This window comes from Lacticigenium naphthae DSM 19658 (genome assembly GCF_000425865.1).
Taxonomy (GTDB): domain Bacteria; phylum Bacillota; class Bacilli; order Lactobacillales; family Carnobacteriaceae_A; genus Lacticigenium; species Lacticigenium naphthae.
This window is the reverse complement of the sequence record NZ_KE384467.1, coordinates 1-52,472: the sequence shown is the minus strand read 5'-3', so window position 1 is coordinate 52,472 and position 52,472 is coordinate 1. Positions and strand designations below refer to the sequence as shown.

Here is a 52,472-nt window from a genome sequence, read left to right as displayed (position 1 = left end):
ACGTAGGGTATCCCGTATTGAAAACAAAAGTAAAAGTTGTTTGACCTGCGTAAAGTAAGTGCAAAGGATCCAATCAAGGAAGAAGGGCTGATTCATGACGGCATTTAATGAAGTTAAAAACAAGTATTTTCCTAAGTTGAAATTATTTACCTTAGCAATAACTCGTGCACATGGGAAAAATCATCCTGAAACGTTTGAAGTCCGTGAATTATTTAATCAAATCAATAAAAAAACAAAAAAGGCCGGTTCAGCTAGGCCAGATCTGGACAGGGAGTTCACTCAGTTACGTGAAGTAACAGAAAACTATGCAATTCCTGAAGATGCCTGTGGCGCTTATGAAGCAGTGTATAACATGCTTTCTGAAACAGACAAAGCTTATCAGATAGATGCTGTTTCGTAAAAAACTGTGAACAGAATACGATCCTAGAAAGAAGAGATTGTTCTTGCTAGGATCATTTTTTGTTCAATGTAATTAAAAAAAAGTGCTGAATAGTGTGATCTTCGATCACTGATACACCTGTACTGATTACATATCTAAAAAAGTGGATCCAATTCAATCAAACTTGATGGCAGTCAATTTTTATTGGTCAGTAATAGCTTATAGTTGTAATTGTAAAGAGAAAGAGGCGGTATCAAGTAGGAAAGATCCATGTGGATGGGTAAAGGATGAATGGAAAATAAAGAAGAGAATAGCCGGGCGATCAGTTGAAAGACAAAAGACTATTGAGAATGGCTATCCCAACTTGAATACAATCGATAGTTGAATGGTATAAACGTTTATCAAGGAAAAAATATTGGAGGAATGAATCATGCAACGGTATATATTGAGTAAGAAAAATCAGATCACATTGATCAGTGGATCTTTGATCGTACTAGGATTTTTTAGTCACTTCGTTTTAGAAAATGAGCTACTTTCTGTGTGGCCATTGATCATCGCATCTATCTTAGGGATCACGCCGATCGCGATTCAAGCGTATCAAGCGGTAAAAGTAAAAATCATCAGTATCGATTTGTTGATCACCATTGCAGCAACTGGAGCACTATTGATTCAAAACTATGAAGAATCTGCAATCGTTACCTTTTTATTCTTATTTGGTCACTACTTGGAACAACGTACATTGAATCAAACGCGTTCTGCTATCAAAGGATTGACCGAAATGGCACCTGAGAGCGCTCTACGCCAAATGGAAAATGGTGAATTTGAAGAAGTAGAAGTGGATGATGTAGACGAAGGAGACACCCTCCTAGTTAAAACGGGTGCCAAAGTTCCTGTAGATGGAACTGTTATCACGGGTGAAGGTCATATCAATGAAGCTAGTATTACAGGTGAAGCCGTTCCAGTAAATAAAGCAACAGATTCTGAGGTTTTTGCAGGAACGATTTTAGAAAATGGAACGATTCAAATCCGAGCAGATCGAGTAGGCGAGGATACCACCTTTGGTAAAATCATTGAACTAGTGGAAGAAGCACAAGATTCTAAATCAGAAGCAGAGCGATTCATTGACAATTTCTCCAAGTATTATACACCTGCTGTTTTGGGTCTGGCTTTTGTTGTGTGGGTATTTAGTCAAGACATCGAATTAGCCATTACTATCTTAGTGCTTGGTTGTCCAGGAGCATTGGTCATTGGTGTTCCCGTTTCAAATGTCGCTGGAATTGGAAATGGTGCCCGTAATGGTGTCCTTCTAAAAGGCAGTGAAGTGATCCATGACTTTAGTAAAGTAGATACGATCGTATTTGATAAAACAGGTACGTTGACAGCTGGAAATCCAACAGTTGCAGAGACAGAATTTTATGAAGAGAACTCAGCTGAAACACTTGGCTACTTGGCAAGTGTGGAACGTGAATCCGATCATCCTCTGGCAAAAGCTGTTCTCCATCAAGTGGGGGAAGTAGATTTAACAACTGTCAGAGAAACAGAAGTCGTCAAAGGCGGCGGTATCGTGGCCAGTGTGAATGGTCATCGAGTCGCAGTCGGGAATGTCGCATTGATGGAAAAAGAGAACATCAAACTGAATATGCAAGCTCAAGAAGATGCGAAACGGTTTGAACAAGAAGGAAACTCATTGGTCCTGACCGCAGTCGATGGCGAATTAAAAGTTCTGATGGGTATTCGTGATCAGGTTCGACGCGGAGTAAAAGAAAACTTGCAAGAATTGAAAGATCTAGGTGTGAAAAATCTGGTCGTTCTTTCGGGAGACAATCAAGGAACAGTTGATGTCGTTGCACGTGAACTCGGTTTGACAGAAGCACATGGACACATGCTACCAGAAGATAAATCGGCTTACATCGCAAAACTACAAAAAGAAAATCAAATCGTGGCTTTTGTCGGTGATGGTGTCAACGACAGTCCGTCATTAGCTTTAGCAGATATCGGTATTGCGATGGGCAGCGGAACAGATGTAGCAATTGAGACATCCGACGTAGTTTTAATGAACTCGGACTTTGGACATTTGCCTCATGCAGTAGGATTGACTAAGGCAACCGCACGAAACATGAAACAAAATATATTTATTGCAATAGGTGTGGTCTTGGTCTTGTTGATCAGCGTCTTCTTCAGCGAATGGATGAATATGTCTATTGGAATGTTGGTCCACGAAGGTAGTATCCTAGTTGTTATCTTTAATGCAATGAGACTGATGAAGTTCAAACTGAAAGGCAGAAAAAATCCAAAAAAAGAAAGCAGACAAGTTGAAACAGCAAAAGCCGTATAAAAATCAATTTAAAAGGAACGCTTTATCTAAGGATAGAGCGTTCCTTTTTTTGTTTTTTGCTAATGAAAGCAAGCCGATAGAAAAGATAAAGGCTTTTGGAAATCGCCCATTTCGAGAGTAAACAATAAGAACCTGACCACCCTAAAGTAGCGAGAGCATAAATTTGACCAAAAAAAAGGGAGTGTTACAATGGCTTTGTAAGCGTTTTTATATAAAAAAAGGAGGTTACAGGAATGACAATTTCTAGGAAAGAACTAAGTTGGATGTACGAGACTATGTACAAGAGTCGGTATTACGAAGACGAAATGGAGAAAACTTATACAGAAGGGAAGACTCCCGTTTTCAATATCGGTTCAGGTACAGTACCTGGCGAGATGCATTTATCAACTGGCCAAGAACCTGCAGCTATAGGGATAAGTGTTCACCTTAGAAAAGATGACATTGTTGCTTCTCCACATCGCCCACATCATCATGCAATTGCAAAAGGCGTTGATTTAAAACGTATGACAGCAGAAATTTTTGGTAAAAAGACAGGTTTAAGCAAGGGTAAAGGGGGTCACATGCATCTGTTTGATCCAGCTGTTCATTTCTCTTGCAGTGGAATCGTTGGTGCAGGATTGCCACAGGCAGCTGGAGCAGCCTTGGCAGCAAAGAAAAAGAATAAAGACTCTGTGGCAGTCGCATATATTGGTGAAGGTGCAGCAAACACGGGTTCTTTTCACGAATCATTGAATTTAGCCTCTCTCTGGAATTTACCCTATATTGTTGTTGTTGAAAATAATAGCTATGGAATTTCAGTACCAAAATCCGCTTCTACATCGGTTGCATCAAATGATTTAAGAGCAAGCGCTTATGGAGATAATGTGAAAGGTTACTACGTAAAAGATAATGATCCGATTGCCATGTATCATGCTTCCAAGGAAGCAGTGGAAAGAGCACGAAAAGGCGAGGGACCTTCTATCATTGAAATTGAAACGTATCGTTTCCTTGGTCACTTCCAAGGAGATGCAGAAGGGTATCGTCCTGAAGGGGAAGTTGAAGAATTGCGAGAAAAAGATCCAATCCCTCTATTTCGTGATTTGTTAATGAAAGATCATAGCTTCAAGGAAGATGAGCTTGTTTCATTAGAAGAAAAAGCAAAAGGTGAAGTCGATGAGGCTTATGCTTTCGCAAGAGAAAGTGATTATCCGGATCTTGAAGAAGCACTCGACAACGTCTTTATCTAATGAATGAGAGAAAGGAGGAAAACAATAATGGAAACAGAGAAAAAACGTAGTTTAACAGGAAATAAAGCAATGTCAGAGGCCATCCGATCAGAAATGGAAAGAGATGAAAATGTTTTTGTTTTAGGAGAAGATATAGGTGAATATGGAGGGATATTCGGCTCAACTGAGGGGTTGATAAAACAGTTTGGTCCAGAAAGGATCATGGATACCCCCATTTCAGAAACCGGATTTATCGGAGCTGCGATCGGTGCAGCATCTGAAGGGATGAGGCCGATCGCTGAATTGATGTTTGTCGATTTCTTTGGAGTAACGATGGATCAAATTTATAACCATATGGCAAAAATTCCTTATATGTCAGGGGGAAATGTGAAACTGCCGATGGTGTTGATGACTGCAGTCGGTGGAGGGTACAATGACGCCGCACAACATTCTCAAACACTGTATGCTACTTTTGCTCATCTACCTGGAATGAAAGTAGTCGCTCCAACTACACCCTATGATTTAAAAGGCATGATGATTTCTGCTATTCGTGATGATAACCCTGTTGTTTTTATGTTCCATAAGACCCTTCAAGGACTAGGGTGGATGGATCAGCTTGACACATCCATTGGTCAAGTGCCGGAAGAAACCTATAGTGTTCCTCTGGGCAAGGCAAAAGTTATAAAAGAAGGAACAGATGTTACCATTGTTGGACTGCAAATGACAACACATTTTGGAATGCACGCTGTCAAAGAATTAGAAGAAAATGGGATCAATGCGGAACTGATCGATTTGCGATCGATTGTACCGTTAGACAAAGAAACGATCCTTCGATCGGTCAAAAAAACAGGACGGCTACTAATTGTGGATGAAGATTATAAATCGTTTGGTATTTCAGCAGAAATTGCCGCAATCGTTGCGGAGGAAGGGTTATATGATTTAGAAGCACCAATCAAAAGATTGGCCATTCCAGATGTACCTATTCCATATAGCCGACCATTAGAACAATATATCTTGCCAAATGCAGAAAAAATCGTTCAAGCAGCTACCGAATTAGCTAATGAATGAATCAAAAAGGGGTGAAAAGTGTGAGTTTTGAAGTGGTGCTTCCACGACAATCAGAAAAAGTAGATGAAAGTTTGATCACCTTTTGGCATGTTCAAGAAGGGGACAAAGTAGAAAAAGGGGATCCGCTAGTTGAAGTACAAACAGAAAAAGCTGTATCTGAGGTTGAAGCAACAAAAGCAGGTTTTGTTACAAAAATAATGAAAGAAAGATCAGAAACAGCAAAAGCTGGAGATGTTTTAGCGCTGATTTCAGAAACCAGAGAAACGCAAGAAGATAGTTCTGAGTCGAAAGAAGCTCTTCGTTTTGAAGAACAAACTGAAACAGATGATGAAGCAGCAAGGGAACCTAAGGCAACTCCAAAAGTGAAGAAGTTAGCAAAAGAACTTGGAGTCGACTGGAAGACAATCCCACCTAGTGAGGGGGATACTCTTACAGCCCAGGATGTTAAACTGTTTGCAAAAGAAGCGAAGGGAACTCCAAAGGAAGATATTTCTTCTGGTTCAATTGTTAAAGATAAGGCGAGCGCAGAGGAAAGTGAAATTTTAGCAACACCTTCTGTGCGGAAATTTGCTAGAGAAAAGAATGTCCAGCTAGAAGAGGTTGCTTCAGCAGGTTCTTCAAAGAAAATTTCCAAAGAAGATGTCGAGGCATTCATTGCTGAGCGTACATTAGAGTCGGCGGATAAAGTCAAAGGCGCTACGAAGATGGCCGAACAGGCTGACGACAGCAGGCAAGAAATTGTCCCTCTCACCAGTATTCGAAAGGTCATAGCTAGAAGTATGAAGCGCTCCATTTCGACTATTCCCCACGTGACGCATTTTGAAGAAGCAAATGCAGAGAAAATGGTCACCATGCGTGAAGAATTAAAGGGCAGCTTTGAAGAAGAAAATGTGAAATTGACTTATCTGGCTTTTGTAGTGAAGGCAATGGTAAAAACACTGCAAAAATATCCTTATTTGAATGGATCGTTTGATGAAGAAAATGAACAAATGATACTCAATAAAGATCATCACATCTCTATAGCAGTGAATACTGAAGAAGGTTTACTTGTGCCGGTGATCAAACATGCTGATCAAAAATCATTGTTTCAAATCGCGAAAGAAATTCAGGAACTAGCTGCTAAAGCAAGAGAAGGAACAGTGACCGCAGACGAAATGTCAGGTGGCACTGCAACTATTTCAAACGTAGGATCTGCAAGAGGTTCTTTCTTTACACCCATAATAAATCCTCCTCAAGCAGTCATACTAGGGATCGGACGAATTGAGAAGAAAACAGTCGTTATAGGGGAAGCTATTGCAATAAAACCGATGATGGCTCTTTCGTTGAGTTATGATCACCGTTTGATCGATGGTATTCTTGCACAGGAAGCTCTAAACGAGCTAAAAAACAGCCTGGCGAACCCTAGCTTGCTACTAGCAAAGTCCTGATCAAAGGTCAGCGTAAATACAATACAAGGCAAGTGTGAAAATGGTTTTTACAAGCTTGGATTTGGTGGTCAACTAAATTCAAGCTTGCTTTTTGTTTTTTTGAATTGAATGAATGGATGACTTTTTAACAGAAGCAAAAATAATGATCTAAATAACAATGGAATAAAAAACTGTGCAAAAATGGAGGGGGGAAGTTATTCTCCCTCTCCAAATTTGCGCAGTTTTTTATCGGCTTATTTTTCAATCTACATTAGTTGACATCGAACTGATCAAGCTAACTTTGTAACGGTAACTTCCTTTTGCAGTTCTTGTGCATCTTTAATGCTGAAGGTCGTACTATCGTTGTGTTGAACCTGACTGGCCGCACAGCCAGAGGCAAAAGACAAGTTCTCCTCCAACGATTTATGGAGCGAAAGACCGGCTAAAAAGGTGCCAACAAAGCAGTCTCCAGCCCCGGTATCATTGACGATCTGAACAGTTGGCGTCTTGACTTCGTACAATTCACCTGCATGGCTACAGATACTGCCATCTTTTCCGAGAGAAACAACTATATAATCGATTTGTTTAGATAAATCTTTGACATGATCCAAAAAATGATCGTCAGAAGGGATCAATTCTTGGATTTCAAAACGGTTCGGTTTGATAAAATCTACACCCATTTCGGCCGCTTTTTTTAAAGCTCCTCCCGAGAGGTCGCAAGCAATAAAACAACCGATTTCCTTCAATTGCGTCAATAAATCTTCTAGATGGTGCAGTTCAAAACCGGGAGGCAATGAACCAGCTATCAGCACTCTATCTGTGGCCAGGACTTTAGAACCTATTTTTTCATGGAGCAGTTCAATAGCATCATTCGTAACAGGAAAACCTTTTTCGGTGATCAAAATACTACCACCAACATTTTCCTCTAAAATAACGTAACTTTCCCGCGTAGCCTTCCCCTGAACTTCTACAAAATCATAGTCGATTCCTTTATCAGAAAGGATCGCTGCCAATTTGCTCTCATTGGTCGTCCCACAAAAGCCGAGTGCTTGGTTCTGAACACCAAGCTGATTCATCGCATAGGAACCGTGATGGCCTTTACCACCGATATCATAAGCAACTTTTCGCAGACGATTATTTTTTCCTTTTACAAGGTTTCCTTCAAGAAACAATAGCCGGTCAACGGTTGGATTTAATGTAATGGTGTAGAACATGTATCCACTCCCTTTCGTTTCACTACTTCTGACAATAGTTTAGCACTTATCTAGCCAGATAACTATTATATGCCTTTAGGACTCGCACCGGTCGCAACGAAGGAAAACTGCAAATCGCCCCGACTCAGAGATCCAACATCTTCCTTCCCTCCCATCGTTATCCTCGTAAACACTTTGAATGATCCACCAGCTGGCTGACAGACAATCTACTTTCGAATTTCCCCGATCAAATTCTGAACGCCTGACTCGAGCAGCCAGGCTAACCGAAAATCCAAAATAATGGAAACGCTTGCAAATTTATTGAAAAAGGGTATGATATAAGCAAAAGAACTTATTCAAGGAGGGGAAAAAATGAATCAAAAACCTGTCGAAATTGTAGAAACAGTCCTGCGTGATGCCCATCAAAGTTTAATGGCTACTCGCATGTCCACAGATGATATGTTACCGATCATTGAAAAATTAGATAATGCTGGTTATTATGCCTTAGAAATGTGGGGCGGCGCTACGTATGATGCTGCTATCCGATTTTTGAATGAAGACCCGTGGGAAAGATTACGGGAGATCCGCAAACGGACAAAAAACACGAAGCTACAAATGCTTTTAAGAGGGCAGAACTTGATCGGATATCGTCATTATGCCGATGATGTAGTGGATGTCTTTGTTAAAAAAGCAGCTGAAAATGGTATCGATATTTTTAGGATCTTTGATGCTCTAAATGACACAAGAAATATGGAAGCTTCTTTGAAGGCAGTTAAAAAATACGACGCCCATGCTCAGCTAACCATTTGTTATACTACCAGTGAAGTACATACAAACGAGTATTACGTTGCGTTAGCACAAGAACTGCAGGATATGGGAGCCGACTCTATTTGTTTGAAAGATATGGCAGGGATCCTCACACCTTACCGTGCACAGGAACTCATTAAAAATATGCGCAGTGTAATTACTATTCCGATCAATTTGCATACCCATGCGACGAGTGGAACAGCTCACATGACTTATTTGAAAGCTGTGGAAGCGGGAATCGATATCATTGATACAGCCATCAGTCCCTTTTCGGGTGGAACAAGTCAACCGCCGACAGAAACGATGGCATTGGCTTTAGCAGAAGGGGATCGACCAACAAAGTTAGCTGTCGAGAAGCTCGAAGAAATTGCAGACTATTTCACACCGATCCGTGAAAAATATTTAAAACAGGAAATCATGACAGCCAAAGTGTTGACAGCGGATCCTCGAGCACTGATATATCAAGTACCAGGTGGGATGTTGTCGAACTTATTGTCACAATTGAAGCAAGCCAATGCATTGGATCGCTATGATGAGGTATTGAAAGAAGTGCCGAAAGTACGTGCGGATTTAGGCTATCCACCCTTAGTCACCCCTATGAGTCAAATGGTGGGAACGCAGGCAGTCTTTAACGTCTTATCTGGTGAACGCTATAAAATGGTACCTAAAGAAGTGAAAGATTATTTACACGGAAAGTATGGAAGAACTCCAGTGCCAGTGACGGACGACTTTAGACGCTCCATTATTGGAGATGAAGAAGTCATTACCGATCGACCAGCTAATCATTTAGGAGCAGAATTTGAACAGTTGAAAAATGAATTGGGCGAACTCGCTCATTCAGATGAAGATGTCTTGACTTATGCGCTTTTCCCACAAGTTGGAAAAGCATTCTTGGAGAAGAAATACAAGACAGAACCAACTGCAAAAATCCCAACAGATAAAAAAGAAGAAACAGCACATATACAAGCAGCAGATGAACCGATAGTTGAAGAGGATCAAGCAGGTACTTCCCGCTTGAAAAACTATGAAATCACAATCGATCAGGAAGTTTACCATGTAACTTTGGAAGAAATCAAAGAAGGAGAAAGCAGAGAGAGTTCAAGTGAAACAAACCGGATTCCGAAAACGGCTGTTGCCACGGCTTCCCCTGAAATGAAAACAGAAAACCAACCCACACCAGTGAGAGTTGGTTCAGGAGATAAAGTAGTCAAAGCTCCTATGCCTGGAACGATCATGAAAGTGAAAGTTTCTGTAGGTCAAGAAGTTCATGTAGGAGATGTATTGTGTGTGATGGAAGCAATGAAAATGGAGAATGAAATTGTAGCCGACTCTGATGGTACGATCGTTCAAGTCGCCGTCAAAGAAAATCAAAGTGTGGAAGCCGGTGCTCCAATCGTATTTATGAAATGAAATAAGTAAGAAAGAGACTGGGTCTTTGGCTCGGTCTCTACTTGTTTCACGAACGCGTTTTTTTGAAATATGCTCCAAAAAAACTGTTCCACGATCCACTTCATGATGCTGTAAATTCTTTGTGTCTCGCTCTCTTTCTTTGGGTTGGCCTCTCAATGCAAACCCTTTATTCATAAACGATTCATATGGAAGCGTTTTTATTCCATTTTTTGAATGTTTTGGGTATCTTTCCTTGAAATTGTGCTAGAGGTATAGTAAAGTTAACAGAACAAATTAATGGGAAAGAAACATTCGGATAGAGGCGCGGTGAATAAGAGTACTTTTTGGAGGGTGACACCAACGAAGAAAAGGAAAGGAGACACTGCCGAAAGCATAAATCTCGTCAATGATTTATACTTGGTAATGCACAAAATATGTGCATTACTGTCATAGTCTAGGCTATGGAGTACTATCGAGCAAAACAAGTGCACATGTACGATTTATGCACCTTGAGCCGATATATAGACTCTTGGTGTTTTTTCTTTACCCAAAAAGAGGAGAGAGATAAAATGATCAAACAGATAAGCTTGCTCGTTGCTACAGTATTATTTTTTGTTCCCACCACGGTTTTCGCTGCAGAAGCGGATATTACTACTAGATTGGGATGGATCACCCTGATCCCACCTGCTATTGCCATTGTTCTAGCTTTTATTACAAAAAACGTAATCGTTTCATTATTTATTGGTATTTTTTCAGGCACACTTATACTACAGTTAGCGGGTGGGGCCAATCTTATACTCGCCTTTATGGATGGTTTTTCGGACATCGTCCAGTTGCTCCTCAATTCACTGGCTGATCCATGGAATGCCGGAATTATTTTACAAGTACTAACAATCGGTGGACTGATTGGACTGATGACAAAAATGGGTGGGGCACGTGCGGTAGCCGAGTCGTTATCCAAGTATGCTAAAGGTCCTGTGAGCGCGCAAATGATCACCTGGTTCCTTGGACTGCTTATATTCTTCGATGATTATGCCAACGCTTTGATTATCGGACCGATCATGCGTCCCTTGTCTGACCGCTTAAGTATTTCCAGAGAACGGTTAGCCTTTGTTATTGATGCTACTGCAGCTCCGGTTGCGGGTATTGCTTTGATTTCAACATGGGTAGGGTATGAAATCGGCTTGATCAAAGATGCGTACGCATCGATTGGCCAAGAAGTCAACGCCTATGGTGTGTTTTTAGATACCATCCCGTACAGATTCTACAATATTTTAATGCTATTATTCGTAGTTGTTACTTCTTTAACATTGCGTGAATTTGGCTCCATGCGTGATGCACAAATTCGTGCCCGCGACAAAGGGAAACTGATTGCCGAAGGATCGACTGTGGCCACTCAGGAAGATGACGAGATCCTTCCAGAAGCGAAGAAAAATCCTTCTATATGGAATGCGATCGTTCCGATCGGTTCACTGATCACTTTTTCTCTCGTTGGATTTTATACAAACGGTCGCGACGTTATCTTAGCAGGTGAAGATAACGCGTTGATTCAATTACTTGAATCTTCACCATTCTCGTTTGCAGCTTTCCGTGAAGCCTTTGGTGCTTCGGATGCCAGTATCGTGTTATTCCAAGCGGCTTTAGTAGCCAGTATCATCGCACTAGTCATGGGTGTATCTGAAAAACTCTTTAATGTTTCAGATGGATTAGAACATTGGGTAAACGGAATGAAATCACTTATTATTACCGGAGTGATCTTATTGCTCGCTTGGTCTTTAAGCGGTGTAATGGGAGAATTGGGTACAGCATCTTATCTCGTTTCGTTATTAGGTGATTCGATGCCTCCAATTCTGTTGCCGACAGCCATTTTCATACTAGGGGCCATTATTTCTTTTGCAACCGGAACTTCTTACGGGACAATGGGGATCTTGATGCCTTTGGCCATTCCATTGGCTGTAGCTATGGCACCAACTGATCCGCAATTTGCTGTCATGTCTGCAGGAGCTGTGTTGACCGGAGCGATTTTCGGTGACCACGCATCGCCTATTTCAGATACGACGATCCTTTCATCGATGGGAGCCGGAAGTAATCATATCGATCATGTACGGACACAAATCCCGTATGCTGTGACGGTCGCAATTATTTCTGTCGTCTTTGGTTACTTACCTAGCGCATTCGGTGTGAGCATCTGGATCACCCTTCCCGTTTCGGCGCTTGCCGTTGTGGCAACTGTATTCATCTTTGGGAAAAGAACAGATACGACCGATGATCCTCATGATGTAGCGGAGGTCAATTAAATAAAACAAAGAGGATACGAAAAAGTGTTAGATTCAAATAAATCCACACACTTCATTCACGAATGCCTCTTGAAGAAGCTTTCAAAAAACACTATTTATTAAAGAGTTCAGGACCGAGACAATTGTCTCGGTCCTTTTTTTCGTTTCTATTATACTAAGCCGTGTTGAAACCATTCAGCAGAGATGATCTAAAGGAGTTGCACAGAATAGTGACAAAACTCCTTAAGATACTAGAGAAATATAAAGGGAGTAGACAAGAAAAAAATTCCCGGCCTCTAATCATTTTCCAAACGTTACTTTCTAAAACGTGCTCCAAAAAACAGACCCGACATCCGCTCCAGTTGCTCTATCCGTTGACACTTTAGTGGCTTAAGGATAGCGTATGCGGATCTCTATTCGAGTCTGAACGTTTTTTGTCCCACTCTCTTCTGAAAAAATGATATTTTCTTATGGAATGGGCAGGTATATTTACTTAAATTTTGAATGAAAACTTCTTCCTCTTTCTTGGTAAAAAAATATTTGCAGTAAAAGCAAATGATTTGTGTGCATACTTATAGTCGTTTCGAAAAGACAAGTGATCGATAGAATAGTATTATACAACTAAGACCTGAAGTCTGTTTTTATGGAATCAAGATGACGCTATAAACGAGGAGTTACTGTATACTTTATTCTGATTCATCGGTCCAAAATCCATGAAGGAAATCAATGCCAGAATAGAAAGGAGATCAAGAAATGGCAAGCGAAAGATTTGAGATCATACACGGAGACATTACCAAAGTTGCAGTGGAGGCTATCGTGAATGCGGCAAACAAATCTCTGCTTGGAGGCGGAGGGGTAGATGGAGCGATTCATCGAGCAGCTGGTCCAGAACTCTTAGAGGAGACGCGGCAACTGAACGGGGCAGAAACAGGGGAAGCAAAATTGACAAAAGGCTACAAACTACCAGCCGATCATGTGATTCATACCGTCGGACCGGTGTGGTATGGAGGAGAACAGAATGAAGCAGAATTATTGAAACGCTGTTATGAAAATTCCATCGAACTGGCTGTAAAAAACAAGATCAAAACACTAGCATTTCCATTGATATCTACTGGAGCATACGGCTACCCTTATGAAGAAGCAGAAAGAATCGCCATAGAAACTATTAGAGAAAAGCTGGAAAAATACGATGAAAATAAACTTGAAAAAATTTATTTAGTTCAATTCCCATAAAAAAAGCAGTTGGCATCTAGCCAACTGCTTTTTTGTACTGTATCTTATTCTTGCTCCAATTCTGGGTCTTTTCTTCCTAGGTAATAAGTTACTGCAAAGCTGATCAACGCTAAGACGACGCCGACTAGTAGAAATAGAGGAGCATTGGGTTTCGCTAAATCATTGAAGGCTTGTGTATTGATCAAAATAGCGATCGGAGAGGCGACAACTAAACCCAAAATTCCGCTGTACGTAAAGGAAGGTTTATTTTTAAATAAATATTCGATCACTTTACTGATCAAGAATACACCGAGTATCACGCCGACTCCAAACGGGAAAAGGATCCCAAAGTAATGCAGGATGTTATCCATATCCATGGCGCGTAAGGCATCGAAGAATTGTGTAATGGAATTCAGAATACCGTAGTAATAGCCTAGGACCATTAAAATCAGCGAACCACTGATCCCTGGAACGACCATGGTAGCAGAAGTCACCATCCCTACGAAAAACAGAGCAATCACGGAGCCGACAGATAGAGTCAATCCGTTCACACCGGATTCTTCCCCTTGTATCATGGCCATAGCGACGACCAGTGCAAAAAATGTTAGAAAGACAAGCACATGGACGTAGGAGAGTCTTTGTTTCATTTGTTTAAGCGACAAGAGGAAAGAACGCATTAAAATCGGGATCCCCCCCAAGATCAAACCGATAAAGGCTAGGGCTGTAGGCAAAGTATAGTTGCTCAGCAGCAATTCAATTAAGTAAGAGAATCCAATAACGCCGATTCCTAATCCACCTATTATGGGGAGCAGGATTTGCACGCTTTTTTTCCAGTCTTTTGTGATATGTGTAATAGAGTATATAAGGTCATCATATATCCCTAAAGACACAGCCATTGTTCCCCCGCTGACACCGGGAATGATGTTGGCCACACCCATAAAGATCCCTTTCACGACCATCCATATATAAAACATTGTGTTGATCTCCTTCTCTCTTATCTATTTAGCCGAACAATTTAGTTGATCATTCTTAAAAGTATACCTGAAAAAGCACGACGCTCTCGTACTGTTCACTTTTATCCAGATACCTTATTTATGATAGCGAACTAAAATCAGAACCGCAAGTTAAGAATCCTTAATATTTCCTTTTCATTTCTTTTCCTTTTTCTTTGCGGTTAAAACGAGGGCGTGCTACAGTTAAAAAAACGAGTATATTTGAAAGAGACCAGACCAGAGGAGAGGAGATAATGGAGAAGAGTTTACCCAAAGTTAGCGTAAGCAACATCGCTGGTAGTTTACTCCTTATTTTACTGATCTATATCTTCCAGCTGTATCAGTCTGTTCCCTTGACCAGTGCCGTTCAATTGTGGACAGGCATTGCTTTTGGTTATTTGATCTTGCGCGCGAATGTAGATTTTTCAGCGGGGATCGTAGAATTTTTTAATGCGGGTAATAGCTATCAATACAATAGTTTATTGATGTTATTCGCCGCGGGGATATTTGCTACAGTGGGCATCCATTATGCAGCTTTTGCAGGTGGGGCTTTGCCGGCTTATCTAACTGCTTCTTCGACACAATTCATTCCGGGAACGCAGACCGTGGCACCGATCGATTTAAATTTGCTGTTAGGATCTTTTCTGTTTGGTGTCGGAATGGTCATCAACAGAGGGTGCGGATCAGCGACATTGGCTAATATTGGTCAAGGAAATGGCCGGTATCTGTTTACACTCTTCTTTATGTTAGTGGGAACGATCCCGGGACAATGGATCCAGACTGTTTTTCAAAAAAATCAAGTGGGACATCTATTCGATCCAATCTATTTGCCAGAAAAAATCGGCTACATACCCACAATGATCGTGAGTTTAGCTGGTATCGGTCTCCTTTTTTTGATTGGACGTCTGTACGAGAATGACCGGAAAAGAAATGGGACGTTTAAAGAAGTGGAACAAGTCGGACCGGCAGAAATAAATGATCCGAAGCAGCCGTTCAATTTCTTCGAGAGAAGGAATCTATATGTTCTTTTCCAGAAAGATTGGAGTCGCTCGGCCGGAGCTTTTATATTTGCATTGGTGCTCGTATTCCAATTGACCATCACAAAGCAGACCTTTACATTGACTGCGACAGTCAAAAAGCCGGCCCTGTATCTCTTGCAATCGAGTGGACTATTTACTGAAACTGCAGCATTTCAAATGCCGTTAGAGGAAATGAATCAAGGATTGTTCGCGAATCCAGATGTTGTTTTCTTGTTGGGGATACTTCTGGGAGCGTTCATTTATTCAATGCTTTCCGGGACGTTTATATGGCGTATGAATTTGTCCGGAAAAGAAGCACCTTATTTTATTGTCAGTGGCTTATTAATGGGATTTGGAGCAGTCTTGGCCAATGGATGCAACGTAGGCGCTGTTTATTCAGGGATCGTCAATTTTTCTCTTTCTGGATGGGTAGCACTCGTTTGTGCATTCACAGGTGCATTCGTTAGTATGTCTGTTTTTAACGGAAAAGTTCATACGATTCAAAAGGGAGGATGAAATCTCATGATATTAATGGGGATAGAAGTTACCATATTGATACCGGATGCGTATTCTCTGAAAGAAAAACGTAGTGTAGTCAAAAGCATGATCCGGAAAACACAAAATCAATTTCATATTTCCTCTGCTGAAGTGGGGGACTTGGAACTGCACAACAAGTCCATTGTGGGCTTTGGTATCGTTGGCAATGACCGTGGGCAGTGCCAAAAAGTCCTGCACGACGTTCTCACTTTTATAGAAGGAAATTATCCGGTAGAAGTATTGGATACTGAATGGTTGGATTATTAAAAACATTAAGCACGAGTCACTCAAAAAAGGGGTTGAGTCAAATGACAAGCAAATGGACACGACTAGCAGAAAACACACATATTGAAACAGAAAGATTGCTCCTTCGACCGGTCACGATGGAAGATGCGGAAGCGATGTTTGAATATGCTTCGGATGAAGAAACAGCGTATTATGTGTTTGAGAAACACGGTACGCTTGCTGACACAAAGGATGCGATTGCACACCATTTCATGCAACATCCTTTGGGTAAATATGGAATTGAATTGAAATCAGAAAACAAACTGATCGGGACCATCGAAATCCGATTAAAAGGCAAACACCATCGTGGAGAGCTCGGGTATGTCATGAACCCGGGATACCAAAGAAAAGGGTACGTCACGGAAGCGGCGGCTGCAATCGTGCGCGTTGGGTTTGAAGAATTCGGATTAGAAAGGATTTACGCCATGTTCGATGATCGAAACGAACCCTCTAAAAAAGTGTTGGAACGCATAGGGATGCAGCACGAAGGAGTCATGCGTCACGTCGAGAAATGGAAACAAGGCGAATGGGCCAATGATGTCTACTACAGCATTTTAAAAGATGAATACTTTGCCCAACGAAACGACTAAAAATCATGCCAGAGGAGGACTAACGATGTTCGAAGAGACAGTGACAGTGATCACCGGAGGAGCCAACGGGATCGGCCAGGCTCTCGTCAAAGGATTTGCCGCCCAAAAAAGTGCGGTAGCGTTTATCGATCAAGATCAAGCCGCTGGGGAAAAATTGAAGCACGAACTGGAAGCAGAAGGAAAAACTGTTTATTTCCATCAAGGAGATATCAGCCGGCCGGAAGTCTTGAAAAAATTTGTGGAGAAGATAGTGGAGCGTTTTGGAAAAGTATCCTTTGTGCTCAACAATACCATGAAAAGCAACCACGGGATTTTATCAGACTGTTCCTATGAAGAGTTTGTCGAATCGTTTAAAATCGGCGTCGCGGCTCCATATGAACTCACACGGCTAGTTTTACCTTATCTGGATCAGGATGCCGTCATTGTGAATATTTCTTCCTCGCGAGCCTATCAGTCGCAACAAGATACCGAAAGTTATTCGGCTGCTAAAGGTGGCATTACTGCTTTGTCGCATAGCTTAATGATGAGTTTGAAAGGAAAAGCCCGTGTGAACGCGATCTTTCCCGGGTGGATCGATACTGGGGAAACCTATGATAAAGACTATAAGCCAGATTATACCAGAGCAGATAGCGGCCAACACCCTTCTGAGCGTGTCGGGAAACCAGAAGACATTGTGGAGGCAGCTTTCTTCCTGTGCGATCCCAAAAATAGTTTTGTCAATGGAGCCGAACTGTTTGTTGATGGCGGCATGAGCAAACAAATGATTTATGCTGATGATGAGGGCTGGAGCTACCAGCAACAAGAAAGGTAAACAGTTGTGTGGGGGGCTGCTCGAGTCCTCCCAAGATGCAAATGAAATCAGAAAAGAACGGTATTCATTTCAAAAACGATTGAATCTGGATAAGAAAATGCGGTATTCTATAGAGAGTAATAGAAGATTGGAGACCGGCGCCTTGAATGGCAATGTTGGTCAGAACCAAGTATTCTATCGATACACAGAAGAGAAAGAGGCGTTAAATATGAGTGAAGCAGCATTTAAAAGTTTGAAAAAACCAGTCGACGGGTGGATGGAAAATCTAGTCCAGTTGAAGAAAAAGGAATTGCAAAACATAGCTGCAGTCCACGAACTCGCTCTACCCAAATCATGGACCAAATTGCAAATAGCGGAAGCGATCAAAGAAACGCTTCTAGAAGAGCAGGAAAGGATCCAACAGGGGTTAACGAAAAAAGAAAGCCGATTATTTTTAGAGGTGAGTAGACGGAGCCAACCGTTTGAAGTGGAGGCTGAGGCGTTGTTGGCTTCTTTGACTCACAAAGGATTGGTGTTTTTAAACCGGTTGGAAGGCGAAACGGTCGGGGTGGTCCCGACTGAGTTAAGAAAAGAGCGTCTGGACCAATCGACTGCGAGCCATTCCCCCAAAGAAGATGTTTTTTCTTTAGTAAGGGAGTGGGGCGCAACGCAGCGACAAATTTTTGGTCGGGTGAATGCGGGACAGTTAGCGCGCGTGTGGAATGCTTATTATGAACCGGAAATTTCAAGGACGGATGTAGAGCGGTTGCTTTAATGATGAAGTGGGAATTGTGGGAAATATACTGAGCTGGGAGATATGTGAGATGACGAGGATTTTAATTGATTCAGGAATTGATCAGAATGAGGCGATGCGGAATGCCTATAAGTATGAGTTTATTCCGTTAAGTGTGATATTGGATGATGTGCCCTATTTGGATGAAGAGGAAATTCAGTTGGAAGAAGTCTACGCCTTCATGCGAAAAGGGAAAATGCCAAAGACGAGTCAGGCAAGTGTCAAATCGATCATAGAGGCATTGGATCGCTGTCGCGAAGATGGGGAAGATGCGATTTATTTGAGTTTGTCTTCGAAGTTTTCGGGGACGTATCAGTTAGCCTATCAGGTTTTTGCAGAGTACCAATCAGAGCATCCGGATATGCGCGTTACCGTGATAGATACGGGAGGCGGATCAGATGGAGGCGCGCTGATTGCGGCTCAGGCAATGGAAATGGCCAAACAAGGGATCGAGTACGATACGATCGTGGCACAGACTAAATGGAATTGTGAACATGTACACTATGCGTTCACACTCGATGATTTAGACTGGCTGGTGAAAGGTGGCCGTTTGCCGAATGCTGCGGGAAAAGCGGGGACAGCGTTGAATATTAAACCCTACTTGACAGTAAAAGACAAAGCCATCACGATCAAAAAAATCGTACGTGGGCAAAAACGGGTGCATAAGAAAATTTTAAACGATGCGGAAGAAACGGCAAAAGATTTTCCTGATCAAAGTTTTGTGGTCACTCATTGTGGAGATGAACCGCTGGCAGAAATACTGGTCGCAGGTGTCAAGGAACGGTTTCCAGAAGCAACGACGCATGTTTTTCGTGTTGGAGCCTTATTGGGGTCTCATTTGGGGATTGGCGGTGGCGGGATTTTTTATTTCGATGAAAAACCGGCAATCTATTATCCCCTGACCGTGATGGAAGCGGACACTGTAATAGTTGAATAGGAATGAGCAGAAGAGGCTGGGACTTGTATCCTAGCTTCTTTTTGTTTCAAGAATGGTGCTTTCTGAAAAGGGGTCTGAAATGGCAGGCCTGCTAGCCGTTTCACAGGGCTCTAGCCGGTGGGGATCCAGCGACTTCTGGATACAGTGCGCGAAGTTTTTTCGGGTCTGAATGCTTTTTTTCGTTCTGCTTTTTTCTGTTGAAATGGATTTCGACAAATCAGGACTGAGTTTTTCAGACAGTGTCGAGCAGCCGCGAATCGAAAAAAACAGTGAACAAATGCTAGAGAATGCCTGGTTTTTAGAAGAATGGACCCATTGGATAAAAATTCACAATTTTGTCATAATATGAGCGTTTTATTTTCAAATTAAATTTTCCTTTGCTATAGTTAGAGTTGTAGAAAGCAATTAAAAACGAAAAGGAGAGATGTAAAATGGATAATATAACGGATTCATTTTCACGCGGAGTCAATAGTTTCATCAACTATTTACCGCAGTTACTGTTGGGTATTGCTTTAATCGTCGTTGCATGGCTAGTGGCAACTTTAGTCAAACAGGCTATCAGTAAAGGTCTCAGAGCAATCGACTTTGATGATCGTTTGACAGGCTGGGGAGTAGCAAACACCAAAGAAAGAGCACAAGAAACCATCGATGCGATCGCTAAAGCATTTTATTATTTAGTATGGGTATTATTCTTACCAGGGATCTTTAGCGCATTTGGATTAGATGGTGTCGCAGCTCCTTTTGAAAATATGATGACGACAGCCTTGAATTATTTGCCTAATATCATTGCTGCTGCAGTGATCTTGACCATTGGCATATTCGCAGCACGCTTTGTTAAGAATTTGATTTACAATCTGGCTTATTCAATGAATTTGGATGGAGCAGTTGGTAAATTGACTGGATCTTCAACTACGACGGATGCAGATAAAGAACTAAAAGCTGGCAAAAAAGATTCGATTGCAACGGTATTAGCAAACATTGTCTATGTATTGATCCTCGTACCGATCATTACCGTAGCTTTGGAAACATTAAATATCCGCTCGATTTCAGAACCGATCATTAATGTATTGAACTCATTGATGTCAGCTATTCCAAATATTTTAGTAGCTGTGATTTTGATAGGTGTTGGCTTCGCTATTGCTAAATTTGTGGGTGACCTGCTCACTGACTTATTAAATGGAACAGGCGTCAACAAACTTTCTGACTATATCAATAAATCAGGAAGCATGAATATAGACTTTGCGAACATCATCGGAAATATTGTCGCCATTTTGATTGGTTTGTTCTTCTTCGTTGAAGCCATCACTGCTTTAAACTTAGATGTATTGAACACAATTGGAACAGCCATCATTGGCTACCTACCAAATGTCATCTTTGCCTTAGTTATTATATCCTTAGGTTTAGTTGGCGGACAAATGCTTGCACGCGTGATCACCAAAGCAACTGGAAGCAGATTTACTGGAGAACTCGTTAAATATATCTTGATCGCCTTTGCCTTATTCATGACACTTGACCAATTGAACTTTGCTACCACCATTGTCAACTGGGCATTCATCATCGTACTCGGAGGATTGGCTGTAGCCTTCGGTATTGCCTTCGGTGTCGGTGGCCGTGATTTTGCAAAAGACCAATTAACTAAATTAGATGCAAAAATGGAAAAAGAAAAACTGAAGAATGATGAACCACAAGAAAATCCTTTGAAAAAATAAGAACTTTCTAAATGAACGGTTTCATCACTTCAATAGACTTCCTCTTCAGGATAAGCCAGCAGTTGAAAAACGGGCGGATCCTGTGAGGAAGTTTTTTTTGTTTTTCTAGAAAGATACACGAGCACAGTATAATATTCCATAGTCGATTTTGAACTGGGTATAAGTTCTGCAAATGGACTTGTTATCCAACTGTAACAAACCGGACGATCTGTAATAAAAACACATAAAATTTCATGAAAACTCTCTGTTTTTTTATAGGGTTTTCTGTCATACTGTTAGTAAAGAAATGATACAAAAAAGGCGGAAAGACTATGGTATTAAACAATAACGAAGCAAAAATATTACAGAAGATCCGGGAGAATCCTTATATTTCTCAAAAAGAGCTGAGTGACTTTATTGGGTTGTCCAGGCCCAGTGTCGCCAATATGATTTCTGGTTTGGTCTCTAAAGGGTATCTGGTAGGGAGAGCTTATGTCGTCAATGACAATCGTCCCATCGTCTGCGTTGGTGGAGCAAATATTGACCGTATTTATCATGTCGATGGAGACCTGATCCGCAATACGTCTAACAAAGTCTCTTCCCACAGCCACCCGGGTGGAGTTGCCCGGAATATTGCTGAAAATTTAGGTAAACTAGAATTGCCCACGACCCTCTTATCCATTGTCGGGAAAGATGAAAGCTGGCGGACCATCCAACGCGTGTCCCAACCATATATGAATCTGGAAATGGTTGACGTCCTGGCAGATTATACGACTGGAAACTTTACAGAAATAGTGAATGAAGAAGGTAAAATGATCCTAGGTTTAGCCGAGATGGATATATATAACCATATGACACGTGAATGGTTGAGCCAGTATCAACAATATATTGAGAAAGCTTCTTACATCGTTGCCGACACCAATATCCCTGGACAAACATTGAGCATGTTGAAAAGCATGGCTACACGCTATCATATACCCATGCATCTCATTACAACTTCGATCCTAAAAACAGAAAATTTACCGGAATCGATCGATGGCATCGATTGTGTCGTGACAAAATATGATGAAACGGCCTATCACTTTGGAATAAAAATGGAAACCGAAGAAGAAGTGAAAGAAGGCGCACGGAAATGGCTTGAAAAAGGTGCGAAAACGGTCTTCATTGTAAAAGAGAATAAGCAAGTGGTCTATGCAACGCAAACCAATGGGGAAGTACAGATCATCAAACATCCGCATCATGATTTACAACGCTACAATTGGGGTGTTGGAGAGGCGTTGTTGGCCGGCTTGATTTATGGGACCTACAACGAAAGAGAGTTAGGTGAATCGCTCGATTTTGCCTATGCGAATGCATTTTATACGAGCTTAGATTCGTATACTGTCAGGCAAGATCTTACTCAACAGACACTGGAAAAAGATTTGAAACGCTACCCTAAAAACGGGGTGAAAACATAAGGGGGAAATTCACAAAAACGTCACGAATTTAGTCGGAAAATTGTCACACACTTTCTGGAAAAATCCAGTATACTAAACAAAAGGAAAAAATAACGGTTGTCACAAATTGGTCAAATCCTTGTGAGCAATGTACTTAGTTTAGGCACTGTATTATTTAGGAAAGTAAAGGTGATGAGATGGGCGAAAAGAATAAGATGGTATACATTTATACTTTGGAATCAGAAACGTCTACCCAAGAGTTGCCTGTTGATGAGGAAGATGTGCTGACAAACGCAGATGGTGAACTGGATTGCCCTTTGGATCGAGTTTTAAGAAAAAACCACCTCGAAATCAAGGATTTATTTCGAATGGGTGTGAGCACCGTTTCATTAGACGAGTTAAATTGTAGCCAACGACGCAGAGTGCATTCGATTTCCTTTAAACATTTGACGTATGTATCGTAAAAATATGAATACAAAAAGAACTGGCTGCTGGCGAGTTCTTTTTTATTTTCAAAATGAGTGACTATCGGTGTTAAGATACTGTTGATAGGGTCTAAAAGAGTAGCCAGTTTTCCAGACTGAATGTCAAGAACGGCAGGAGTTGAACAAAATAGAGACAGTACTCCTTACGAAAACAGTAAAATGATAGAAGTATAGACAAGGATACTGGCTTCTTCTGAAGATAAGGGCTTTTTCGTGCGGAGTGAGCAGGCAAACATACATACATAACTTCTTAAGGAAACCTCCTTATATGCAATCGTTAACAATGAGAATAGGTTACAATAAAGAATAAGAGCATTTTTTGTGTGAATTTGTTAAAATACAGATAGAACGAAAGTGTAGGAGGAAAAGGAATGGTAGGATTATGGGGAGCTGGTGCAATTGGACTAGCCGGTATGGCAAGCTACTTGTATTTTCAAAATACAGTAGCAGAAGTGACTTCTTACACAGTGAGAATTCCACATTTAGCTCAAAATGTAAAAGGTGTAAAAATCGTTCATCTATCGGATTTCCATTTACCCAAACACGGGCCGAATTTAATGAAGTTAGCGGAAAAAGTAGGCGAGCTCGATCCGGATCTGATAGTGATCACGGGGGATATCGTCCACGCAGGGCTACCGGATTTATCTGCAATCCAATTTGAAGATTTTGGGATCCTATTGAGTAAGATGGCACCCGTTTATGTCGTAACAGGAAATCATGATATCAAATCGGGAGATTATGAGTCATTTAAAATCATGATGCAGGCTTCCCACGTAACTTTATTGGAAGACAAAGCGGAATGGATCTCATTTGGACAGGCCGACGAAGGATTTGTTTTAATGGGTCTGGCTGAAAAAAACACGATGGCGTCAACACCACGCCCACTATTGAAAAATATCCAATTGACCGAAGGCATGGTCGATCAGCCCAAAATATTATTGGCGCATCATCCTGAATATTTCGAAGAATATTTAGTCGACAGAACGAAGGCACCAGACTTAACACTATCTGGACATACGCACGCCGGTCAAATTCGGATGCCGTTCGTAGGCGGGTTGTTTGCTCCCGGTCAAGGGAGACTACCGTATTACGACTACGGATTGTTCCACAGCAAGGAAAATCCATCGAAACGCTTGATCATCAACCGCGGTCTTGGAAATTCTGGCTTCCCATTCCGCATCAACAACCGCCCGGAAATTGGCTTGATCACATTAGAATAATTAAGTGAAAGAAGGGGTAAACATGGCAATCACACGGTTGGATACGTATATGTTGAGAAATGGTGTCAAGATACCACAAATTGGTTTGGGTACATTTCACCTGGAAGACAACGAAGGGGAAAGCATTATTTATTCTGCTTTAAAAAAAGGTTACCGTTTGTTGGACACCGCTTCAATGTATGGCAATGAAGAACAAGTAGGCTCCGCTATTGAACGAGCTGAAAGGGACGGCGTAGTGAAGAGAGAAGATGTTTTTGTCGTCACAAAAATCTGGCGCACAGAAATGGGATACGATAAAGCAAAAGATTCGGTGAAAAAAAGTTTGAATCACTTAGGACTGGATTACATCGATTTGCTGTTGATCCATTGGCCTGATGAGAGCGATGAAGTCAATTTAGATACGTGGAAATTGTTAGAAAAAATGTACAAAAAAGGTAAAGTAAAAGCAATCGGAGTCTCCAATTTCAATAAAAAACAAATACGGTATTTAATGGAAGAAGCCGAAGTGTTGCCGATGGTGAATCAATACCAAAGCTATCCAAGTTTTTCTCAAGAGGACTTGAAACTTTTTTGCGACCAGCAAGGGCTTGTGTCAATGGCCTATAGTCCGATAAATCGGGGACAATTGGAAGCTTTTCAATTGTTGGAACGAATTGGTAAACGTCACGGGAAAACTCCCGCACAAGTAGCCTTAAGATGGTCCCTCCAACGAGGAATCATTCCGATACCCAAAACATCTAAAATCGGTCGTCTCGATGAAAATTTAGACTTGTTTGATTTTGAACTGGCTTATGAAGAAATGGAAGCCATCAAAAAATTGGATCACGAATAAAAAGGAGGAGCGACGGGGGATTTATCCCGGACGCTCCTCCTTTTTTCGGACAATCTTCCTGAAAATCGTTCCAATGAGTTGCACCTTCTTTTTATTTTTCAAGTGTCCAGAATAGAAAAAAACAGGAAAAACCTGTTATAATCAATATGTAAAAGACAGATAAAACGTTGAATAGACAACGTTTTCACACTTTTCCTGGTGCAAGGAAAAAGATGATTAGAATTTTCTCATTATTTGAGATACTATATATTTAAGGTAGAAGAGAGAGAAATGGACGCAATTAAATGACAACTGTTCTTAAATAGGTAGTTAAGTGCATTTTTTTACATATCCTCTCCATATTCTCTTGACATCCTCTGTCTATTTTGGAGTAAGAGATATGCGAATTTGGTAACATTCTATTTCCTCCTCTCTTATCTTTCTCCATCCATCTGTCTTTTCTCTCCAAAAAGGCAAAAAGATAAATAGAATCAGACCAATAAAAAGGAGGTTGTTTTCATTATGAAAACGGCCTCCTTATTCATTCTTTCTTATCATTCGTGCTTTACACTTTTGTTTGCTAAACTGTAGACAAGAGAGTATACAGAACGAGGGGGGAGAGTATGTTTAGGAGATTGCTATCCGTTTCGGAACAACGACATATTGGATTACTGGAAGAATTGACTGTAAAAAAAGATTTAACAGCTGAGAATTTGGCTGCGAAGTTAGCTTGTTCGACTCGAACGATCAAGTCAGATCTTACTTATTTTCAAGAGAAATACAAAGATTATTTTAACCTTTCAGCAAATAAAAACAATATTTTGAAGCTGGAAGAAAAACCAGGAAAGACCGTTAGTGCATTGATCCAAGAAATATACAACGACAACACAAATGTGCGCTGTATCCAGCTGCTATTTGAAAATGAAGCAGTATCTGCTGAGCAGTGTGAGGACCTTCTGCATGTAAGTTCTTCTACTTTACGAAGGAGCGTACAGCAAATCAACACAGTATTGGAACCGTATCAACTAACTATTTCTTTGAATCCTTGCCGAATCAATGGATCCGTGTTAGCCGTCCGCCATTTTTTCAGTGTCTACTACGCTACCTTGAATCCTGGTCATCCTTACGCATACGATAGAGAGTTGGCCCAGAAAAGTTATGCGTTCATTCAAACAATAAAAAAGAAGCAAAAGTTTTGGCTATCGGCTACAGTTGAAAGAGAGGCTGTTTACTTTTTGACTATCTCTTTAGACCATATCCGAAAAGGACGGACCATGGGAGCCTTTTACGCCCCCGTTAGTACTTATCCAGCATTTAGAAAACAGCTGACTCAGCTAACTGACGAACTTTCGCTGACCCTATCCACGGAAGAAGAACAGCTACTTACTTTGTATTTCTTGCGTTATGCACCCCATCCGGAAAAAATTTTAGTGATCGATTCCTCGGAACTGCACGTGATTTACGATTTGATGAAAGAATACATCACTGAGTTAAGACTCATATTGACCGTCACCCTTCCGAACGAGGAGAATTTACTTGCGCGAATGGTGTTGCAGGGCTATTACCGTATGTATTTCAAAGGGGACTCGACTTTTTCATTTGCAGTGAAACGCGATAATATATTGCAGGGTATGGGGAAATGGTATGAAGAATTTTCGACCATTGCGCTCTCTTTATTGGAACAATTTCCAATCTTAAAAAAAACGATTGCAGGATTAGAAGATAGTTATGCATATTGGATCGTCATTCATTGGAATGGACTGGCAAAACAGCTGACGGAAAAAAGAGGACAAAAGACCATCCTGCTGGTCAGCGAATTAGGATTGTATCAAGAGCGGATTTTAAGAGATTATTTTCACTCGATGGTATTAAATAAAGCCAGCTACCGACTATTCGCCAATCAACTCTTTTTGGAAACGGAGATCGATTTGGTCATAACGGATACTGCTTTAGAAATGATCACGAAAACAGACTTGAAACACTTACCGGTCTTTCGCTTAAATTATAGACAATTAGATGAAACAGCTAAACAAATCAATCAGTGGCTTATCGAAGAATTTATAAAAATGGACTGATGACTGTTTAAATACATGTTAGAATAGAAATGGAAAATGCATTTGCTTAGAAACTGTGTAAGATAGGAATCAAGGAAAAACAGACGAAGAAAAAAATACAAACGATGAAGGAGATTCAAATGGAACAAATTAAAGTAGGGATGATCGGAACAAGTATGATCAGTGACTTATTTGCCAAAGGTGCGTTGGAGTCGGGGCACTACACGATTGAAGCGGTGTATTCCCGTTCCAAAGAAAAGGCAGCAGATTTTGGCAAAAAATATGGCGCAACGATTTTTGAAACAGATTTGACTGCTTTTGCACAACGACCAGAGATCGACGTGGTCTATGTGGCCTCTCCCAATAGCTTGCATTTTGAACAAGCGATGGAACTGTTAGCAGCGAAAAAACATGTCATTGTTGAAAAACCGGCATTTACTTCTCCGGATGAGTGGGAACAAGCTGTCAAACAAGCGCACGCGCATGGAGTTAAGTTATTTGAAGCGGCGCGGCACATTCATGAGGAGAATTTTAAAATAGCTTCCAGGCAAATTGAAACGCTTGGAGAGGTCAAAGGGGCACGGTTGTCCTTTATGAAATATTCTTCCCGCTACGATCAAGTGTTGGCTGGACAAGAGCCAAATATTTTTTCATTGCAATTTGCTGGCGGTGCATTGATGGACTTAGGTGTATATCCATTGTACGTGGCCGCGAGTTGGTTTGGAGAGCCGGTGTCTGTAGAATATACGGCACAGAAGATTGCAACTGGTGTGGATGGAAATGGGATTGGGTTGTTGCGTTACACTGATTTTGACGTAGTGATTCAATGCGGGAAAAATGTGACAACCGTTGCTCCAAGTGAAATATATGGGCAGGACTATACATTGGTTTTAGATGGTGTGACCACGATTTCTTCAGTTGAAAAAGTCGATGTCCGTACAAAAGAAACCGAAACGATCATTAAGAAAGATGCAGTCATGACATTGAAAGAAGAAGCAACAGATTTTGCACAAGTGTTATTGCATCCGGAAGATCCCGAACAGATAAAAAATTATGAAGACTGGACACGATTAAGTGGTATCGTGCAGCGCATGCTCTATGATATGCGACAAGACGCCGATATCATTTTCCCATCAGATAAAAAATAAAAGAGGAAATAGGAAAAGGTCGAAACGCTGGTTTCGACCTTTTTGTATACCGTCTTTCTCTTGAAAGAAAGATTTATATGTAAGAACTCGCGTCGGCGAGTTCTAACACAAGTGTCGATACGATTTAATAGAGAAACGGCAGGAGTTTGACAGGATTTGGGTAAAACTTCTGCCGATTCGTGCTTTATCTGCAGGAGTTGAGCAGCATACAGACAAAACTCCTGCAGATAATAGAGAAACGGAAGGAGTTTGACAGGATTTGGACAAAACTCCTGCCGTTTCATACTTTATCTGCAGGAGTTGAATGAGGTAAGAACAAAACTCCTGCAGGTAACAAAAAAATCAGGGAAAGAGACAAGGCTCCTTGTCTCTTCTGATGAGAAGTGATTTCTCTTGCGGAATAAGTAGGCAAATCCCCCTTAACTTCTCAAGAGAAACTGCTGTCTTCCTTTTCTTTTTTGAATCTGGCTACGATGAAACAAAAAATCTGAAACTAGACGTCTTAAATTAGATTTCGATAATAGATATAGTCAAAACGAAGAAAGCATGGTACAATAATTCTTGTGTTTAGTAAGCGCTTTATTTCTTACTAAATCAAGTTTCAGACCAGTTGAACAGGCAGTGGAAAGCTGATTGGACCGGTCTGAAACGTGTGTTACACAAATCAATCAAAAGGAGAGTTTTATTATGAGCAACTATAACGCAGTATCACCAAGAAACACGAAAAACGCTCCACAAAATAGCGGTCCCTTTTCACAAATGGTAGCTTACTCTCATTACAATAATCTATCGGCTCAATTACCCATCGATCCACAATCGGGTAAATTGGTAGCGGGAGATGTAAAGGCACAGGCCGAACAATGCTTTAAAAATATCAAGGCAATCGTAGAAAGTATCGATCACGTTATGAGTGATGTTGTCAAAATCACTGTGTTTGTCAAGAATATCAAAGACGTGGATAAAGTCGATGAAGTATATAAAACCTTCTTCCCAACTTATACTCCTACACGGACAGCAGTTGCCGTTGTGGCCTTACCGATGGATGCTCTGGTACAAATCGATGCACTCGTTTCACATGGAGAAGGCACGATCCCGGATGCACCACAATCGGGTGACCTTATAAAACTGACAAATAATACAGCTAATGCACCACTGAGTTCTTTATCCACTCAATCTGTCGCTTTTTCTCATTACAATAATCTATCGGCTCAATTACCGATCGATCCAAAATCAGGTAGAGTGATAGAGGGGGATGTAAAAGCTCAAACAGCGCAATCTTTAAAAAATATCAAAGCTATTTTAGAAAGTATTGACGTTCCATTTGACGATATTGTTAAAATCACTATTTATCTAAAAAACTTCTCTGATAGCGAAGCCGTCAATGAAGTGTACACAACCTTTTTCCCTGACTCAGCTATCGCTAGAGCCGTAGCCTATGTTCCTGCTCGGACAGTCGTGGCTGTTTCAGATTTACCGATGGGTGCTTTGGTACAAATCGATGCAGTGGTATCTCACGGAGACGGTACACCTCCTCAACTTGTCGAAGACAGACACGGCCTGATCATTGAAGCAAACAATACAGAAAAGGCACCAAAAAGTTCCCTATCTACACAAACTGTCGCTTTTTCTCATTACAATCATATTTCCGCTCAATTACCTGTGGATCCAAAAACGGGTAAAATAGTCGCCGCTGATGTCAAAGAGCAAGCTACACAATGCTTGAAGCATATTCAAGCAATTATTGAAAGTATCGACCATGTAATGGAGGATGTTGTCAAAGTCACCATCTACCTTAAAAATATTGCGGATAGTGATGCTGTAAACGAAGCCTACACAACTTTCTTCCCAGATGGCGTTCCCGCTCGGACAATAGTTGGCGTATCTGCTCTACCTCAAGATGCTTTAGTCCAAATGGATGCAGTTGTGTCAAACGCTGAAGGAACACCTCCAATAGCGTAGTAAGCAGTTGGGTGTAAATGCAGAACGACTAGATTAGGATTTTACTGCCAAGGGTGCAGGCGGAATCGCATGACCTAAGCATGAAAAGGTGAGATCGAGTAAAAAGTCAGCAGTTTTTTCGTGCTGCCAGACGATTTTTATCTCAGTTTATTTTATTCTCTGATCGATCGTATCGGTGAGTTCTAACGAACTTGCTGATACGATTTTTTATTTTGTATAGAAAAAGGCCAGTAGATTCCCTTAACACTCAGCCGCTCGAAGCTCAATGGTCTAAAGTTCTGGCAGTATAAAGAAAGAGGAGGGGTTCAGCTTTACCATTGTTGCAAACAAAATAGAATGGAGGGCACACATTATTTTGCTTTACTAATCGAACGTATGTTCGTATACTATAGATAAGGCGAACGAAAGGAGCAAAAAATTATGGATACGAATCCTTACTATTTTCGAAAAGAGGATCATGTGGACGAAAAAATCACGCGCATCGACCCGACGAAAGAAGGGTACCAGGATCGTGGGATGAAGAAATGGGAAGGGTTCATTTTGTCGGATCACATGGAGATGAAGCAACAATATGATAAGAAAGAGGCTTTTGTGGCAGAAGCGAAACCAAAGCAAGAGTTGGAGGAAATGGCCATCATGTTACAGCAAGCGTATGCCCAGCGAAAAACGGTTGCGATTCAAACGGATTTTATTGTAAACGGTCAGTATGAGGCGGATGTTGTGGGGATCGTGACAGGATTTCACGCGCAAACTATTTATGTCCAGACGGCGGAGGATTTGATAGCTATCGAGCTGGAATTGATCCGGAATGTAGAAATTCCCACACACAAGAAATGGTATCTGCAAGAGGGAAAATAAACTAGGGTAGAGGTGGAATGGACTAGAACATCCAGATGAGCGGACTGGGATCTCGGAATACACGATAGACAAGTAAGCTGAAAAAGGCTAGAATAAATGTACGATAGTTGCAGCTCCCCTGAGCGTCCACTGTCCTATAGCAGCAATCAATGTTGCCTAGGCTGTCGAATCGAAGGATCATACACAAAAAGAATGGGTAGCGTTGGTTGAAGGTGTGCTCACCAAGCAATCGATAGCACAGAACAGATTTTGATCGCTGCCATCCATTTACAGGATCCGACTGCATGTATCAAATCAATAAACCCGACCGCTCGACGAGTGACTGGTTAGATCAACTAAAGAAGGTGTTTAAATGAGTACGGTATTGATTTCTGCCATTATTGGAACGTTAGTATGTGAATTAGTATTCGTGTGGTGGAATCACTACAATTTGCCAAAACCCAGTGACTACAAAAGAGATCCCCAGCAGTCCACACGATCATCCATAAGTATATTGATCCCTGCACGGGATGAAGAAAAGAATATAGAAGCCTGCATCCAAGCGGTAATGAAGCAAACGGTCGTCCCGAAAGAAGTGCTCGTACTGGATGATCATTCCACTGACCAGACACCGGCTATTCTTGAAAAATTACAAAAGGAATTCACTAAACTCCGTGTTGTCCGCGGAAAAGAATTGCCCGAGGGATGGGTAGGGAAATCCTTTGCCTGTCATCAACTAGCTCAAGAAGCAACGGGGGACTGGTATTTGTTTATTGATGCAGATGCCCGATTGAAACCAAAAGCAATCGAAAAACTACTCCCTGTAATCGAAACAGAGGAACCGGGGATCATATCGGGATTTCCCCAGCAGATAGTCAAAACGTGGGGGGAGAAATTGGTCGTGCCCCTGATGCTGGTGGCAGTAATGATGCATTTACCGATAAAATATATTAAAAAGAGTCACGATCCCCTCTTTTCGGCAGCCCATGGCGGCTTCGTTGCGATAGAAAGAAATGCGTACCACAATAGTGGGGGACATGAAGCGGTCAAAGAATCCTTGGTCGAAGATATGGATTTGTTCAAACGGCAAAAACAACTACATAATTCTGCGACTTTACTCAATGTCGATACACTTGTAAAGATGCGGATGTACGAAGACTTCCGTTCGGTTTGGTTCGGTTACCAGAAAAATTTTTTCGCTAATCTCGATCGGAAAAGTTCTCTCCTTAGTTTAGTACTGTTGTATTATTTCACGTTGTTCATTCTACCGTTAGTGCTGATCAAGGAAGTTCCCATTCTATTGGTTGGCATTGCTTACGCTCTAGGAGTGTTGGTCAAATACAGTATTGATAGGATGCATGGGATACCAGGATGGATCAGTTTCCTGATGCCGCTTAGTGTAGTGCTTTTGATCGGTATCGGTCTCGATTCCATGCTTCAGAGTGTAACCAAGAAAGGATATAGTTGGAAAGGAAGACAGTATCAATAAAAAATACAATTTTGAAAGCGGGACTGGCCGGTCTAAGCATGCCCAGCAAGTTGACGCATGCCGGATCGTCTGTCTCTATTTACCTTGAATGTGGATAAGAGAATGAAAATGGGTGAGCGACCTTTAAACAAAGAAACGGTAGAGTGGCTCGCTATAGATCTGCATAAAAAGACAAGGCCGGTTATATAAAAAATAAAGTATCTTTAAAAAGGGTCGATTCCAATAAAATGGGGATCGACCCTTTTTAACTTTCTATTTGCTGAAAGCGAGAGTAAATCGATTGACATTCAAAAAGAGAAGTCCTATACTAATGATGAAACGATGCGTTTACAGTTGTAAACGAATAGGACGATAATAAGTAAGCAGACTTTACGAGGAGGCCTTTCAGATGAATCACGAAAAAGATCTACATCAAGAAAAAGAACACGGTTCGCATGAACAGCCACACCACAGCGAGCAGGAAATGGAAACTCAACAGCACGCTACGAACCACAAAAAGGGAGACCATGAAACCCATGAGAGCCACGAAGGGCATGAACATGGCGGGGGTCATGGAGGTCATCACGATCATCATGCCCATATGGTGGAGGACTTCAAAAAGCGTTTTTGGATCTCAGTGATCGTTACGATCCCGATCGCAGCTTTAGCTCCAATGATACAGGAACTGATTGGATTTGAATTTAGTTTTCCTGGTTCTGACATCATTCTTTTCGCGTTGGCAACCTTCATCTTCTTTTATGGAGGCAAACCCTTCTTGACAGGTGCCAGACGAGAAATCACAAAAGAGCACACACCGGGTATGATGACCTTGATTTCGCTAGCTATTGTGGCTTCCTATGTCTATAGTTCGCTGACGACTTTCATTATTGAAGGAAGTGATTTTTACTTCGAGCTGGCTACATTGATCGACATCATGCTACTTGGTCATTGGATCGAAATGAAATCGCAAATGGGCGCCTCCAAAGCGTTGGAAGAACTTATTGAACTGATGCCGAACGATGCGCACAAGTTAGATGAGAACGGGGAGACTACAACTGTTCCTGTGGAAGAATTGCATCCCGGTGATCGCATTTTGGTCAAGTCGGGCGAAAAAGTTCCCTTAGATGGTGAAATCACCAAGGGCGAATCTTCCGTGGACGAATCCATGCTCACGGGCGAATCTGTGCCCGTCGACAAACAGCCGGGTGAAAAAGTAATTGGGGGATCGATGAACGGCAACGGTGTCCTGACCGTTACTGTCGAAAAAGTGGGAGCTGAGACGTATTTGTCTCAAGTCGTTGAATTGGTACGCAATGCCCAAGCTACAAAGTCTCGTGCCCAAGGGTTTGCGGATACCGCCGCCAAATGGTTGTTTTATATCGCTGTCACGGCAGGCGTTCTCACATTCAGTTATTGGATCGCTGCTGCTGACTTTGAATTTGCGCTCGAACGAATGGTGACCGTCTTGATCATCGCCTGCCCGCATGCATTGGGACTGGCGATGCCATTAGTCAGTTCCGTTTCGACCTCGATTGCTGCTCGGGAAGGATTGTTGATCCGAAACCGGACGCAATTTGAAACTGCTCGTCTGGTGGATACGGTCGTGTTTGACAAGACCGGAACACTGACGGAAGGAGAATTTGGCGTAGATGCACTCATTCCTGCTGAGGGAGTCGAAGAAAAAGAGTTGCTTGGATTAGCTTATGCAGTCGAAAGCCAGTCCGATCATCCGATAGCGCAAGGTATTGTCCGTGAGGGACAAAAACAAGAGATCACAAGGCAAGAAGTAACGGATTATGAAAACTTGACAGGTCGGGGGCTGACCGCCAAAGTAAACGGCGAGACCGTGGCCATCTACAGTCCCGGCGCTATGAAAGAAAAAGATATCGACTTTGACTATAAACGCTATGAAGAATTTTCCCAAGAAGGGAAAACAGTTGTCTTTGTCGTGAAAGAAAATGAACTACAGGGCATGATCGCCTTGAGCGATATTATCCGCGAATCAGCTTACCAGGTGATACGAGAACTCAATGAACTCGGGATCGAAACGGTCATGATCACGGGCGACAACGAAAAGGTTGCGGCCAGCGTCGGAAAAGAACTTGGATTGACCCGGGTAGAAGCCGAAGTCTTGCCGGATGAAAAATCTGGGCACATTAAACAATTAAAAGAGAATGGAAAGAAAAAAGTTGCGATGGTCGGAGACGGGATCAATGATGCGCCGGCTTTAACGGAAGCAGATATCGGCATAGCAATCGGGGCTGGGACCGATGTCGCAATCGAAACGGCTGATGTCGTGTTAGTGGATAGTGATCCGAGAGATGTGTTGAATGTGTTGAATTTATCTAGAGAGACGCACAAAAAGAATATTCAAAACCTGATTTGGGCAGCCGGCTACAATATCATTGCGATCCCATTAGCCGCAGGTGTGTTGATCAACCAAGGGATTTTGATCACGCCAGCGATCGGTGCAGCCATCATGTCCTTGAGTACCATCATTGTGGCAGTCAACGCCCGCTTGTTAAAAGTGGAGGATCAGACGAAATAAGAGAGTGGAGCTTTGCGTTCAGAACTGAGGGGCTGGAGTAGGGCAGAACAAGATTCACCAGAATCGGTGAAGCCCAACGAAGCAACCGCATTTCTGCAAAGCGCAACTCGTTTCAACCAGAGAGTGGAGTTTTGCGCACAGAAATGAGGGGTTGGAGCAGAAGGAGAGACTTGCGCGCCACTCAACTAGCAGAAGATAAGCGAGTGTCTCGAATCGCGGTCGATTGCGACAGTGAAAGCCGGCAGACACTTCCAAGTGTCCAGTACCGGATCGAATCGCGCCACTCAACGAAGAAATACTATCTCAGTGGCGCGCACACTACCCATTCCGGTCACTAAAACCAGTATTGGATGCTGAGTGTCCAGAAAGCAGCTCGATCGCGACACTCAGCCTGTTTTTTCTCTAGGAGTGTCCTCTATCAAGCCAAATCTGGACACTCAGCCAGCCGTTTTCCATATAAAGACCGGAAGGAAGGATTTGCAGGACACTCAACTAGCAGAAGATAAGGGAGTGTCTCGAATCGCGGTCGATTGCGACAGTGAAAGCCGGCAGACACTCCAAGTGTCCAGTACCGAATCGAATCGCGCCACTCAACGAGGAAATACCATCTCAGTGGCGCGCACACTACCCGATCTGGTCACTAAAACAAGTATTGAAAGCTGAGTGTCCAGAAAGCAGCTCGATCGCGACACTCAGTCTATTTTTTCTCTAGGAGTGTCCTCTATCAAGTCAAATCTGGACACTCAGCCAGCCGTTTTCCAAATAAAGACCGGAAGGAAGGATTTGCGGGACACTCAACTAGCAGAAGATAAGCGAGTGTCTTGAATCGCGGTCGATTGCGACAGTGAAGCCCGGCAGACACTTCCAAGTGTCCAGTACCGGATCGAATCGCGCCACTCAACGAAGAAAGGCCATCTCAGTGGCGCGCAAACCATCCATTCCGGTCACTTGATCCAGTATTGGAAGCTGAGTGTCCAGAAAGCAGCTCGATCGCGACACTCAGCCTGTTTTTTCTCTAAGAGTGTCCTCTATCAAGTCGAATCTGGACACTCAGCCAGCCGTTCTACTTGTAAAGATCAGAAAAAAGTTCGTGAAATAGCTAAAGGCTGGGACAAGAGTCCCAGCCTTTTATATACATACATAACAATTCAAAACTGATTGTGGTTATCTTCTTTTTCACCTTTATGGTACAACAAGTAACCAATAAGAATAAGGACGCCCGAAATAAGCAGCAACCAGATTCGTTCATTATCTTCGCCAGCTAACCCAAAGATAAGGGTGACAAATCCGATTGCAAAGAAAAATATTCCTGTCCGTAACATTATTACTCAGCTCACTTTCTTTTCCCTTCCGTCACCAAAGAAAACGCTTATCTTAATTCTATTGTTTAACATTCCTACAAAGAAGTCAACTGATAGAGTAGAGCTTTAGAAAATCTTAATTAATATTTGTATTAACAAATTTAAATTAAGACTTTACAAATAAATTGAAAGGGGTTACAATGAAGATGAAAAATTGAGAGAAAGGAGTATAAAAATGGAGTGAGGAAAAAAAAAGGAGGAGAAAGATGAAAAACGGTAAATTTGTTGAAAAGATGAGTGCTATCGCTTATAAGATCAATAGTTACAAATATATCATTGCAATAAAAAATGCCTTTACGAATTTGTTGCCTATTATTATTACCGGTGCTTTCGCTACGTTGTTTTCAAACATGGTATTTGATAGTACAAATGGGTTAGCTCAGTTTGGTCCCCTTTCATTTTTAGAAATATTCAAACCTGTCTCCCAATCGATAAACTATGCGACGATGAATTTAATGGCTTTAGCAGCTGTATTCCTTATTGGGTTGGAAATGGCCAAGTTAAATAAGTTAGGTAGCACAGGTTTTGCCGGCTTACTGGCTGTTATCAGTTACATAGCTGTTATTCCCACAACAATCAATGTATTAATAGGGGAAGAAATGGCTGAAGTCGGAAATGTTATCAGTAGTGATTATACAGGCTCACGAGGTTTATTCTTAGGAATGGCAGTAGCCATTTTGTCGGTCGAATTATTTACCTGGTTATCAAACAAAGAAAGTTTAAAAATTCATATGCCAGATTCCGTTCCATCAAATGTGGCGAGAAGTTTTTCAGCTCTTATACCAACGGTCTTAACAGTAACGCTGTTAGCTACTTTGAGTTATGTGATTTTGTGGGTAAGTGGTCAACATGTGTACGAAATCATTTACACAGTAGTACAAGGTCCACTTGAAGAACTTGTTTCCGGACTACCTGGAATTCTATTATTAATGTTTGTCGCACAAGTATTCTGGGTGATCGGTATTCATGGGAATCAAATGATCAAACCAATTAGAGAACCGATTTTACTAGCTGCAATTGCTCAAAATACTGCTGCATTTGAAGCAGGAGAAGAAATTCCAAATATCATCAGTATGCCTTTCTGGGATATCTATATGAGTATGGGAGGATCAGGAGTAACCATCGGAATGCTGATTGCCATCTTCATCGTGAGTCGCAGAAAAGACTTCCGCGCGATTGCTAAATTATCCGTAGCTCCAGGGTTATTCAATATTAACGAGCCAATTATTTTTGGAATTCCAGTAATGTTGAATCCAATCATGGCTATTCCATTTATTCTTACACCATTAATTACAGGAACGATCGGATACTTTGCAACGGTCATTGGTTTTGCAGGTCCGGCTGTGGTTATGATTCCATGGACCACACCTCCGCTGTTGAGTGGATATTTGGCAACTGCAGGAAGTTTAGGAGCCGTCGCTACCCAATTGATTTGTATAGTTGCTGCAACTTTAATTTACCTACCATTTGTTAAAGCCAGTGGGGTTGAAAAATCTGTTGAAGCTTCTGTAGAAGTTGCTGAACAAAAAGCATAAGAGGAACACAATCAGAAAATTATAAAAGTAGACATCCAATCTTATTGATCAAATAAGGTTGGATCGTCTCTTTAAAAGGAGAGTTTAACTTGGTACAAAACATTCCAAAAGATTTCATTTTAGGAGCTGCTTCATCAGCTTGGCAGACAGAAGGATGGGTAGGAAAAAAAGAAACACAAGATTCTTTTTTAGACAGTTGGTTCAAAAATGAATCATTTGTCTGGCATGAAGGAAGAGGACCTGACGTGGCCACAAATTTCTATGAAAAATATCCCGAGGATATTGCGCACATGAAAGAAATAGGATTGACACACTACCGAACTTCTATAAATTGGTCACGTTTCTTCATTGATTATGAAAAAGGGATAGTAGATGAAGAATATGCTGACCATATTGACAGGGTTATTGACGAACTATTCAATGCAGGAATCGAACCGATGCTGTGTCTGGAACATTACGAAGTACCAACTTACTTAATGGACAAGTATGGTGGTTGGGCATCTAAGAAAGTAGTCGAATTATTCGTGGACTATGCTCAAATAGCCTTTGACCGCTATGGAGATCGTGTGAAACAGTGGTTTACATTCAATGAACCCATTGTGATTCAAACACGTGTCTATCTAGATGCTATCCGTTGGCCTCATGAACAGAACACAAAAAAATGGATGCAGTGGAACCACCATAAAGTATTGGCGACAGCTAAAGTTGTCCAAGTATTTCATGAAGGAGGGTACGAAGGTCGAATCGGAGTGGTATTAAATCCGGAAGTAACCTATCCACGTTCTTCATCGCCAGCTGATAAAAAAGCAGCAGAAATATATGATTTGTTCTTTAATCGGGTTTATTTGGATCCATTGGTCAAAGGAAGTTATCCTTCTGAACTGGTTCAATTACTTGAGCACCATCAAATCATGTTTGACCATACGGAAGAAGAGCTAGAAATCATCAGACAAAATCCAGTTGACTTTTTAGGCATTAATCTCTATTTCCCTAAAAGATTAAAGGCTCCTCGTTATGAATGGAACAAAGATACTCCTTTCCATCCTGAAATGTATTATGAAAACTTTGAGCTTCCTGGTCGTAGAATGAATAAATCCAGAGGATGGGAAATATACCCAGAGTTGATGTTTGATATGGCTATGCGTATAAAAGATGAATATCACAACATTCCGTGGTTGATTACGGAGAATGGAATGGGAATTGAAGGAGAAGAGAGATTCCAGGACGACAATGGACAGGTACAAGACGATTATCGGATTGACTTTATTCGCATGCATTTGAACCAGTTGTTGAAAGCTGTGGAAGCTGGATCGAGTTGTGAAGGCTATATGCTCTGGGCATTCACTGACTGTGTATCCCCAATGAATGCATTCAAAAATCGTTATGGTCTAGTTCGGATCGAGTTGGATGATGAACGCACACGGTCGTTGAAAAAATCAGGTGAGTGGTATAAGCAAATCATTCAAGAAAGAATACTAAAATAATAAGGATAAAGCACTCTTCTTGAAACCGAAGGAGAGTGTTTTATTTTTAATAGGTAGCTTTTTTTGATTTGTAAATGTTAAACTATACATATATAAAATTGACAAGACAAATTGGAGTGAGAAGATGGTTAAATACAAAGTCATCGCTGATGAGATTCGCAAACGTATCAATCAGGGGAAGTATATACCCGAAACACGCTTGCCGAATCAGAATGAATTGGTAGACGAGTTTAATGTCAGCCGAGTTACGATTAAAAAAGCAATCGATTTACTTACTTCTGCTGGATTAGTCTATTCTATCCAAGGATCAGGGACTTATGTAAAGAAGAACGCTTTGAATCTATCCTCTTCAAGTATAAAAATTGGTCAAAATGTGGGGCTGACAACTGCCGCAAGTGAAAATTTGAAATTAGAAAGCAAGGTGTTGAGTTTTTCTGTCCGCTTTCCTACTGAGGAAGAAACTGAAAGATTGTTGATATCGAGTGAAACGCCTTTATATGAGATCCACCGGTTGCGTATTTTAGATGGGAAGCCTTATTCGATTGAATACACGATGATCCCTGTGTATGTAGCACCCAAATTGTCTTCGGAAGTTTTAGCCAAATCTTTGTACAATTATTTGCGTAAAGAAGCAGGGATCGTATTCGGAGATAATCGTCAAACGATAAAAGCAGCAAGACCGACCGATTTGGACAAGAAGTTTTTGAATTGTACCGAAATGGACCCCATTTTACATGTCGAAAAAATTATGTTTACGGAGAATGGCTCCCCTTTTGAGTTCTCAGTAGTTCATCATCGTTACGATATGGTGGAGATGTCTTTCATTAATTCTCAAGGAAAATAAAATCAAATCAAATGATGTGAAAAGGAGAGTCCGCTCTCCTTTTTTTTTATGCGTTAGTGTAGTCCAGTAATGCTTTGTATACTTCTGTTAAAATGAAATAACGTGTCCTGCGGGTTCTAAGTTTCTCAAAGGAACGGCAACTCAAACTAAAATGGAAGAGAATGGGAGTCTATCTGCAGGAGTTTTGTCCATCTTCACTTAAACTCCTTCAGTTTATCTGTTATCTAAAGAAGTTTCGTCCATATTCACTTAAACTTCTTCAGATTCTATGCACAATCGTATGATCAAGTTCGTTAGCACTGTCCCATTCCGGGAAAAGGTCCTATTTTTGCTGGAAACAGAGCGGCTTAAAAAGCTTTCCTTCGTGTCTAGATTTTCGACCCTTGACTCTTGGAAAAAAAGATACCTCCACCCCATTGCGCAGGATGCTCATTCGGGGGTGGAGGTATCTTTTTTTACAGAGTCAGATCAGGGTCAAAAAGCTTTTTTTCTTGTCTAGCTTTTTAAGCCTGTTTCTGTGCAAAAAAGATACCCTTCCCCATTGCGCAGGATGCTCATTCAGGGGATAGTGTCCTATTTTTGCTGGAAACAGAGCGGCTTAAAAAGCTTTCCTATTTTTTGAAGAGTAAAAATTTGTGTATTGAAAGAGATATCGAGTAAAATAAGGATAAGCGAAGTGGGTAATGTATCAATTGTAAGGGAGGAGGCTGGCACATGCCTAATGAAGAGTTTGATTTACATGTAGAGTTGGATTTAGCTAATGATAGTCGAAATAAGTTAGCGTTGTTTGAGGAAATCGTGAAAAAGCTCAGCTTCAGAACGGGAGTAAAGCCTGAAAAAATCATGGAAGCCATGAAAATAAGGGAAGCAATGAGTACGACAGGTTTTGGGAACGGTTTGGCAATTCCGCATGGGGAAGTGGAGGATTTAGACTCCGCACACCTCTTTTTCTTCCGACTTCTTCATCCGGTCGAATGGGATTCGATGGATGATGATCCGGCCCATCAGATTTTTGTCATCCTTGTTCCAAAAGAAGGAGACAGTACGATTCACCTAAAACTCCTTTCACGGTTGGCCTATAATTTGATGGATAAGGAGTATCAACGCCAAATCAATGAGGTACAAGATAAAGAAAAAATGCGTGAGTTGATCATGGAAATGACGAAATTGGCAGAATGATTGTTTAGAAAATCAGTGAGGTCAACACCAGCGAATAGTCTATTAAAAACTAGTCGAGGGAAAAATTGCGTAGGCAACGACTGAGGAAGGGATACCAGTATGAAAATCATAGCAATTACAGCGTGTGCGACAGGTGTTGCCCATACGTATATGGCTAAAAAAGGCTTAGAGGATGCAGCCAAAAAGTTGGGGCACGAAATTAAAATCGAAACGCAAGGAGCTGCGGGCATCGAAAACGAGTTGACGGCTGAAGACATTGAATGGGCAGACATCTTAGTGCTGGCTGTCGATGTGGAAATAGCGAAACGCCATCGTTTTCATTCGATCAAGAAAGTCGAAGTTCCAGTCACCATGGCCATTAAAAGTCCCGAGCCCTTATTGAAAAAAATTTCGGCAAAACTAAACGGGTAGGAGTGGAAGTAGATGAAAATCAGACGAGCGTTGATGACGGGTGTTTCGTACATGTTGCCGTTTATCGTGTTTGCGGGGATGACGATCGCATTGTCAGGGATGTACGTACAGTATATATCGGCAGATACAGCGGCGGTCACAGCGTTGAACGGATTTGCCTGGACGATCATGGATCTGATCCCGGCTATTTTTGGAGCCTACGTTGCGTATGCGATCGGAGATAAAATGGCCTTGGCGCCAGGATTCATCGGTGGCTATATCGCGTCTCACCCAGTCACAGAAAGTGCGGCCGCTAGTGGATTTTTAGGCGGATTGGTCGCGGGGCTCATCGCAGGGTATTTGGTATTGCAACTGAAAAAAGTCAAGTTGCCCGAATTTTTAGAACCCATCAAAAAGACATTATTTATACCTATTTTAACGGGCTGGGCATTGTATTGGGTGATGGGGTACCCGATTTCATTGACAGTCGGTGTACTGAACGAGTGGATCATCCGCGCGCTCATTCAGCTCTCTGAAATGCCCGAATATGCATTCTTGCTCGGAGCCATCCTCAGTGCCATGTGCGCGATCGACATGGGTGGTCCGATAGGCAAAATTGCGATCACGTTCGTCTTTGCGGTGTGGAGCGATCCGAGTGGAATTGGCTTTGTAGTCAATGCCGCTGTGTTCCCGGGAATCATGGTTCCCTCCCTATCTGTAGGAATTGCCGCATTGCTAGCCAAACATAAATATACAAAAGCAGAAATTCAGATGGCGCCCGGTTCAATACTTTCCGGGATCGTAGGGATTACAGAACCCTCATTACCTTACGCCATCAAAGATCCAGTTCGCGTCATTGGCTCCAATGTGATAGGGGCTGCAGTTGGCGGAGCGATCATGATGGGATTTGGCGTATCAACATCAGGCGTTTCCGGAGTTTTTGGAATGCCCATGGCCTCGAACTTACCCATCTTCTTACTCGCGATCGGCGTCGGAGTTGCCATATCCGTCACAACACAAATCGCATTGAAACAACCCGTCTCTGCAGAAGACATAGACCCAGCAATGTATGAAGACTTCGAAATAGAAATAACAGACTAAAACAGAAAAGTTTTTCGACCCTGCTCTGACTCTGTAAAAAATAGGACCTCCACCCCTGAATGAGCATCCTGCGCAATGGGGGAAGGGTCCTATTTTATTTGAAAAGAAATCTCGGATATGGTGTAGAATAGTAGGAAGAAGATAAATAAAAAACAAAGAGTAGAGTTTAATACCAATTAAAGTATGCTGTAACGTTCACATATATTTATCGTCTAAATAGTAAGGGGGAGGTAATGATGAATTTTAAATTTTCATTTTTTGCTTAAATGATACAAGTGAAAAAGCTGATAATGATAGTGGAGTTAAGGTGGGCGGTTCTTCGGAGGATGCCATTCCCAAGCCGCCAAGTCTAACCGTTCATGTTGGAGAAGAGACTGTTAGACCATCACTCGGTACATATAGTTGGAGTGTAGATAATGGGGACGGGACAGCGAATGCAATAGAGGCAGATTCTTTTGCACCACCAGAACTGGTTAAAGATAATAATTCAATGCAAGTAACAGCAGATACGAATGTTGAATTAGTTTTCGAAAAACAGCCAGAAAGTTATACCGTGAGAATATGGGATAACAATAACAAAGTTGTAAAAAGCTCAAATAAGGTTGTTCTGTCTGGTAAAGGAAAAATTATTTACGAGGTGTTGGCACATTGGGAAAAAGGTACTGCAAGTTATGCCTTTTCTCTAACTATTGAATAGCTTCATTGTTACGCTAATGGGTAGCTTTAGTAACACAAATTAAAGAAGGCAACTAATTAAAACAGCCCTTAGATAAATAGGGCTGTTTTTTTTACACCGATACTTTTCCGGTTTTGTTCCTTTACATATCAACACAATCGTTTAACATAGCCTTTTAAAAAAAGCACCTACATGGAAGTAGATGCGTCAACGCGGACTCAATTATCACCTGTGATCCCAAATAAAATGATCCTAGAGGGATTCGAACCCCCGACCTAACGTTTAGGAAACGTTTGCTCTATCCACCTGAGCTATAGGACCGTACCCTTCATTTTCTCATGATTCCGTGCAAAAGTCTAGCTTAAATCGCAAACAAGCAATTTAAAGCCCCATACGGTATAATAGATTCAGACAAAAATAAGAAAGGAGCTAGATCAGTGGAAGGATTTAAAGAGGCACGATCGATCGACGAATTAAAAGAATTTACAGCCCAGAACGACCTGGCTTTCATCTTTTTCTATGGAACAAACTGCTCAGTGTGCCATGCAGTGTTGCCTCAAATCAAACCGATTTTAGAAAAATACCCGCAAATCAAAACGATGCAAGCCAATATCGAAGAGATGCCTGAAATCTCGGGGGAATACACGATTTTTACCATCCCGGTATTGCTATTATTTGCAGAAAATCGCGAAGTTATGCGGTTTGCCCGTTTCGTGGAAATGGATAAGCTGGATAGACAGTTGGATAAAATCACCGAGGCTTTTGCGGTGTAATCAAAAAAATCTGTTGGATACCCAACAGTACACTGGACTGCAGGCAAAGGGAAACAGGAACGGTTGCTGGAATCTAGTTGACCGTTTCTCCGATTGGGAAATTTTTCAATTTTTTGATAATACGGTATACTAGAGACAAATCTATGAAATGGAGTAAAGAAAATGAGAGTAGAGACAAAATGGCAAGGTAAAATGGGATTTGTAACAGAAAACGAACTGGGTAAATCATTTAAAATGGATGCTGTCGAAGCCTCTGGTGGTCTAGGTGACGGCGTTTCTCCAATGGAAGCTTTACTTGGTGCATTAGCTGGCTGTACATCTATGGATATGGTAGCTATGTTGCGTCGTTTTGTAGAAGATGGCAAAATAACGGATATGAAAGTTGAATCAAGAGCGAAACAAAACGAAGAACACCCACATTACTTTACTGACATCGAAATGACTTGCGTGATCAACGGAGACGTTCCGGCTGACCGCGTTTGGCGCGCTTTCCGTATGAGTGAGGAAAAATATTGTTCCGTGCGTAATTCTATGAAATCAGATGTGACATTGAAAGTAGTCTTAAACGGGGAAGAAGTTCCTGAAAAAAATTAAACTCATTTTTACAAAGGGGTCAAGAGCATGGCTACAGTGAATGTGACATTTCAATCCCGTTCGCTCTATCGTAAGGTCCAGTTTACAGCGATCATTCCCACGCGGACAAAATCGTTGTACGATCCAAAAGATACGCAGGAGTCAGAAACTGGACCGTTTCCTACCTTGTATTTGTTGCATGGATGGGACGGAAACCAGGAAGACTGGATCCAGAATACGCGTATCGTGGAATTAGCCAATCAATTTGGGATCGCAGTGGTGATGCCGGCGGGGGAAAACAGTTTTTATATCGATCATCCCAATGGTGATGCGTATGGACAACTGATTGGAGAAGAATTGATCACGGAATCGAGACATCTTTTCCCGTTATCCACAAGCAGAGAAGATACATGGATAGCAGGGTTGTCAATGGGTGGATACGGAGCGTTGCGCAATGGCTTGAAGTATGCTGATACATTCGGCAAAGTCGCGGCGTTTTCCAGTCGGGTCTTTAGACGCACGGACAAAAAGAGGATGGACGAACAGAATGCAATCGACAAACGATTGAAAGCTGCTCTAGGCGCTTCGAGTTATGCAGGCATGCCGGAAGAGATGGATGTGGAGTGGCTATTGCTGCACACTGACAACATGCCCGAATTGTTTGTAGCGTGTGGGAGTGAAGACTTTTTGATTGAAGAAAATCGTGGCTTGCATGATTTTCTCATTGAAAATGAGATCGTCCATGAATTTGTGGAAGCACCCGGTGGTCACAACTGGGATTTCTGGAATGAAATCTTGCCGGGAACCATCGAATGGCTCGTCAAAAAGTAGCGGAAGGAAAAATTTCATCTGCCTTTTCTGAAAATCAGGAAGGTGCGTGTGCGTGAATCTACGTGCACGCATTTTTTTATGCGAAAGACCGGAAGGAATGATTTGCGCGCCACTCAGCTGGCAGAAGATAACAAAGTGTCGCGCATCCAGAGTGATCAGGACACTGAAAATCGGCAGGCGGTCTGAGTGTCCGATACCGCGTCGAATCAGGACAGTCAAAGATCAAAAACCATCGAAGTGTCGTGCAAGCTACCCGATCGCGTCACTTCTACAAAACCGAAGGGCTGAGTGTCCCCAAAGCGGCTGAATCTGGACACTCAGCCAGCCATTCTCTCTGTAAAGACCGGAAGGAGAAATCTGCGCGCCATTCAGCTAGCAGAAGATAACAAAGTGTCGCGCATCCAGAGTGATCAGGACACTGAAAATCGGCAGGCGGTCTGAGTGTCCGATACCGCGTCGAATCGCGACAGTCAAAGATAAAAAACCATCTCAGTGGCGCGCACCCTACCCGATCGCGCCACTTATCCAAGGCCGGAGAGCTGAGTGTCCCCAAAGGAGCTGGATCTGGACACTCAGCTAGTCATCCTCTCTGTAAAGACCGAAAGGAGGGTTTTGCGCGCCACTCAGCTGGCAGAAGATAACAAAGTGTCGCGCATCCAGAGTGATCAGGACACTGAAAATCGGCAAGCGGTCTGAGTGTCCGATACCGCGTCGAATCGCGACAGTCAAAGATAAAAAACCATCTCAGTGGCGCGCACACCACCCGCTTGCGCCACTCAGCTTCATTTGAGTAAAATAAGAAAGTTTAGTGAATCTTTTCGTGCGCGATTATTTCACTAGAGAAATTTATGCTATAGTGTGTAGAATAAGGAAAATACAATACATAGAAGTTAAACCCATTATGAAAGTAAAGGACGCTGTGAAACTTATGAAATACAAAGCCTTATCATTGTTACTTGCAACACTTCTCGCAGTGTTTTTATTATTGCCCGTGCGTTCATTGCGTATGGAACACAAAAAACATGCCGAATATACTGAGAAAGAACTGGCGCGCAAAGAACTCATTTCTGTAAAAGATGCGATTCAATTAGATTTGAATACCAGTTTACAGTATGCAGAATTCTTAGAGTTGTTTATTCAAAATAATCAAGAGCCCACCCAAGCAGAACTGGTAAAAGTAGCGCAGCTATTAAGAAATGATCATCATGCCATCGATTCGGTATCTTTGGCAAAAAACGGAGAGGTTTCTTTTGTCTACCCCTTACAAGGAAATGAAGCGGCCCTGGGGATGGATCTGTTAAGCGACCCAACACGAAGAGATGCGGTAATGGAAGCAATTGAAGAACGAACGGCGGTCGCCCAAGGACCCGTTCGTTCCAAAGCTGGAGGAAACAAGATTTTTAATCGCCAGCCCATCTATATTGGAGAAGAGGAAGAAAAGTTTTGGGGCATAGCCACCGTCGCGTTAGATTTTGATGACTTACTTGAACGCAATGGCATTGAAAAGCAGCAAGGTGATTATTATTTAGCCTTGAAAATTGAGGAAAACGCAACGGATAATGTGACCAATGTCATTTGGGGCTACCCGTATATTTTCGACAAAGACGCACTCAAAGAAACGATTTCTTTACCGAACGAAAGTTGGACCGTGGCTATTTATCCGCGGGAAGGTTGGGCGGGAATCAAAACCTTTTTTGTACGGGAAATGGTTTTTTATTACGCACTGATTTTATTGATTTTTATCTTCATGTACAAGTTTTCGCAGAGCTTTTTTGAAAAGCGGGAGCAAGCTCAAATGGATTTGTTGACGCAAACGCTGAATAAGCAGACTTTTGAAAATATGGTGCGGAATCGACTGCAGATCCCCTTTGCAAAAGGCGCCATAATCTTGATCGATTTGAATGAGTTCAAGCAGGTCAATGACCAACACGGGCATTTAGTCGGTGACCAGATTTTAAAAGAAGTTTCTGCGCGTATCAAAAATGTCCTTCGCCCAACAGATCAAATCGGGCGGATCGGCGGAGATGAATTTATGTTGTTCTTGAGAAACGCCGATTCAGCTTTAGATGTAAAACATATAATGAAATACGTATACGATGCCTTTTCTACACCCATTCAATTGAGAGATCAGGAGTTTAACATAGATTTTGAAATGGGCTATGCGCTGATCAAAAAAGAAAGAAGCTTTGAAGAGCTCTTTGAAAAAGCGGATCGACACATGTATATGTCCAAACGATTCAATAAAGTAGTGGATCAAAAACCCATTTAACCAGTTTGATCGATCAGAAAATGTAAACATGAAACGAGCGAGATGCCCTCTCACTCGTTTTTATTTATTTCGGGCACTCTTTTTCCTGAAGCAGGAACGACTTCCATCTTTTAGACTACTTCCTTGCCGCGAACTTTGTTAGAATGAAGTAAGCGTTTAAATACTGAAATGAAGAAGGAGAGACAGACAAATGAAATGGTGGCAAAATGCAGTAGTCTATCAAGTTTATCCCCGAAGTTTTCAAGATTCCAATGGTGACGGGATCGGCGATATCCAAGGGATCATTGAACGACTCGATCATATAGAAAAATTAGGTGCCGACGCCATCTGGCTCAGCCCCGTCTACCGATCCCCCAATGACGACAACGGCTACGATATCAGTGATTACCAAGCCATCCATCCCGATTTCGGCACGATGGAAGACATGGACCAGCTCATCGCAGAGGCCCGGACACGCGGTATCCGCATCGTCATGGATCTGGTCGTCAATCACACATCCGACGAACACAAATGGTTCCAGGAAGCCTTGAAAGGCAAAGATGATCCCTACCGCGATTACTATGTCTGGCGTGATCCGGTGAATGGTTCGGCGCCAAACGATCTGCGTTCTACCTTCAGTGGACCCGCATGGGAATACGACGAGCAGAGCAGTCAATACTACTTGCACATTTTCAGTAAGAAACAGCCCGATCTAAACTGGGAGAATCCGAAAATGAGACAAGAGGTGTATGACATGATGAACTTCTGGCTCGACAAAGGAATTGGCGGCTTCCGGATGGACGTCATCGATCATATCGGGAAAGTCCCCGATGAGAAAATCGTCGTCAATGGACCGAAATTACACGACTACATTCAAGAAATGAATGCGGCAACCTTTGGCAACTACGACGTGATGACCGTGGGCGAAACATGGGGGGCAACACCAGAAAATGCACCCCTGTATTCAGACCCCGACCGCAAGGAATTATCAATGATCTTCCAGTTTGAACACATCGGACTAGATGAACAACCGGGAAAATCCAAATGGGATCTAAGAGAGATGGATCTCGTCGAATTGAAACAAGTCTTCAACAAATGGCAAACAGAAATCGGCGAAAACAGCTGGAACAGTTTGTTCTGGAACAATCACGATACACCCCGCATTCTTTCACGCTGGGGAAATGACCAGGAATACCGTGTGCAAAGTGCCAAAGCATTCGCCATTCTCCTGCATCTGATGAAAGGCACACCGTATATTTATCAAGGGGAAGAAATCGGCATGGTGAATACACCGATCACCGCTATTTCTCAAGCCGATGATATCGAAACCATCAATTTCTATAACGAACGGCTGGAAGAAGGATACAGCAAAGAAGAAATCCTGCGTTCCATCAACGCGAAAGGACGCGATAATGCCCGCCGTCCGATCCACTGGACCAATGAAAAACATGGAGGCTTTACAACTGGCGAGCCGTGGTTGGCTTTGAATCCACGCGTAGAAGAAATCAATGTGGAAAAAGCGTTAGCAGATAAAGAATCTATTTTCTACACCTACAAGCGATTGATCCAACTGCGCAAAGATAATCCGATCATAGTGAAAGGATCCTTTACACTCCGTTTTCCTGACCATCCGGCAATTTTTGCGTACAAGCGTGAATGGGAAGACGAAAAGTGGCTAGTCATTGCGAACATGAGTGAAGAAACCATTCCGTTCGCACTGACGAAAGAACCGAAGGAGATCAAAGCAATCATCAGTAGCTATGAAAAAGAGACGTATGACTTAAACCAACTCGTTTTACGCCCATACGAAACCTTCGCAGCCAAAATAAAATAAAAATAAAGGTTTCGCCTGCCCGTTCTGACTCCGTAAAAAATAGGCGCTTTCCCCTGAATGAGCAGCCCGCGCAATGGGGAGGAGCGGTCTTTTTTTACGCCGGGTCAGGGCAGGAGAAACTAGCCCGAATAAAGGTTTCGCCTGCCCGTTCTGACTCCGTAAAAAATAGGTGCTCCCCCCTGAATGAGCAGCTCGCGCAATGGGGAGGAGCGGTCTTTTTTTACGCCGGGTCAGGGCAGAAGAAACTAGCCCGAATAAAGGTTTCTCTGCCCGTTCTGACTCCGTAAAAAAGGACTGGAGCGTAGCTGGATCTGCGCTCTGAGAGAAGAGAAGCAGCTAAGAGATATTAGTTGCTAAAAACACCAACTATTGTCAAACTTACAGTAACAAGCAACGAGAGGAGTGTAAGTGATGCATCCATTGATTCAACAAGGTTCTGCTTGGTCATTGACTGAAACAGGAACCGACAAGGAACAAATCAAGCAAAATGAAACGCTGTTTGCTCTGGCGAATGGTCATATCGGTACACGCGGAAGTCTGGAGGAAGCCAGTCGCACGCCCGATTATAGTTACAGCGAAGGCACGCTGATGAACGGGTTTTATGATACCGAACCGATCACATACGGAGAATGGGCCTACGGTTACGCCACCCATCACCAAACCGTTATCCCACTCCCCAACGGCAAACGAATCGAGATCAGTCTGGACGGAGAAACAGTTGATTTAGAGACAGGTGAAACGACGAATCACAAGCGAACATTGGATCTCAAAAAAGGAATGTTGACCCGTTCGTTTACATGGGAAAACGCCGTGCAGGTGGAGATCGAACGCTTTGTTTCGTATGATTATCCTGAATTGCTGGCGCAGCGCATTCAGATCACACCACTCGTTTCAAACAAAGAATTAACAGTCAAACTCGTGCTGGATGATTTGGCTGAAATGGGACGGGAAGCCAAGGGGGAAACGGATGTGGATCCCCGTATCAAGCAGCTGACAGCGCGTCGTTTTGATTCCCAAAAGCTGGAGTCTTCCATGGGGAAAATGTTGCATATTACAACGCACAATACTGGTTTGCACGCGCTAGTCGGGGCGATGACCTGCGCAGGCGACGAATGGACGCTATCGATTGAAAAGGATGCGAGCGAGACGTATGCTCTTCAAACGAAAGCTGATCAAACTGTCGAGTTGGAACGGTTTATCGGCTACAGCCCCATTTTCCATAAAAAAGAAGAAGCTTCCCAAGAAGTGGAAACGATGGAAATCTTGTTTGATGTGATCAAGGGACTGGGTTACGATCAGGTCCGCGCTAAACATGTGTATACGATGGAGAAATTCTGGGCGTTGAGCGATGTGGAGATCGATGGCGATGAGGCCTTGCAGGTCGGGTTGCGTTTCAATATTTTCCACTTGAACCAGGCAGCCGGACGCGACGGGAAAACGAATATGTCGGCGAAAGGCTTGTCGGGCGAAGGCTACGAGGGCCATTATTTCTGGGATACGGAAATGTATATGCTGCCGTTTTTCTTGTACACACAACCGGAAACGGCCAGGAAATTATTGCAGTACCGCCATAGCATCTTGCCGCAAGCACGCAAGCGGGCACGGGAAATGGCGATCAAAAAAGGTGCCTTGTTCGCCTGGCGGACGATCAACGGGGAAGAAGCTAGTGCGTATTACCCCGCTGGAACTGCCCAAGTGCATATCAATGCAGATATTGCCCACGCGGTGTATGCCTATATCCAGGCAACGGATGATGAAGTATTCGCGTACAACGAAGGGCTGGAAATATTGGTTGAAACTGCGCGTTTCTGGGTCAACTATGGCCACTTTGATGAACGCCGCGAGGGAGCTTTCGTTCTGAATACGGTCACCGGACCGGATGAATATACGGCTATCGTGAATAACAACTTCTATACCAATTTGATGGCCAAGCACAACCTGGACTATGCCTTGGAGACAGTCATGAAAGCTATTGCCAAAGAGTGCGGACTAGATGTCTTGGCTGAAATCGGTTTTGAAAAAGAAGAACTGGAACAATGGGCAGAGGCGTCTGAAAAGATGTTCTTGCCGTATGATAAAAAAACGAAGTTGACGATGCAGGACGACAGTTTCTTCCACAAAAAAGTCTGGGACTTCGACAATACACCGGCAAAAAAGTATCCGCTGTTACTGCACTATCATCCCTTGACCATTTATCGCCACCAAGTCTGCAAACAGGCAGACACGGTGTTGGCACAATTCTTGTTCTCGTGGGAATTCTCCACGGATCAAAAAGCGCGCGACTATGCTTACTATGAAGCCGTTACGACACACGACTCATCCTTGTCCCGGTCCGTATTCGGCATGATGGCAAGTGACATTGGTGATTTGGATAAAGCGTACAGTTACTTTATGGATACAGCCTTGATGGACATCACCGATATGCAAGCCAACACTAAAGATGGTGTCCACGCAGCCAACATGGGCGGAACGTGGATGAGCATGATCTACGGATTTGCGGGCTTACGCGTCTATGACGATACAGTGCATTTCACGCCGCAACTGCCTAAACAATGGCAGCGCATCGCATTCACGATCCAGTTTAAAGACCGGGAAATCGGCGTGACCATCACACCTAAAGACACCCGCTACATCTTACGCGAAGGAAAACCCCTGACCATATACCACAACGGAGCACCCAGACACATAGTCAACCACAAAAAATAGAGAGTGAAGCTTTGCGTCAAGAAATGAGGGGCTGGAGCAGGGCAGAACAAGATTCGCTAGAATCGGTGAA

41 protein-coding genes, 1 tRNA gene and 1 riboswitch are annotated in these 52,472 nt (G+C 42.3%); of the genes, 38 read left to right on the top strand and 4 right to left on the bottom strand.

Annotation, left to right across the window (positions count from 1 at the left end; all coding sequences use genetic code 11):
- Window positions 1-94 precede the first annotated feature (94 nt).
- The 5 genes from H626_RS0109935 to H626_RS0109915 all read left to right on the top strand — a co-directional run bounded on the left by H626_RS0109935 (window position 95) and on the right by H626_RS0109915 (window position 6,414).
- A complete protein-coding gene (locus H626_RS0109935) occupies window positions 95-400 on the top strand; it encodes a hypothetical protein (protein ID WP_027109227.1) in 306 nt (101 codons plus the stop codon).
- A 409-nt stretch (window positions 401-809) separates the two neighbouring features.
- Window positions 810-2,714: a heavy metal translocating P-type ATPase gene (locus tag H626_RS0109930; protein WP_027109226.1), complete on the top strand. Its 1,905-nt coding sequence runs from the start codon at window positions 810-812 to the stop codon at window positions 2,712-2,714.
- A 233-nt stretch (window positions 2,715-2,947) separates the two neighbouring features.
- A complete protein-coding gene (locus tag H626_RS0109925; RefSeq protein ID WP_027109225.1) occupies window positions 2,948-3,940 on the top strand; it encodes a thiamine pyrophosphate-dependent dehydrogenase E1 component subunit alpha in 993 nt (330 codons plus the stop codon).
- Window positions 3,941-3,967: 27 nt separating this feature from the next.
- Window positions 3,968-4,987 (top strand): alpha-ketoacid dehydrogenase subunit beta, encoded by a 1,020-nt coding sequence (locus H626_RS0109920; protein ID WP_027109224.1) that lies wholly within the window; start codon window positions 3,968-3,970, stop codon window positions 4,985-4,987.
- 20 nt (window positions 4,988-5,007) lie between these two features.
- A complete protein-coding gene (locus H626_RS0109915) occupies window positions 5,008-6,414 on the top strand; it encodes a 2-oxo acid dehydrogenase subunit E2 (RefSeq protein WP_027109223.1) in 1,407 nt (468 codons plus the stop codon).
- A gap of 269 nt (window positions 6,415-6,683) precedes the next feature.
- On the opposite strand, the gene H626_RS0109910 is transcribed toward H626_RS0109915, so the two are convergent.
- On the bottom strand, window positions 6,684-7,607 hold the full coding sequence (locus H626_RS0109910; protein ID WP_027109222.1) for a 1-phosphofructokinase family hexose kinase: 924 nt from the start codon (window positions 7,605-7,607) through the stop codon (window positions 6,684-6,686).
- Window positions 7,608-7,958: 351 nt separating this feature from the next.
- Between H626_RS0109910 and oadA the strand changes: the two genes are divergently transcribed.
- From oadA to H626_RS11100, 3 genes are all read left to right on the top strand, one after another.
- Window positions 7,959-9,803, top strand: a complete 1,845-nt coding sequence (gene oadA / locus H626_RS11105; RefSeq protein WP_084140235.1) for a sodium-extruding oxaloacetate decarboxylase subunit alpha — start codon at window positions 7,959-7,961, stop codon at window positions 9,801-9,803.
- 288 nt (window positions 9,804-10,091) lie between these two features.
- A riboswitch (Lysine riboswitch) is annotated at window positions 10,092-10,262 on the top strand.
- Window positions 10,263-10,351: 89 nt separating this feature from the next.
- Window positions 10,352-12,079: a Na+/H+ antiporter NhaC family protein gene (locus H626_RS0109895; protein ID WP_051237942.1), complete on the top strand. Its 1,728-nt coding sequence runs from the start codon at window positions 10,352-10,354 to the stop codon at window positions 12,077-12,079.
- Between the two features lie 732 nt (window positions 12,080-12,811).
- Window positions 12,812-13,291: an O-acetyl-ADP-ribose deacetylase gene (locus H626_RS11100; RefSeq protein WP_051237941.1), complete on the top strand. Its 480-nt coding sequence runs from the start codon at window positions 12,812-12,814 to the stop codon at window positions 13,289-13,291.
- 44 nt (window positions 13,292-13,335) lie between these two features.
- On the opposite strand, the gene H626_RS0109885 is transcribed toward H626_RS11100, so the two are convergent.
- Window positions 13,336-14,244, bottom strand: a complete 909-nt coding sequence (locus H626_RS0109885) for a DUF368 domain-containing protein (protein ID WP_027109220.1) — start codon at window positions 14,242-14,244, stop codon at window positions 13,336-13,338.
- Between the two features lie 272 nt (window positions 14,245-14,516).
- Here H626_RS0109885 and H626_RS0109880 point away from each other — a divergent pair, with 272 nt between their 5' ends.
- The 17 genes from H626_RS0109880 (at window position 14,517) to H626_RS0109790 (ending at window position 34,867) form a co-directional block, all read left to right on the top strand.
- On the top strand, window positions 14,517-15,797 hold the full coding sequence (locus tag H626_RS0109880) for a YeeE/YedE family protein (RefSeq protein ID WP_027109219.1): 1,281 nt from the start codon (window positions 14,517-14,519) through the stop codon (window positions 15,795-15,797).
- 6 nt (window positions 15,798-15,803) lie between these two features.
- Window positions 15,804-16,085 carry a DUF503 domain-containing protein gene (locus H626_RS0109875; RefSeq protein WP_027109218.1) on the top strand — a complete coding sequence of 94 codons (282 nt, stop codon included), beginning with the start codon at window positions 15,804-15,806 and terminating at the stop codon, window positions 16,083-16,085.
- Between the two features lie 41 nt (window positions 16,086-16,126).
- Window positions 16,127-16,693, top strand: coding sequence for a GNAT family N-acetyltransferase (locus H626_RS0109870; protein WP_027109217.1), 567 nt, complete (start codon window positions 16,127-16,129; stop codon window positions 16,691-16,693).
- A 25-nt stretch (window positions 16,694-16,718) separates the two neighbouring features.
- Window positions 16,719-17,504, top strand: coding sequence for an SDR family oxidoreductase (locus H626_RS0109865; RefSeq protein ID WP_027109216.1), 786 nt, complete (start codon window positions 16,719-16,721; stop codon window positions 17,502-17,504).
- The gene (locus H626_RS0109860; RefSeq protein ID WP_156883313.1) at window positions 17,461-18,258 is read left to right on the top strand and encodes a hypothetical protein; all 798 of its coding nucleotides are present in this window, start codon (window positions 17,461-17,463) and stop codon (window positions 18,256-18,258) included. Before H626_RS0109865 ends, H626_RS0109860 begins: the two co-directional genes overlap by 44 nt.
- Before the next feature lie 49 nt (window positions 18,259-18,307).
- On the top strand, window positions 18,308-19,213 hold the full coding sequence (locus H626_RS11095) for a DegV family protein (RefSeq protein WP_051237940.1): 906 nt from the start codon (window positions 18,308-18,310) through the stop codon (window positions 19,211-19,213).
- A 431-nt stretch (window positions 19,214-19,644) separates the two neighbouring features.
- Window positions 19,645-20,922 carry a mechanosensitive ion channel gene (locus tag H626_RS0109845; RefSeq protein ID WP_027109213.1) on the top strand — a complete coding sequence of 426 codons (1,278 nt, stop codon included), beginning with the start codon at window positions 19,645-19,647 and terminating at the stop codon, window positions 20,920-20,922.
- A gap of 311 nt (window positions 20,923-21,233) precedes the next feature.
- The gene (locus H626_RS11090) at window positions 21,234-22,358 is read left to right on the top strand and encodes a PfkB family carbohydrate kinase (protein WP_051237939.1); all 1,125 of its coding nucleotides are present in this window, start codon (window positions 21,234-21,236) and stop codon (window positions 22,356-22,358) included.
- Between the two features lie 176 nt (window positions 22,359-22,534).
- Window positions 22,535-22,801, top strand: coding sequence for a hypothetical protein (locus tag H626_RS0109835; RefSeq protein ID WP_027109212.1), 267 nt, complete (start codon window positions 22,535-22,537; stop codon window positions 22,799-22,801).
- Between the two features lie 392 nt (window positions 22,802-23,193).
- Window positions 23,194-24,042 carry a metallophosphoesterase gene (locus tag H626_RS0109830; protein ID WP_027109211.1) on the top strand — a complete coding sequence of 283 codons (849 nt, stop codon included), beginning with the start codon at window positions 23,194-23,196 and terminating at the stop codon, window positions 24,040-24,042.
- A 22-nt stretch (window positions 24,043-24,064) separates the two neighbouring features.
- Window positions 24,065-24,874 (top strand): aldo/keto reductase, encoded by an 810-nt coding sequence (locus H626_RS11085; RefSeq protein WP_035619251.1) that lies wholly within the window; start codon window positions 24,065-24,067, stop codon window positions 24,872-24,874.
- A gap of 602 nt (window positions 24,875-25,476) precedes the next feature.
- On the top strand, window positions 25,477-26,928 hold the full coding sequence (locus H626_RS0109820) for an AcpB/EbpR/MafR family transcriptional regulator (protein WP_027109210.1): 1,452 nt from the start codon (window positions 25,477-25,479) through the stop codon (window positions 26,926-26,928).
- Between the two features lie 119 nt (window positions 26,929-27,047).
- Entirely contained in the window at window positions 27,048-28,055 is a 1,008-nt protein-coding gene (locus tag H626_RS0109815; protein ID WP_035619226.1) for a Gfo/Idh/MocA family protein, read from the top strand.
- Between the two features lie 687 nt (window positions 28,056-28,742).
- On the top strand, window positions 28,743-30,014 hold the full coding sequence (locus H626_RS0109810; RefSeq protein ID WP_027109208.1) for a RidA family protein: 1,272 nt from the start codon (window positions 28,743-28,745) through the stop codon (window positions 30,012-30,014).
- Window positions 30,015-30,434: 420 nt separating this feature from the next.
- Entirely contained in the window at window positions 30,435-30,872 is a 438-nt protein-coding gene (locus H626_RS0109805) for a hypothetical protein (RefSeq protein WP_027109207.1), read from the top strand.
- A 352-nt stretch (window positions 30,873-31,224) separates the two neighbouring features.
- On the top strand, window positions 31,225-32,340 hold the full coding sequence (locus H626_RS0109800; protein ID WP_027109206.1) for a glycosyltransferase family 2 protein: 1,116 nt from the start codon (window positions 31,225-31,227) through the stop codon (window positions 32,338-32,340).
- A 388-nt stretch (window positions 32,341-32,728) separates the two neighbouring features.
- Complete coding sequence (locus tag H626_RS0109790; protein ID WP_027109205.1) at window positions 32,729-34,867, top strand: heavy metal translocating P-type ATPase; 2,139 nt, start codon at window positions 32,729-32,731, stop codon at window positions 34,865-34,867.
- Between the two features lie 1,148 nt (window positions 34,868-36,015).
- On the opposite strand, the gene H626_RS11520 is transcribed toward H626_RS0109790, so the two are convergent.
- Window positions 36,016-36,189: a hypothetical protein gene (locus H626_RS11520; protein WP_156883311.1), complete on the bottom strand. Its 174-nt coding sequence runs from the start codon at window positions 36,187-36,189 to the stop codon at window positions 36,016-36,018.
- Window positions 36,190-36,434: 245 nt separating this feature from the next.
- On the opposite strand from H626_RS11520, the gene H626_RS0109775 reads away from it, so the two are divergent.
- From H626_RS0109775 to H626_RS0109745, 7 genes are all read left to right on the top strand, one after another.
- Window positions 36,435-37,763, top strand: a complete 1,329-nt coding sequence (locus H626_RS0109775; RefSeq protein WP_027109203.1) for a PTS sugar transporter subunit IIC — start codon at window positions 36,435-36,437, stop codon at window positions 37,761-37,763.
- An 89-nt stretch (window positions 37,764-37,852) separates the two neighbouring features.
- Complete coding sequence (locus H626_RS0109770) at window positions 37,853-39,247, top strand: glycoside hydrolase family 1 protein (RefSeq protein WP_027109202.1); 1,395 nt, start codon at window positions 37,853-37,855, stop codon at window positions 39,245-39,247.
- Between the two features lie 124 nt (window positions 39,248-39,371).
- Window positions 39,372-40,091: a GntR family transcriptional regulator gene (locus H626_RS0109765; protein ID WP_027109201.1), complete on the top strand. Its 720-nt coding sequence runs from the start codon at window positions 39,372-39,374 to the stop codon at window positions 40,089-40,091.
- A gap of 714 nt (window positions 40,092-40,805) precedes the next feature.
- Window positions 40,806-41,270, top strand: coding sequence for a PTS sugar transporter subunit IIA (locus H626_RS0109760; RefSeq protein ID WP_027109200.1), 465 nt, complete (start codon window positions 40,806-40,808; stop codon window positions 41,268-41,270).
- Window positions 41,271-41,369: 99 nt separating this feature from the next.
- Entirely contained in the window at window positions 41,370-41,681 is a 312-nt protein-coding gene (locus tag H626_RS0109755; protein ID WP_027109199.1) for a PTS fructose transporter subunit IIB, read from the top strand.
- Between the two features lie 12 nt (window positions 41,682-41,693).
- Window positions 41,694-42,761: a PTS fructose transporter subunit IIC gene (locus H626_RS0109750; RefSeq protein ID WP_027109198.1), complete on the top strand. Its 1,068-nt coding sequence runs from the start codon at window positions 41,694-41,696 to the stop codon at window positions 42,759-42,761.
- 307 nt (window positions 42,762-43,068) lie between these two features.
- Window positions 43,069-43,458, top strand: a complete 390-nt coding sequence (locus H626_RS0109745) for a hypothetical protein (protein WP_027109197.1) — start codon at window positions 43,069-43,071, stop codon at window positions 43,456-43,458.
- A gap of 226 nt (window positions 43,459-43,684) precedes the next feature.
- On the opposite strand, the gene H626_RS0109740 is transcribed toward H626_RS0109745, so the two are convergent.
- Window positions 43,685-43,758: transfer RNA gene (locus tag H626_RS0109740), tRNA-Arg, on the bottom strand.
- Window positions 43,759-43,874: 116 nt separating this feature from the next.
- On the opposite strand from H626_RS0109740, the gene H626_RS0109735 reads away from it, so the two are divergent.
- From H626_RS0109735 to H626_RS11080, 6 genes are all read left to right on the top strand, one after another.
- Window positions 43,875-44,210 (top strand): thioredoxin family protein, encoded by a 336-nt coding sequence (locus H626_RS0109735; protein WP_027109196.1) that lies wholly within the window; start codon window positions 43,875-43,877, stop codon window positions 44,208-44,210.
- Window positions 44,211-44,372: 162 nt separating this feature from the next.
- Window positions 44,373-44,804 (top strand): OsmC family protein, encoded by a 432-nt coding sequence (locus tag H626_RS0109730; RefSeq protein WP_027109195.1) that lies wholly within the window; start codon window positions 44,373-44,375, stop codon window positions 44,802-44,804.
- 27 nt (window positions 44,805-44,831) lie between these two features.
- The gene (locus tag H626_RS0109725) at window positions 44,832-45,614 is read left to right on the top strand and encodes an alpha/beta hydrolase (protein WP_027109194.1); all 783 of its coding nucleotides are present in this window, start codon (window positions 44,832-44,834) and stop codon (window positions 45,612-45,614) included.
- A 901-nt stretch (window positions 45,615-46,515) separates the two neighbouring features.
- Window positions 46,516-47,883, top strand: coding sequence for a sensor domain-containing diguanylate cyclase (locus H626_RS0109720; protein WP_027109193.1), 1,368 nt, complete (start codon window positions 46,516-46,518; stop codon window positions 47,881-47,883).
- Between the two features lie 190 nt (window positions 47,884-48,073).
- Complete coding sequence (locus H626_RS0109715) at window positions 48,074-49,696, top strand: glycoside hydrolase family 13 protein (RefSeq protein ID WP_027109192.1); 1,623 nt, start codon at window positions 48,074-48,076, stop codon at window positions 49,694-49,696.
- A gap of 411 nt (window positions 49,697-50,107) precedes the next feature.
- Complete coding sequence (locus H626_RS11080) at window positions 50,108-52,402, top strand: glycoside hydrolase family 65 protein (RefSeq protein WP_051237938.1); 2,295 nt, start codon at window positions 50,108-50,110, stop codon at window positions 52,400-52,402.
- Window positions 52,403-52,472 lie beyond the last annotated feature (70 nt).

What these genes read in the sequence shown, in the direction of transcription:
- H626_RS0109935 (WP_027109227.1), top strand. Translation starts at nt 95, where the DNA reads ATGACGGCATTTAATGAAGTTAAAAACAAGTATTTTCCTAAGTTGAAA.
- H626_RS0109930 (WP_027109226.1), top strand. Translation starts at nt 810, where the DNA reads ATGCAACGGTATATATTGAGTAAGAAAAATCAGATCACATTGATCAGT.
- H626_RS0109925 (WP_027109225.1), top strand. Translation starts at nt 2,948, where the DNA reads ATGACAATTTCTAGGAAAGAACTAAGTTGGATGTACGAGACTATGTAC.
- H626_RS0109920 (WP_027109224.1), top strand. Translation starts at nt 3,968, where the DNA reads ATGGAAACAGAGAAAAAACGTAGTTTAACAGGAAATAAAGCAATGTCA.
- H626_RS0109910 (WP_027109222.1), bottom strand. Translation starts at nt 7,607, where the DNA reads ATGTTCTACACCATTACATTAAATCCAACCGTTGACCGGCTATTGTTT.
- oadA (WP_084140235.1), top strand. Translation starts at nt 7,959, where the DNA reads ATGAATCAAAAACCTGTCGAAATTGTAGAAACAGTCCTGCGTGATGCC.
- H626_RS0109895 (WP_051237942.1), top strand. Translation starts at nt 10,352, where the DNA reads ATGATCAAACAGATAAGCTTGCTCGTTGCTACAGTATTATTTTTTGTT.
- H626_RS11100 (WP_051237941.1), top strand. Translation starts at nt 12,812, where the DNA reads ATGGCAAGCGAAAGATTTGAGATCATACACGGAGACATTACCAAAGTT.
- H626_RS0109885 (WP_027109220.1), bottom strand. Translation starts at nt 14,244, where the DNA reads ATGTTTTATATATGGATGGTCGTGAAAGGGATCTTTATGGGTGTGGCC.
- H626_RS0109880 (WP_027109219.1), top strand. Translation starts at nt 14,517, where the DNA reads ATGGAGAAGAGTTTACCCAAAGTTAGCGTAAGCAACATCGCTGGTAGT.
- H626_RS0109875 (WP_027109218.1), top strand. Translation starts at nt 15,804, where the DNA reads ATGATATTAATGGGGATAGAAGTTACCATATTGATACCGGATGCGTAT.
- H626_RS0109870 (WP_027109217.1), top strand. Translation starts at nt 16,127, where the DNA reads ATGACAAGCAAATGGACACGACTAGCAGAAAACACACATATTGAAACA.
- H626_RS0109865 (WP_027109216.1), top strand. Translation starts at nt 16,719, where the DNA reads ATGTTCGAAGAGACAGTGACAGTGATCACCGGAGGAGCCAACGGGATC.
- H626_RS0109860 (WP_156883313.1), top strand. Translation starts at nt 17,461, where the DNA reads ATGCTGATGATGAGGGCTGGAGCTACCAGCAACAAGAAAGGTAAACAG.
- H626_RS11095 (WP_051237940.1), top strand. Translation starts at nt 18,308, where the DNA reads ATGACGAGGATTTTAATTGATTCAGGAATTGATCAGAATGAGGCGATG.
- H626_RS0109845 (WP_027109213.1), top strand. Translation starts at nt 19,645, where the DNA reads ATGGATAATATAACGGATTCATTTTCACGCGGAGTCAATAGTTTCATC.
- H626_RS11090 (WP_051237939.1), top strand. Translation starts at nt 21,234, where the DNA reads ATGGTATTAAACAATAACGAAGCAAAAATATTACAGAAGATCCGGGAG.
- H626_RS0109835 (WP_027109212.1), top strand. Translation starts at nt 22,535, where the DNA reads ATGGGCGAAAAGAATAAGATGGTATACATTTATACTTTGGAATCAGAA.
- H626_RS0109830 (WP_027109211.1), top strand. Translation starts at nt 23,194, where the DNA reads ATGGTAGGATTATGGGGAGCTGGTGCAATTGGACTAGCCGGTATGGCA.
- H626_RS11085 (WP_035619251.1), top strand. Translation starts at nt 24,065, where the DNA reads ATGGCAATCACACGGTTGGATACGTATATGTTGAGAAATGGTGTCAAG.
- H626_RS0109820 (WP_027109210.1), top strand. Translation starts at nt 25,477, where the DNA reads ATGTTTAGGAGATTGCTATCCGTTTCGGAACAACGACATATTGGATTA.
- H626_RS0109815 (WP_035619226.1), top strand. Translation starts at nt 27,048, where the DNA reads ATGGAACAAATTAAAGTAGGGATGATCGGAACAAGTATGATCAGTGAC.
- H626_RS0109810 (WP_027109208.1), top strand. Translation starts at nt 28,743, where the DNA reads ATGAGCAACTATAACGCAGTATCACCAAGAAACACGAAAAACGCTCCA.
- H626_RS0109805 (WP_027109207.1), top strand. Translation starts at nt 30,435, where the DNA reads ATGGATACGAATCCTTACTATTTTCGAAAAGAGGATCATGTGGACGAA.
- H626_RS0109800 (WP_027109206.1), top strand. Translation starts at nt 31,225, where the DNA reads ATGAGTACGGTATTGATTTCTGCCATTATTGGAACGTTAGTATGTGAA.
- H626_RS0109790 (WP_027109205.1), top strand. Translation starts at nt 32,729, where the DNA reads ATGAATCACGAAAAAGATCTACATCAAGAAAAAGAACACGGTTCGCAT.
- H626_RS11520 (WP_156883311.1), bottom strand. Translation starts at nt 36,189, where the DNA reads ATGTTACGGACAGGAATATTTTTCTTTGCAATCGGATTTGTCACCCTT.
- H626_RS0109775 (WP_027109203.1), top strand. Translation starts at nt 36,435, where the DNA reads ATGAAAAACGGTAAATTTGTTGAAAAGATGAGTGCTATCGCTTATAAG.
- H626_RS0109765 (WP_027109201.1), top strand. Translation starts at nt 39,372, where the DNA reads ATGGTTAAATACAAAGTCATCGCTGATGAGATTCGCAAACGTATCAAT.
- H626_RS0109760 (WP_027109200.1), top strand. Translation starts at nt 40,806, where the DNA reads ATGCCTAATGAAGAGTTTGATTTACATGTAGAGTTGGATTTAGCTAAT.
- H626_RS0109755 (WP_027109199.1), top strand. Translation starts at nt 41,370, where the DNA reads ATGAAAATCATAGCAATTACAGCGTGTGCGACAGGTGTTGCCCATACG.
- H626_RS0109750 (WP_027109198.1), top strand. Translation starts at nt 41,694, where the DNA reads ATGAAAATCAGACGAGCGTTGATGACGGGTGTTTCGTACATGTTGCCG.
- H626_RS0109730 (WP_027109195.1), top strand. Translation starts at nt 44,373, where the DNA reads ATGAGAGTAGAGACAAAATGGCAAGGTAAAATGGGATTTGTAACAGAA.
- H626_RS0109725 (WP_027109194.1), top strand. Translation starts at nt 44,832, where the DNA reads ATGGCTACAGTGAATGTGACATTTCAATCCCGTTCGCTCTATCGTAAG.
- H626_RS0109720 (WP_027109193.1), top strand. Translation starts at nt 46,516, where the DNA reads ATGAAAGTAAAGGACGCTGTGAAACTTATGAAATACAAAGCCTTATCA.
- H626_RS0109715 (WP_027109192.1), top strand. Translation starts at nt 48,074, where the DNA reads ATGAAATGGTGGCAAAATGCAGTAGTCTATCAAGTTTATCCCCGAAGT.
- H626_RS11080 (WP_051237938.1), top strand. Translation starts at nt 50,108, where the DNA reads ATGCATCCATTGATTCAACAAGGTTCTGCTTGGTCATTGACTGAAACA.